This window comes from Mycobacterium sp. (assembly GCF_032162605.1).
Lineage (GTDB): Bacteria > Actinomycetota > Actinomycetes > Mycobacteriales > Mycobacteriaceae > Mycobacterium.
On sequence record NZ_JAVROT010000171.1, the window covers coordinates 1 to 57327 of the forward strand.

General features: G+C 68.0%; 53 protein-coding genes and 3 pseudogenes (1 of these 56 only partly in view). 13 read left to right on the plus strand and 43 right to left on the minus strand.

Features of this window, described 5'->3' with window-relative positions:
* From QOI01_RS10325 to QOI01_RS10345, 5 genes are all read right to left on the minus strand, one after another.
* A partial coding sequence (locus QOI01_RS10325; protein WP_526380518.1) for an FGGY family carbohydrate kinase occupies nt 1-984 on the minus strand: 984 nt, incomplete at its 3' end.
* A 68-nt stretch (nt 985-1052) separates the two neighbouring features.
* Nucleotides 1053-1796: an SDR family oxidoreductase gene (locus tag QOI01_RS10330; RefSeq protein ID WP_526380520.1), complete on the minus strand. Its 744-nt coding sequence runs from the start codon at nt 1794-1796 to the stop codon at nt 1053-1055.
* Between the two features lie 248 nt (nt 1797-2044).
* Nucleotides 2045-2209 (minus strand): hypothetical protein, encoded by a 165-nt coding sequence (locus tag QOI01_RS10335; RefSeq protein WP_526380522.1) that lies wholly within the window; start codon nt 2207-2209, stop codon nt 2045-2047.
* A gap of 66 nt (nt 2210-2275) precedes the next feature.
* On the minus strand, nt 2276-3232 hold the full coding sequence (locus QOI01_RS10340) for an electron transfer flavoprotein subunit alpha/FixB family protein (RefSeq protein ID WP_526380524.1): 957 nt from the start codon (nt 3230-3232) through the stop codon (nt 2276-2278).
* A 57-nt stretch (nt 3233-3289) separates the two neighbouring features.
* Nucleotides 3290-4084 carry an electron transfer flavoprotein subunit beta/FixA family protein gene (locus tag QOI01_RS10345; protein WP_526380526.1) on the minus strand — a complete coding sequence of 265 codons (795 nt, stop codon included), beginning with the start codon at nt 4082-4084 and terminating at the stop codon, nt 3290-3292.
* A gap of 208 nt (nt 4085-4292) precedes the next feature.
* Here QOI01_RS10345 and QOI01_RS10350 point away from each other — a divergent pair, with 208 nt between their 5' ends.
* The 6 genes from QOI01_RS10350 (at nt 4293) to QOI01_RS10375 (ending at nt 11482) form a co-directional block, all read left to right on the plus strand.
* Complete coding sequence (locus tag QOI01_RS10350) at nt 4293-5081, plus strand: class I SAM-dependent methyltransferase (protein WP_526380528.1); 789 nt, start codon at nt 4293-4295, stop codon at nt 5079-5081.
* Entirely contained in the window at nt 5078-6643 is a 1566-nt protein-coding gene (locus QOI01_RS10355; protein ID WP_526380530.1) for a 1,4-alpha-glucan branching protein domain-containing protein, read from the plus strand. The genes QOI01_RS10350 and QOI01_RS10355 overlap by 4 nt, the downstream gene beginning before the upstream one ends.
* A gap of 99 nt (nt 6644-6742) precedes the next feature.
* On the plus strand, nt 6743-7996 hold the full coding sequence (locus QOI01_RS10360; RefSeq protein ID WP_526380614.1) for a glycosyltransferase family 4 protein: 1254 nt from the start codon (nt 6743-6745) through the stop codon (nt 7994-7996).
* Between the two features lie 5 nt (nt 7997-8001).
* Entirely contained in the window at nt 8002-9258 is a 1257-nt protein-coding gene (gene lysA / locus QOI01_RS10365) for a diaminopimelate decarboxylase (protein ID WP_526380532.1), read from the plus strand.
* 54 nt (nt 9259-9312) lie between these two features.
* Entirely contained in the window at nt 9313-10725 is a 1413-nt protein-coding gene (locus tag QOI01_RS10370) for an MFS transporter (RefSeq protein WP_526380534.1), read from the plus strand.
* Nucleotides 10718-11482 carry an ArsR/SmtB family transcription factor gene (locus QOI01_RS10375; RefSeq protein WP_526380536.1) on the plus strand — a complete coding sequence of 255 codons (765 nt, stop codon included), beginning with the start codon at nt 10718-10720 and terminating at the stop codon, nt 11480-11482. Before QOI01_RS10370 ends, QOI01_RS10375 begins: the two co-directional genes overlap by 8 nt.
* A gap of 1 nt (nt 11483) precedes the next feature.
* On the opposite strand, the gene QOI01_RS10380 is transcribed toward QOI01_RS10375, so the two are convergent.
* From QOI01_RS10380 to QOI01_RS10410, 7 genes and pseudogenes are all read right to left on the minus strand, one after another.
* A complete protein-coding gene (locus tag QOI01_RS10380) occupies nt 11484-11768 on the minus strand; it encodes a hypothetical protein (protein ID WP_526380538.1) in 285 nt (94 codons plus the stop codon).
* Entirely contained in the window at nt 11765-12232 is a 468-nt protein-coding gene (locus QOI01_RS10385) for a hypothetical protein (protein ID WP_526380540.1), read from the minus strand. Before QOI01_RS10385 ends, QOI01_RS10380 begins: the two co-directional genes overlap by 4 nt.
* On the minus strand, nt 12229-12957 hold the full coding sequence (locus tag QOI01_RS10390) for a hypothetical protein (protein WP_526380542.1): 729 nt from the start codon (nt 12955-12957) through the stop codon (nt 12229-12231). Before QOI01_RS10390 ends, QOI01_RS10385 begins: the two co-directional genes overlap by 4 nt.
* Complete coding sequence (locus QOI01_RS10395) at nt 12954-13133, minus strand: hypothetical protein (protein ID WP_526380544.1); 180 nt, start codon at nt 13131-13133, stop codon at nt 12954-12956. The genes QOI01_RS10390 and QOI01_RS10395 overlap by 4 nt, the downstream gene beginning before the upstream one ends.
* Before the next feature lie 47 nt (nt 13134-13180).
* Entirely contained in the window at nt 13181-13690 is a 510-nt protein-coding gene (locus QOI01_RS10400; RefSeq protein WP_526380616.1) for an AAA family ATPase, read from the minus strand.
* Nucleotides 13670-14083, minus strand: a pseudogene (locus QOI01_RS10405) (adenylate/guanylate cyclase domain-containing protein); the annotation flags it as partial. The pseudogene QOI01_RS10405 and the gene QOI01_RS10400, both read right to left, overlap by 21 nt.
* A gap of 224 nt (nt 14084-14307) precedes the next feature.
* Entirely contained in the window at nt 14308-15045 is a 738-nt protein-coding gene (locus QOI01_RS10410) for an acyltransferase (RefSeq protein WP_526380546.1), read from the minus strand.
* Between the two features lie 148 nt (nt 15046-15193).
* On the opposite strand from QOI01_RS10410, the gene QOI01_RS10415 reads away from it, so the two are divergent.
* Nucleotides 15194-16453, plus strand: a complete 1260-nt coding sequence (locus QOI01_RS10415; RefSeq protein ID WP_526380618.1) for a BamB-related PQQ repeat family beta-propellar protein — start codon at nt 15194-15196, stop codon at nt 16451-16453.
* Nucleotides 16454-16461: 8 nt separating this feature from the next.
* Here QOI01_RS10415 and QOI01_RS10420 read toward each other — a convergent pair whose 3' ends face one another.
* The 8 genes from QOI01_RS10420 to QOI01_RS10455 all read right to left on the minus strand — a co-directional run bounded on the left by QOI01_RS10420 (nt 16462) and on the right by QOI01_RS10455 (nt 22723).
* Nucleotides 16462-17157 carry an esterase gene (locus QOI01_RS10420; RefSeq protein ID WP_526380548.1) on the minus strand — a complete coding sequence of 232 codons (696 nt, stop codon included), beginning with the start codon at nt 17155-17157 and terminating at the stop codon, nt 16462-16464.
* 63 nt (nt 17158-17220) lie between these two features.
* A complete protein-coding gene (locus QOI01_RS10425; RefSeq protein ID WP_526380620.1) occupies nt 17221-18450 on the minus strand; it encodes a THUMP-like domain-containing protein in 1230 nt (409 codons plus the stop codon).
* Nucleotides 18408-19406 (minus strand): class I SAM-dependent methyltransferase, encoded by a 999-nt coding sequence (locus tag QOI01_RS10430; protein ID WP_526380550.1) that lies wholly within the window; start codon nt 19404-19406, stop codon nt 18408-18410. Before QOI01_RS10430 ends, QOI01_RS10425 begins: the two co-directional genes overlap by 43 nt.
* 82 nt (nt 19407-19488) lie before the next feature.
* Complete coding sequence (locus QOI01_RS10435; protein ID WP_526380552.1) at nt 19489-20130, minus strand: enoyl-CoA hydratase; 642 nt, start codon at nt 20128-20130, stop codon at nt 19489-19491.
* 1 nt (nt 20131) lies between these two features.
* Nucleotides 20132-21013 (minus strand): NUDIX hydrolase, encoded by an 882-nt coding sequence (locus QOI01_RS10440; RefSeq protein WP_526380554.1) that lies wholly within the window; start codon nt 21011-21013, stop codon nt 20132-20134.
* The gene (locus QOI01_RS10445) at nt 21010-21882 is read right to left on the minus strand and encodes an ABC transporter ATP-binding protein (protein ID WP_526380556.1); all 873 of its coding nucleotides are present in this window, start codon (nt 21880-21882) and stop codon (nt 21010-21012) included. Before QOI01_RS10445 ends, QOI01_RS10440 begins: the two co-directional genes overlap by 4 nt.
* Entirely contained in the window at nt 21810-22472 is a 663-nt protein-coding gene (yczE, locus tag QOI01_RS10450) for a membrane protein YczE (protein WP_526380622.1), read from the minus strand. Before yczE ends, QOI01_RS10445 begins: the two co-directional genes overlap by 73 nt.
* A 77-nt stretch (nt 22473-22549) precedes the next feature.
* Nucleotides 22550-22723 carry a hypothetical protein gene (locus QOI01_RS10455; RefSeq protein ID WP_526380558.1) on the minus strand — a complete coding sequence of 58 codons (174 nt, stop codon included), beginning with the start codon at nt 22721-22723 and terminating at the stop codon, nt 22550-22552.
* Between the two features lie 62 nt (nt 22724-22785).
* Here QOI01_RS10455 and yczR point away from each other — a divergent pair, with 62 nt between their 5' ends.
* The gene (gene yczR / locus QOI01_RS10460) at nt 22786-24255 is read left to right on the plus strand and encodes a MocR-like transcription factor YczR (protein WP_526380560.1); all 1470 of its coding nucleotides are present in this window, start codon (nt 22786-22788) and stop codon (nt 24253-24255) included.
* Nucleotides 24256-24328: 73 nt separating this feature from the next.
* Here the strand turns inward: yczR and serB are convergent, their stop codons facing one another.
* Together serB and ctaD are read right to left on the minus strand one after the other, a co-directional pair.
* The gene (serB, locus tag QOI01_RS10465; protein ID WP_526380562.1) at nt 24329-25573 is read right to left on the minus strand and encodes a phosphoserine phosphatase SerB; all 1245 of its coding nucleotides are present in this window, start codon (nt 25571-25573) and stop codon (nt 24329-24331) included.
* Between the two features lie 52 nt (nt 25574-25625).
* Entirely contained in the window at nt 25626-27371 is a 1746-nt protein-coding gene (ctaD, locus tag QOI01_RS10470; RefSeq protein WP_526380564.1) for an aa3-type cytochrome oxidase subunit I, read from the minus strand.
* Nucleotides 27372-27730: 359 nt separating this feature from the next.
* Here ctaD and QOI01_RS10475 point away from each other — a divergent pair, with 359 nt between their 5' ends.
* On the plus strand, nt 27731-28819 hold the full coding sequence (locus tag QOI01_RS10475; RefSeq protein ID WP_526380624.1) for an iron-siderophore ABC transporter substrate-binding protein: 1089 nt from the start codon (nt 27731-27733) through the stop codon (nt 28817-28819).
* Nucleotides 28820-28828: 9 nt separating this feature from the next.
* Here the strand turns inward: QOI01_RS10475 and QOI01_RS10480 are convergent, their stop codons facing one another.
* The 8 genes from QOI01_RS10480 to QOI01_RS10515 form a co-directional block, all read right to left on the minus strand.
* Nucleotides 28829-29866: an isopenicillin N synthase family dioxygenase gene (locus tag QOI01_RS10480; RefSeq protein WP_526380566.1), complete on the minus strand. Its 1038-nt coding sequence runs from the start codon at nt 29864-29866 to the stop codon at nt 28829-28831.
* Nucleotides 29863-30396, minus strand: a complete 534-nt coding sequence (locus QOI01_RS10485) for a hypothetical protein (RefSeq protein ID WP_526380568.1) — start codon at nt 30394-30396, stop codon at nt 29863-29865. The genes QOI01_RS10480 and QOI01_RS10485 overlap by 4 nt, the downstream gene beginning before the upstream one ends.
* On the minus strand, nt 30397-31245 hold the full coding sequence (locus tag QOI01_RS10490; protein WP_526380570.1) for an N-acyl homoserine lactonase family protein: 849 nt from the start codon (nt 31243-31245) through the stop codon (nt 30397-30399). It abuts the gene before it with no gap.
* On the minus strand, nt 31245-32825 hold the full coding sequence (locus tag QOI01_RS10495; protein WP_526380572.1) for an ABC transporter substrate-binding protein: 1581 nt from the start codon (nt 32823-32825) through the stop codon (nt 31245-31247). The genes QOI01_RS10490 and QOI01_RS10495 overlap by 1 nt, the downstream gene beginning before the upstream one ends.
* A complete protein-coding gene (locus tag QOI01_RS10500) occupies nt 32822-33496 on the minus strand; it encodes a cysteine hydrolase family protein (RefSeq protein ID WP_526380574.1) in 675 nt (224 codons plus the stop codon). The genes QOI01_RS10495 and QOI01_RS10500 overlap by 4 nt, the downstream gene beginning before the upstream one ends.
* Nucleotides 33497-34501 (minus strand): ABC transporter permease, encoded by a 1005-nt coding sequence (locus tag QOI01_RS10505; RefSeq protein ID WP_526380576.1) that lies wholly within the window; start codon nt 34499-34501, stop codon nt 33497-33499.
* Nucleotides 34502-34655: 154 nt separating this feature from the next.
* On the minus strand, nt 34656-35525 hold the full coding sequence (locus QOI01_RS10510; protein WP_526380626.1) for an ABC transporter permease: 870 nt from the start codon (nt 35523-35525) through the stop codon (nt 34656-34658).
* A complete protein-coding gene (locus QOI01_RS10515) occupies nt 35525-37558 on the minus strand; it encodes a dipeptide ABC transporter ATP-binding protein (protein ID WP_526380578.1) in 2034 nt (677 codons plus the stop codon). Before QOI01_RS10515 ends, QOI01_RS10510 begins: the two co-directional genes overlap by 1 nt.
* Nucleotides 37559-37803: 245 nt before the next feature.
* On the opposite strand from QOI01_RS10515, the gene QOI01_RS10520 reads away from it, so the two are divergent.
* Nucleotides 37804-38511 (plus strand): TetR/AcrR family transcriptional regulator, encoded by a 708-nt coding sequence (locus tag QOI01_RS10520; protein ID WP_526380580.1) that lies wholly within the window; start codon nt 37804-37806, stop codon nt 38509-38511.
* On the opposite strand, the gene atzF is transcribed toward QOI01_RS10520, so the two are convergent.
* From atzF to QOI01_RS10550, 6 genes are all read right to left on the minus strand, one after another.
* Entirely contained in the window at nt 38463-40220 is a 1758-nt protein-coding gene (gene atzF / locus QOI01_RS10525; RefSeq protein ID WP_526380582.1) for an allophanate hydrolase, read from the minus strand. The genes QOI01_RS10520 and atzF overlap by 49 nt on opposite strands.
* A gap of 73 nt (nt 40221-40293) precedes the next feature.
* Entirely contained in the window at nt 40294-43974 is a 3681-nt protein-coding gene (uca, locus tag QOI01_RS10530; RefSeq protein ID WP_526380584.1) for an urea carboxylase, read from the minus strand.
* Nucleotides 43971-44612: an urea amidolyase associated protein UAAP2 gene (locus tag QOI01_RS10535; RefSeq protein ID WP_526380586.1), complete on the minus strand. Its 642-nt coding sequence runs from the start codon at nt 44610-44612 to the stop codon at nt 43971-43973. The genes uca and QOI01_RS10535 overlap by 4 nt, the downstream gene beginning before the upstream one ends.
* Nucleotides 44609-45505 carry an urea amidolyase associated protein UAAP1 gene (locus QOI01_RS10540; RefSeq protein ID WP_526380588.1) on the minus strand — a complete coding sequence of 299 codons (897 nt, stop codon included), beginning with the start codon at nt 45503-45505 and terminating at the stop codon, nt 44609-44611. Before QOI01_RS10540 ends, QOI01_RS10535 begins: the two co-directional genes overlap by 4 nt.
* A 154-nt stretch (nt 45506-45659) precedes the next feature.
* Nucleotides 45660-47048, minus strand: coding sequence for a hypothetical protein (locus QOI01_RS10545; RefSeq protein WP_526380590.1), 1389 nt, complete (start codon nt 47046-47048; stop codon nt 45660-45662).
* Entirely contained in the window at nt 46960-47439 is a 480-nt protein-coding gene (locus QOI01_RS10550) for a hypothetical protein (protein ID WP_526380592.1), read from the minus strand. The genes QOI01_RS10545 and QOI01_RS10550 overlap by 89 nt, the downstream gene beginning before the upstream one ends.
* A gap of 97 nt (nt 47440-47536) precedes the next feature.
* Between QOI01_RS10550 and QOI01_RS10555 the strand changes: the two genes are divergently transcribed.
* Both QOI01_RS10555 and QOI01_RS10560 read left to right on the plus strand, forming a co-directional pair.
* Nucleotides 47537-47812, plus strand: a complete 276-nt coding sequence (locus QOI01_RS10555; RefSeq protein WP_526380594.1) for a YciI family protein — start codon at nt 47537-47539, stop codon at nt 47810-47812.
* Between the two features lie 143 nt (nt 47813-47955).
* Nucleotides 47956-49005, plus strand: coding sequence for an NAD(P)-dependent alcohol dehydrogenase (locus tag QOI01_RS10560; protein ID WP_526380596.1), 1050 nt, complete (start codon nt 47956-47958; stop codon nt 49003-49005).
* 130 nt (nt 49006-49135) lie between these two features.
* Here the strand turns inward: QOI01_RS10560 and QOI01_RS10565 are convergent.
* Nucleotides 49136-49441, minus strand: a pseudogene (locus QOI01_RS10565) (DUF3349 domain-containing protein); the annotation flags it as partial.
* Between the two features lie 159 nt (nt 49442-49600).
* On the opposite strand from QOI01_RS10565, the gene QOI01_RS10570 reads away from it, so the two are divergent.
* A complete protein-coding gene (locus tag QOI01_RS10570; RefSeq protein ID WP_526380598.1) occupies nt 49601-51214 on the plus strand; it encodes an amino acid permease in 1614 nt (537 codons plus the stop codon).
* Nucleotides 51215-51334: 120 nt separating this feature from the next.
* Here QOI01_RS10570 and QOI01_RS10575 read toward each other — a convergent pair whose 3' ends face one another.
* The 6 genes and pseudogenes from QOI01_RS10575 to QOI01_RS10600 form a co-directional block, all read right to left on the minus strand.
* Nucleotides 51335-52450: a transglycosylase family protein gene (locus QOI01_RS10575; RefSeq protein ID WP_526380628.1), complete on the minus strand. Its 1116-nt coding sequence runs from the start codon at nt 52448-52450 to the stop codon at nt 51335-51337.
* Between the two features lie 282 nt (nt 52451-52732).
* Nucleotides 52733-53092 (minus strand): annotated as a pseudogene (locus QOI01_RS10580) (transposase); the annotation flags it as partial.
* 319 nt (nt 53093-53411) lie between these two features.
* Nucleotides 53412-54494, minus strand: coding sequence for a threonine aldolase family protein (locus tag QOI01_RS10585; RefSeq protein WP_526380600.1), 1083 nt, complete (start codon nt 54492-54494; stop codon nt 53412-53414).
* Between the two features lie 55 nt (nt 54495-54549).
* A complete protein-coding gene (gene nrdF, locus QOI01_RS10590; protein ID WP_526380602.1) occupies nt 54550-55524 on the minus strand; it encodes a class 1b ribonucleoside-diphosphate reductase subunit beta in 975 nt (324 codons plus the stop codon).
* A 111-nt stretch (nt 55525-55635) separates the two neighbouring features.
* Nucleotides 55636-57159 (minus strand): flavin-containing monooxygenase, encoded by a 1524-nt coding sequence (locus QOI01_RS10595; protein WP_526380604.1) that lies wholly within the window; start codon nt 57157-57159, stop codon nt 55636-55638.
* A gap of 49 nt (nt 57160-57208) precedes the next feature.
* Nucleotides 57209-57327 carry the end of a TetR/AcrR family transcriptional regulator gene (locus tag QOI01_RS10600; protein WP_526380606.1) on the minus strand. It continues 622 nt past the right edge of the window, so the window shows 119 of its 741 coding nt (coding positions 623-741); its start codon lies beyond the right edge, outside the window — the gene reads right to left on this strand; it ends in the stop codon at nt 57209-57211.

The following is a 57327-nucleotide window of genomic DNA, read 5'->3' on the forward strand; positions in this document are numbered from 1 at the left end:
CGCGGGAACCGCCGACGCCTCGGCCATCAGGACGTCGAACGGCACACCGCCGGTGACGGTCTGCAGCCAACCGATCATGCTGCCCGCGGTCGAGGTACCCGCCGCCAGTGCCAGCGTCCCGCGTTCGATGCCAGCCGTCGTCCACAGGGCCGGGTCGCTATAATACCCGTCGATGACCTGGATCAGGAACATCGTCGAGCCGTACATCAGCATCTGATCACCGGGGTTGCGGACTCCCACCGAGAACGCCTCGGAGTAGGCGTCGACCGTACCCGCCACCAGAGGTGTGCCCCCCGGGATGCCGGTGGCGGCCGCGGCCTCGGCGTGGACGGTGCCGACGACCTCGCTGGGCCAGACCAGCCGCGGCAACGGCAGATGCCCGCAGATTCGCTCCACCCATTCGACGTTCCAGTCGAATTCACTGGTCACGTACAGCGGATCGCACTGACTCGCGGTGTGGTGGTCCAGCACGTACTCCCCGGTGAGCTTGGCGGCGATGTAGGAGTTCGACCCGTACCACCCGGTCGCGCGCCCGAACACTTCGGGCTCGTGACGTCGCACCCATTCCAGCTTGGGCCCGACGGCTTGACTAGACAGCAACGTACCGGCCCGCTCGAGGATCGCCGCAGCGCCGAATTCATCGGTCAGCGACTGGATTTCGGCGGTGGCCCTGGTGTCGACACCGTAGAGGATGGCCGGCCGCAGAGGCGTCAGCGCGTCGTCGCAGAGCACCAGGCACGGCCCAACCCCGCTCACGCACACCGCGGCGAGGTTGGACCCGAGCGGTATCTCGGCGGTCAGGCGGCGACTGATCTCGCACACCTCGCCCCACCACGTCGACTGGGCGTCGACCTCCGCCCAACCGGGTCGGGGCAGGCTCATCGCGTGCGGGATCGTCGCGGACGCCAGCACCACGCCTGCGGTGTCCACCAGTACGCCCTTGGTGCTCCCGGTGCCGATGTCGATTCCGAGAAGCAGGTCCACGGCGCAACCCTACGTCCGGTGCGGCGGCTGCGGTCGGCGATCCAAGTCAATCGTCGGACCCCCGGCGGCTAACGTGCCGCGAGCCAGTCGGCGAAGCGCGTGGGGGCCAGGGTGGCGCCCTCCGCGGTGACGAGGCTGGTCTGCGCCACTGCCGTCCCGAAGTAGGTGGCGTCCGGGTCGACGACGACGAGCTTGTCGTCACTCTGTTTGGCGAGCACCGCACGGGCCATGTCGGCGAACGAGATCTTCTGCGGGCCACCGATGTCGATGATGCCGTTGACGGGGGCGGTGACCGCCGCGCGGGCAACCTCGGCCGCGACGTCGTCGGCGGCGACCGGCTGGATCAAGGCGTCCGGCGCCCGGACCTCGTCTCCGACGACCAGCGACCCGGTGATGGCCTCCGCGAACTCCTGGAACTGGGTGGCGCGCACGATCGTGTAGGGCAGTCCCGAGTCGGTGATCGTCCTCTCCTGCACCACCTTTGCGCGCATGTAGCCACTGTCGGGCAGGCCATCTACGCCGACGATCGAGAGGGCGACGTAGTGGCCGACGCCCGCCGCCCTTGCCGCGGCGGTGAGGTTGGCCGCCGATGCGGTGAAGAACTTCAGCACCGGCTCGTCCTCGAAGGACGGTGAGTTGACCACGTCGACCAGAACCTGCGCTCCGGCCAGGGCCTCGGCCAGCCCCGCGCCCGTCAGCACGTCGGCGCCCGTGCCACGGGATGCGGCAACGACGTCGTGCCCCTCGGCCCTGAGCAACTCGACGACTGTGGAGCCGACCTGACCGGTTGCCCCGATGACTGTGATTTTCATTGTGCGAATGCCATTCTCAGTGTGTTGATGGCCAGCTCGATCGCCGCATCCGCCGCGGCGGTCTCGCGGACCTGGTTGAGCATCATGAAATCGTGGATAACGCAGTTGAAACCGAACCCTGATGGTGTGCATACCAGCCTCGGCGCCCACCGGCGGACGCCCGGGCCGCCGGTTCGAGGGTGTGTTCGCTCACTCGTCGAGCTTCACACCGCGGGGTGCGTCGTCGAACCCTGGAGAGTCCGTAGTCCCTAGTTCCAGGGGTGGTGGCCGATGCCCGCCTCACCGCGCAGGGCCAGCACCTGACTCTCGCCCGAGCGGGCCGTCGGGACGAGTTGGTCAAGGGCGCGTCGTTCGGCATCCCTACCACGCAGCATCGGAGCCACGGAGTCGTCGCTGCTCGTCAGCTCACCCACCTCCCATGCAAAACCCCGACGCACGAGGTGTGCGCCGGGGTTTCACGTCGATCCTGAGGCGGGCGATCAGCCCTTGCGGGCCTTGACCGCCTCGGTGAGCTGCGGGGTGACCTTGAACAGGTCGCCCACGATGCCGTAGTCGGCGATCTCGAAGATCGGCGCTTCTTCGTCCTTGTTCACGGCGACGATCGTCTTCGAGGTCTGCATGCCCGCGCGGTGCTGGATGGCACCAGAGATGCCGAGGGCGATGTACAGCTGCGGCGACACCGTCTTACCGGTCTGGCCGACCTGGAACTGGCCCTCGTAGAAGCCGGAATCGACGGCGGCGCGTGAGGCGCCGACCGCGGCACCGAACGCATCCGCGAGATCCTCGACGACGCTGAAGTTCTCCTTGCTGCCGACACCGCGACCGCCCGCGACCACGATCTTGGCCTCGGTCAGTTCAGGACGCGCACTCTTCTGGGCGGGCTTACGCGACGTGATCTTGGTGGCGTTGTCGGCGGGAGCGGGCACCTCGACGGTGACCAGTTCACCTGCGCCTGGGGCCGGCTCGGCCTCGATCGCGCCCGGGCGCACCGAGATGGCGGGGGCATCGCCATCGGCCTTCGCCTCGGTGGTGTACGCACCACCGAAGATCGAGTGGATGCCGATGGGGCCTTCCTTGACACCGATGACGTCGACCAGAAGACCGGAGCCGGTCTCGGCGGCCACCCGACCGGCGATCTCCTTGCCCTCAGCGGTGGCGCTGACCAGCACAGCCACCGGCGACGCCGACTCGACCAGCGCGTTCAGCACGTCCACCTTGGGGGTGACCAGGTACTGCTCGACGACGTCGGACTCTGCCGCGTAGATCTTGGCCGCGCCGGCGGCCTTCAGATCCTCGACGAGCTTCTCGGCCGTGCCGGGGGCGCCGATCACCACGGCGGACGGCTCGCCGAGCGCGCGGGCTGCGGTGATGAGCTCCGCGGTGGAGTTCTTCAAATTGCCTTCAGCGTGCTCAGCGAGCACGAGTACTTCTGCCATTGCCTCTTAGTCGCTCTCTACGAAGTGTGGGGTCGGGTCAGGGTCAGATCAGGGATGTCAAAGAAGCTTCTGCGCCACGAGGTACTCGGCGATGCGCTTACCGCCCTCGCCTTCGTCGGCGATCTTCTCGCCAGCCGTCTTGGGCGGCTTCGGGGTGGCCGACACCACGGTCGAGCTGGCAGTGGCACCGCCGACCTCGTCGCTCTCGACGCCGATCCCGGCGAGCGTGAGGCTCTCCACGGGCTTCTTCTTCGCCGCCATGATGCCCTTGAACGAAGGGAACCGGGCGTCCTCGACGATCTTCTCGCTGATGCTGATGATCGCAGGCAGCGTCGCCTCGAGCCCGAAGACACCGTCATCGGTCTCACGCTCACCGGTGACCTTGCCGTCGGCGATGTCGAACGAGCGCATGTGGGTCAACTGCGGCAGACCGAGGAACTGCGCCAGGATGGCCGGGACCGCACCGGCGACACCGTCGCTGGTCTCGTTTCCCGCGATGACCACGCCGACGTCCTCGATCTGGCCGAGCGACCGGGCGAGCGCCCAGGACGTCTGCACGACGTCGGAGCCAGCCAGACCGGCATCGACCAGGTGGTAGGCGGAATCGGCCCCCATGGACAGCGCCCGGCGGATGGCCGTCTCGGCGCTCGTGGGCCCGGCGGTGAGGACGACGACCTTGTAGTCGGCGTCGGCGTGCTTCTCCTTGAGCTGGAGCGCGACCTCGACGGCCTTCTCGTTGATCTCGTCCAGGACCGGGTCGCTACCTGCACGATCCAGTGTCCAGTCACCGTCGTTGAGATGGCGATCCTCGTAATCAGGAACCTGTTTGATCAGGACCACGATGTTCGTCATGAGTGTGGTTCGTCCTCCTCGATGAGGCCGCAGCCGGCCTGCCCATATCACGATTCATGCAATGACCCCCATGTTACTAGCCAGTAACTTCAGGGGGCGCGCAGGAACACCATAACCGGTGTTGTCTAACCTTCTGCCCTGCCCCTGCACGGAATAACCGTTGGTCAGGCAGTGACAATCGCCATAGCTGCGTTAGCCTGCGTTGGCAATGAGCGCATTTTCTTGTCCCGAGCCGTCCGAGGACGTCCTCCCCCTGACCGGGGAGCGCACCGTCCCCGGCCTGGCAGAGGAGAACTACTGGTTCCGCCGCCACGAGGTGGTGTACCGGCGGTTCACCGATCGCTGCAGAGGGCGCGACGTGCTCGAGGCCGGCTCCGGTGAGGGCTATGGCGCCGACCTGATCGCGAACGTGGCGCGACGGGTCATCGGCCTGGACTACGACGAGTCCGCCGTGGCCCATGTCAGGGCCCGTTATCCTCGCGTCGACATGCGGCACGGAAACCTCGCCGAGCTGCCGTTGCCCGACGGCGCCGTTGACGTCGTCGTGAACTTTCAGGTGATCGAACACCTCTGGGACCAAGCACAATTCGTCGACGAGTGCGCCCGCGTCCTGCGGCCGTCCGGCGTGCTGCTGATGTCGACGCCCAACCGCATCACGTTCTCCCCCGGCCGCGACACCCCGATCAACCCGTTCCACACCCGCGAACTCAACGCCGCCGAACTCACCGAACTGCTCACCGATGCGGGTCTCGTCGTCGAATCGATGCTCGGCGTGTTCCACGGCGCCGGACTGGTGGAACTCGATGCCAAGCACGGCGGCTCGATCATCGACGCCCAGATCACCCGCGCGCTGGCCAACGCGCCGTGGCCCGCCGACCTGCTGGCCGACGTCGAGTCGATCGCCACCTCGGACTTCGACCTGATCGCAACTGGCGGACGCAACAGCCCCGACATCGATGAGAGCCTGGATCTGGTGGCCATCGCGGTGCGACCGTGACGGAGGGCGGGGTTCCGGTACCCGGCCTCTTCACCCTCGTCCTGCACACCCACCTACCGTGGCTGGCTCATCACGGCCGCTGGCCCGTCGGTGAGGAATGGCTCTATCAGTCCTGGGCAGCGGCGTACCTCCCGTTGATGGGGCTGCTACGCAGGTTGTCCGCAGAGGGCCGCAGCCACCTTCTCACCCTCGGGATGACGCCGGTCGTCACCGCCCAACTCGACGACCCGTACTCGCTGACGGGTATGCACCACTGGTTGGCCAACTGGCAGCTGCGCGGGCAGGAGGCCGCCGTTCGGCGAGGTGGCAGCGGTACCGGCTACGCAGCCCCGGAGGCGTTGCGCGCGTTCGGCATCCGCGAGTACGACGAGGCGAGCCAGGCGCTCGAAGACTTCTCGACGCAGTGGCGCCACGGAGGGAGCCCTCTGCTTCGCGAGCTCATCGACGCCGAGGCGATCGAACTGCTGGGGGGACCGCTGGCACATCCCTTCCAGCCGTTGCTGCACCCGCGGTTGCGGGAGTTCGCACTGCGCGAGGGCCTTGCCGACGCCGGGCAGCGATTCGCGCACGTTCCCGGCGGCATCTGGGCGCCGGAGTGCGCTTATTCGCCGGGCCTGGAGCGCGAGTACGCCGCAGCCGGTGTGACGCACTTCATGGTGGACGGTCCGACGCTGCACGGCGACACCGCGCTCGGTCGTCCCGTCGGAGACTCCGGCGTCATCGCCTTCGGCCGCGACCTGCAGGTCAGTTACCGGGTGTGGTCACCGAAGTCCGGCTATCCCGGACATGCCGCCTACCGCGACTTCTACACCTACGACCACCTCACGGGTCTCAAGCCGGCCAGGGTCACCGGCCGCGCGGTGCCGTCGGAGGAGAAGGCGCCCTACGTTCCCGACCGCGCCGATCACGCCGTCGACGTCCACGTGGCCGACTTCGTCGACACGGTGCGCCGCAGGCTCTGCACGGAGTCCGAGCGGCTCGGCAGACCCGCTCACGTCGTCGCGGCATTCGACACCGAACTGTTCGGCCATTGGTGGCACGAGGGGCCGGCCTGGCTCGAGCGGGTGCTGCGCGCGCTACCGGAAGCCGGCGTGCGCGTCGGCACGCTCTCCGACGCGATCGCCGATGGATTCGTCGGCGCGCCCGTCGAATTGCCGCCCAGCTCTTGGGGTTCGGGCAAGGACTGGCAGGTGTGGTCGGGCGATCAGGTTGCCGACATCGTGGCGCTGAACACCGAAGTGGTCGACACCGCGCTGTCGACCGTGGACAAGGCCCTCGAGCAGCACGCGGCGGTCGGCGCGCCCACCCCCCGCGACACCGTCGCCGACCAGATCCTGCGGGAAGCGCTGCTCACCGTGTCGAGCGACTGGCCGTTCATGGTCAGCAAGGACACCGCGGCCGAGTACGCGCGCTACCGCGCTCACCTGCACGCGCACGCCACGCGGGAGATCGCCGGAGCATTGGCGGCGGGCCGCCGCGAGCACGCCGACCTCCTCGCCGCCACCTGGAACCGCGCCGACGGTCTCTTCGGCGCCCTCGATGCCAGGCGGCTCCCACGATGACCCCCCTCCTTCCTTCTGCCGCGAGCGTGCGTGTCTGTACCCGACACGCCGCGCGTGGTTGGCACTTCGCGCACGTTCGCGGGCTCTGGTGAGCGCGTCGTGAAGGTGCTGATGGTGTCGTGGGAGTACCCGCCGGTGGTGATCGGCGGTCTCGGACGCCACGTCCATCACCTCGCCACCGCACTCGCCGAGGCCGATCACGAGGTCGTGGTTCTCAGTCGACGACCATCGGGCACCGACCCGAGCACACACCCCTCGAGCGACGACGTGAGCGAGGGCGTGCGGGTGATCGCCGCGGCGGAGGACCCCCACGAGTTCGAGTTCAGCACCGACATGATGGCGTGGACGCTGGCGATGGGGCACTCGCTGGTCCGCGCCGGACTGGGCTTGCGGTCCCCGGGCGGGTATGCCACCGAGCCGTGGTGCCCCGACGTCGTGCACGCGCACGACTGGCTGGTGGCGCAACCGGCCATCACACTTGCCGAACACTTCGACGTGCCACTGGTTTCCACGATTCACGCAACCGAGGCCGGCCGGCACTCGGGCTGGGTGTCCGGCAAGATCAGCAGGCAGGTGCACGCCGTGGAGGCGTGGCTGGTGCGCGAATCCGATTCACTCATCACGTGTTCGGCATCGATGGGCGGGGAAATCTCCGAACTGTTCGGGCCAGGCCTGTCGGAGTCACGTGTCATCCGCAACGGCATCGACGCGGACCTATGGCCGTTCGCGCGACGCAAGACGCACGAGGGTCCGGCACGGCTGCTTTACCTGGGCCGCTTGGAGTACGAGAAGGGCGTGCACGACGCAATTGCAGCACTACCCCGCATCCGGCGCACCCACCCCGGCACCACCCTCACCATCGCAGGGGACGGCACCCAGCTGGACTGGCTGCTCGAACACGCCCGAAAGCACAAGGTGCTCAAGGCGATCACGTTCGTCGGACGGGTCGACCACGAACAGTTGGTCGCTCTGCTGCACGACTGCGACGCCGCCGTCCTGCCCAGCCACTACGAACCGTTCGGCATCGTCGCACTCGAAGCCGCGGCGACCGGCGCGCCGCTGGTCACCTCCAACGTCGGCGGCCTCGGTGAAGCCGTGATCGACGGCGAGACGGGAATGTCGTTCCCGCCCCACGACATCGCTGCCCTGGCCACCGCGGTGCGGGCGACGCTCGACGATCCGGCCGCCGCTCAGCGTCGCGCCACGACCGCGCGTCAACGCCTGAACTCCGACTTCGACTGGCATACGGTGGCCGCCGAAACCGCTCAGGTCTATCTCACCGCGAAGCGCCGCGAGCGTGAACCCCACCGCCGACGCGTGATCGTCGAGCACGCGCTCCCGGACCGGGGCTGACACCGATGAGCGACGACGTCCTGGACCTGTTCCCGCCGGGAACCCACACCGACGGCGACGGCACCCTGGTCGTCGGCGGCTGCCGTCTCGACGACCTGGCGGCAGAATTCGGCACCCCGGTTCTGGTGGTCGACGAGGGCGCGCTGCGCAGCAGGGCCCGCGAGTATCTGCACGAGTTCCGAAGCCGCCGACCGCGATCCGACGTGGCCTTCGCGTCGAAGTCCTTCCCCTGCACCGCCGTTCAGCGACTGATGGCCGAGGAACACCTGCACCTCGACGTCGCGGGCGGCGGTGAGATCGTCACCGCGCTCGCCGCCGGGGCCGACCCGGCGCGACTGGTGCTGCATGGCAACGCCAAGACCGACGAGGAACTCGAACTCGCGGTACGCCACGGCGTCGGGCTCATCGTCGTCGACAACTTCGACGACATCGACCGGTTGGAGCGCATCGTGCCGCCCGGACACGTGCAGCCGTGCCTGGTCCGGGTGATCCCCGGTGTCGAAGCCACCACGCATGCGTCCGTCGCGACCGGTCACGTCGGCTCCAAGTTCGGCCTGATGCCCGACGACGCCCGGGCCGCGATCGCCCGCATCGGACGCATCGGCGGGCTGCGCTGCGACGGCCTGCACACCCACGTCGGTTCGCAACTGCTCAACGTCGATCAGCTGGCGGCAGCCGTCGCGCCGCTCGCCACAATGGGCACGTTCGACGTCTACGACCTGGGTGGCGGCCTCGGGGTGCGCTACACCTACGACGAGCGGCCGCCCACGCTGGCGCAGTACGCCGAGGCGATGGTCGCCGCGGCCGACGCGCTGCTCCCTGCCGGCAGCCGTGTCATCGTCGAGCCGGGCCGCAGCATGGTGGCGAGCGCGGCGTGCACCGTCTACCGCGTGACGACCGTGAAGCGCGGTGAGCTCACCCACGTCGCCGTCGACGGCGGAATGGGCGACAACATGGAGGTGTCGCTGTACGGACAGCGCTTCGAAGCCACGATCGTCGACCGCGTGGGTGGCGGCACTGCGGTCAACCTGGTCGGGCGGCACTGCGAGTCCGGCGACCAGCTGATCGACGGTGTCGCGTTGGCGGATCCGGTGGTCGGCGACCTGGTGGCCGTGCCGGTCACCGGCGCCTACTGCTACACCATGTCCAACCAGTACAACGGTGCCCGCCGCATCCCCGTGGTGTTCGTGACCGGCGGGACCGCACGCCTGATCGTCCGTCGTGACACCTGGGATGACCTGCTGATCCGTGACGTGACCTGACCGCCCACGAATAGTTCGTCCGGCGTCGAATCATTCCGGCCATAGCGTGCGGACATGGCCATTCGTGCTTCCGAGCGATCCACCGTCGCCACCCTTGCCGCGGCATACCTGGGACTCTTCGCCGGGCTCATCGACAGCAACGCCGTCAACCTGGCGCTGCCCGCCATCCGAGCCGACCTCGGTGGCGGCGTGTCCGGCGTCCAATGGACCACCGACGCCTACAACGTCACGTTCGCGGCCGTGCTGCTGACCGCAGGCTCGCTTGGCGACCGGTTCGGCCGACGCCGGATGCTGCGCCTCGGCCTGATCGCATTCATCGGCACGTCGGTGGCCTGCGCGCTGGCGCCCAGCCTCGGCATCCTGCTGGCCGCCCGCGCGGCCCAGGGCGTTGCCGCCGCCGTCATGCTGCCGCAGGGTCTCGCCATTGCCTCGGCTGCGTTCCCCGGGGCGGCCGGGCGCTCGCGGGCGACCGCGGCGTGGGCGGCCACTGCCGCGTCGAGTGCAGCGCTCGGGCCGGTCATCGGCGGCGTCCTCACCGACACGGCGGGCTGGCGGTTCATCTTCTGGCTCAACGGGCCCGTCTGCCTTCTCGCGTTGGCGATGTCGCTGCGCTACCTGCCGGAATCGCGCAACCCCCGGCCGGCCGGGACCGATCTGCGCGGCCAGGCGTTGGCCGTCATGGCGCTCGGCAGTCTGACCTTCGTCCTGGTGGAGGGCCGCACGCTGGGGCCCGTGTGGGCAGCGTTGCTGGCCGTTCTCGTCGTGACTTCCTGCGCCGCGTTCGTGTGGTCGCAACGCCGGGTCACCGACGCGATGGTCCCACCCGAGTTCTTCGGCAACCGGCAGTTGAAGGTTGCCCTCGTGGCGACCTTCGCGATGACGTTCGGCACCTACGGCATGTTGTTCGTCAACAGCCTTGCGTTCCAACAACAGCGGGGCGCCAGCGCACTGGCGACGGCGATTCAGTTCCTGCCGATGCCGCTGGTCTACCTGGCGTTGGTCCCCGTGGTGAACGCCATCGCGCGCCGCGCGGGACCCCGCCTGCCGATGACGGTCGGCCTGCTGGCCATGGGCGCGGGCATGTTCCTGTATGCGGGTGTGGGTCCGGACGCCGACCTGCCGATGCTGCAGACGGCGTTCGTCCTGGCCGGCGCGGGCCTGGCGTTCAACACCGGTCCCGCGGTGGGCTTTGCGTTGTCGGCCGTCACGTCCGACCGGGCGGGGCTGGCCTCCGGTGTGGTGAACCTCGCCCGGTTGGTGGGTATCACCGTTGGCATCGCCGTGATGGGCACGGTGCTGGCGATCGTGAGCGGGGATTCGGACTCCGGCGCCGCGTTCACCGAGGGTGCGCGCGCGGCCGTGCTGACGGGTGGCATCGTCGAGACCGTCGGCGCCGTTCTGGTTCTGCGGTACGCGAGGGCGGCGCGACGGGCCGCCGTGCCGACGAAGGAGGATTGTCATGCGTGAACCCGCCGATCTGCCAGCAACCGGTGACGCCGATATCGCCGCTCTAGCGTCGCTGCTGGCCGATCCGGCCCGGTGCAAGGTGCTGCTCGCGCTGGACGACGGCAGAGCCCTTCCCGCCAGCGTGCTCGCCGACGAAGCGGGAGTGAGCCGGTCGACCGCCAGCAGCCACCTCGGCAAGCTGACCGATGCCGGGTTGCTGACGGTGCAGTCCCACGGCAGGCACCGGTACTACCGGCTCGCGGGCGTCGAGGTCGCCGAACTCCTGGAACGGCTGGGGCAGCTGGCGCCGTCCCGGCCCGTCCGGTCACTGCGGGAGGGCACCAGCGCCGCGCGTCTGCGGTCGGCCCGCACCTGCTACGACCACTTCGCGGGCAAACTGGGCGTCGCCCTCATGGGCAGCCTGCTGGACCGTGACGTACTGGTCGGCGGCGACGGTCACTACGACCCGCAGCGGCACCGCCACGACACGTTGAGCAACCACGGCCACGACGTCGACTACCGACTCTCGGCCGCGGGGAGCGCGTTCCTCGCCGACGTCGGCGTCGAACTGCCGTCGGGCTCGAGGCCACTCATCCGCTACTGCATCGACTGGACCGAGCAGAGCCACCACCTGTCCGGTGGTCTCGGCCGCGCCGTACTCGATCGCTTTCTGTCGGCCGGGTGGGTGAAGCGGGCTCCGCGCGGGCGCGCCGTCGCGGTGACCGACCGTGGCCGGACGACGCTCGCCAATTGCTTCGGAGTGGACTGGCCGAACTGATTCAGTCCATCGCCGCTGCGATGGCCATATGCCCCTCGAACCCGAGTGTCGTTGCCATGCTTCGGTACTGGTCGAGGTGGTGGCGGTAAACCACCTCGTCGCCGTCGGCCCGAGCCAGCAGTGCGCGCAATCGGTGCAGCGGCAATTCGTTACGGACGAAGCCAGCGTCCGTGGGTACCGCGGCGAGTCGCTCGATTACGGCCCTGGCCTCTGCCAGATCGCGCCCGCCGCCACGTCGGATGAGCAACTCGACCAGGACTGTCACGGCAGACCGGAGCGTCGTCATGTCACCTGATCCGTAGAGGAAGTCGACCGCCGTCCGGCCGTTTCGATGGCACCGTCGAGATCCCCGACTTCGGCGCTCTCCCTGGCATTCTCGACGTCCACCCATCGCACCGCATTCGTGGCGTGGCCGCGGCGCATGCACGCGTCCCGATACTGGTTCACGAGGTGCAGATCCGTGGAGCGGTGGGCACCGTCTGAGTTGACGAGCACCAGTCCACGAACCAGCCGGGCCGAATCGAGCGAGAAGTCGTCGCCACACCGCTCCGCAGCTTCCAGCGCTTCCGCCGTCTCGGCCAGCGCGGTCGCGTCGGATCGCAATCCGCCGACGTCCACGGCGATGACGTACTTCAACAAGATCCCCGCGACGTGCGACGTCAGATCGACGGATTTGGCGATCGTCGTTGCGCGGTCGAGGTCGTCGCGCCACTTCGGCATGCCCAACGCAAGGCGGCTGATACCACTCAACCCATAGGCGATCGCCAGCGGCGAGCCGACGATCGTGCTGTCCCCGCGGGATCTCCGTCGGCCAGCTCGATCGCACGCTGAGCCAAACGCAAACCCTCGGTCATCTCCCCTGCTTGGACCAGGGCATTGCTCGTGGCTGCAAACAGCGAGAGCGGCAGCGAGTGATCGGCCATCGACTCCAGCAGCGTGCTGCACTCCGATGCGACACGTGCAGCGTCACGATACCGACTGTGAAAGATCAGCCCGGTCAGCATTCCCACCATGCCGAAAGCCAGCGAGATGCTGTCGCCAGCGGAGGTGCAGAGCTCCCGCAGCTCGTCGAAGCCGAGATCCTCGACGCTCCCGCTGAATCTGAACGCGCTGACACACAGCGCCATGCGCGGTGCGATGCGCATCGCGGTTCTGTTCGGGTCATCGGCGTCGAGGTGGTCGGCAACCTCGCTTGCCCGTTGCCAATTCGTGCGAGCCGCCCTCACGCCGCGGTACAGCGCCCACGTCCCCCCGCGCATGTGCCATCCGTATGCGGCCTGCAGGTCGCCTGCCGCGTCGAGGTGCTGGGCGATCGATGCCGCGTTCGCATCGCCCGCGTCTCCATCCCGTTCTTCGATCGCCGCTGCGAGCCTGCGGTGCAAGTCCGCCCGATCGGATCTCAGCTGCGATTCGTAGGCCACCGTCCGAATCAAGGGGTGACGGAACGCGTACTCGGCGTTGGTGGCAAACGTCACCTGATCGATCGCTCGGCGGTCGTCGCCTCGGCGACGTTGATGGCATCCACCAGGCAGGCCAGTGAGCCCGCGTCGAATTGCGAACCGATCACCGCAGCGGCGTTCAACGTGCGCTTGGCAGTGGGTCCGAGCCGGTCGATACGGGCGGCGATGGTGGCTTGCAGCGATGCCGGCACTCGCACCGTGGTGTCACCGTGACACACGTAGCCGCCTGGTTTCCCTGTTAGTACGCCTCTTTCGGCGAGATCCCGGACGAGTTCTTCCGCGAAGAACGGGTTGCCTGCGGCCGTTCAGCGACCTGCGCGACCAGCCCGGCGACCGAGTCGTCAGGCCCGAGAGCTCGGCTGCCGATGCCGTCGATTCCAAAACATCGAGCGGTCCAAGCGCTCGTGTGCGATTCGCATTGCGTCGAGAACACCTGGAAGGACCGGTTCGCGGCGAGCGACGTGATCTCACCTGCCAAGCGGCTCTTGCCAATTCCTGGCGGCCCAACCAGGCCGACGATGCGACCCTTGCCGTTGATCGACTGGTTGAGCATGGCCTCGAAGGTGCTCACCTCCCAGTCGCGGCCCACCAGGATCGATACATTTCGGGCCACGGGGCCGCCCGTACGGGCGACAGCGAGCAAGCGGCGGGCGGTCACGAGTGACGGCGAACCCTTGATGTGAATGCTTTCCGGCTCGCTCAGCACGACCGCGTCGCGGACAAGTCGCACAGTGGAATCACTCAGCATCACTCCGCCTGGCGGTGCGACCGACTCCATCCGCTGCGCCAACCCCACCTGCTCTCCGATGGCGGTGTAAATCATTGGTCCAGAGCCGATTTCACCAGCGATCACTTCTCCGGAGTTCAATCCGACTCGCACTTGCGGTGACAGACCGTGGTCGCGCCGGTCTACATCCGTAACGATGTGCTGCGCCTACCGCTGGATGTCGAGTGCCGCCAGGCAGGCCCGCAAGGCAGGATCCTCCAGCGCAATTGGCGCGCCGAGCACGGCCATCACACCGTCGCCGGTGAACTTGTCCACCGTACCGCCGAGGCGTTGCACCACCGCCGACGAGCGGTTGAACAACTCGGCCATGATCTCGCGCAGTCGTTCCGCACCCACCGCGGCCGCGAGGTCCATCGAGTGCACCACGTCGGCGAACAGGACCGTCACCTGCTTGTATTCGGCCCGCGCGCACTCCGGCAAGATCCGCGCACCGCAGCCGTCGCAGAATCGCGCATCGGCACGCACTTTCGTACCCGCGGGTCTGGCAACTGCACGGAGCCGCCGGTCCCCCACCGTCGTTCACGACAATATCGTGGCACTACGGCAGAGATGCCGCGGCCGAACATGCCGTTGGGTGTCTACCGAGACGCCTTCTTGCGCTCGATGTCGGCCAGCGCCGCGGCCAGCTCGGCGCGCTCGGCAGCCGATGTCTCCCACGCCAGCTTGCGGTTCTTGACGACCTTCGCGGGAGCGCCCACCGCGATCGAGAAGTCGGGCACCTCGCCCTTGACCACGGCGTGCGAGCCGAGCACGCAGCCGCGCCCGACGGAGGTACCCCGGAGCACCGTCACCTTGGTCGCGACCCAGGTGTCGGGGCCGATCCGAACCGGACTCTTGACGATGCCCTGGTCCTTGATCGGCAGCTCGATGCTGTCCATCTTGTGGTCGAAGTCGCAGATGTAGCACCAGTCGGCCATCAGCACGGAGTCCCCGATTTCGATGTCGAGGTAGGTGTTGATGACGTTGTCACGGCCGAGGACCACCTTGTCGCCGATGCGGAGCGAACCCTCGTGGCAGCGGATGGTGTTCTTGTCGCCGATGTGAACCCAGCGTCCGATCTCCAGCTGGGACATCTCGGGGGTGGCCTGGATCTCCACGCCCTTGCCGAGGAACACCATGCCGCGGGTGATGACGTGCGGGTTGGCGAGCTTGAACTTCAGCAGCCGGTAGTAGCGAACCAGGTACCACGGTGTGTACGCCTTGTTCGCGAGCACCCACTTCAGCGACGCCAGCGTGAGGAACTTGGCCTGCCGCGGGTCACGGAGTCGCGAGCCGCGCCAACGCTGGTGAATCGGGGCGCCCCACATCGTGGTCATGGCGGATGAGCCTACAAGAGGACTTCGGGCGACATTCCGGGTTGCTCCGCTCCTGCCTTACCGAACGGGGTCGGGATAGTCTCGGGACTCGATGCCTGCTCCTGGAACGACCGCGCGCCGCGTGGCAGTGGTGGCGCTCGCGGCGTTCATGACGCTGATCACCGGCGGATGCGGCAACACCGACACCTGGGTGGACGCCCATCCGGCCGACGGCTGGTCCGCGCAGTACGGCGACGCGGCGAACAGCAGCTCCGCGAAGGTCGATGGGGCGACCGCCCTGCGGCTGGACTGGATCCGCTCCGTCAAGGGCGAGGTCCAATCGCAGGTGGCGCTCGGCTCCGGTGACTACCTGGCCGTCAACGCCCAGACCGCGGGCGGATGCTCGCTGATGGTGTGGGAGACCGACAACAGGGCACGCCAGCGCTGGTGCTCCAGGCTGTGGCAGGGCGGCGGGCTGTCGAGTCCGCTGTTCGACGGGTTCGACAACCTCTACGTCGGGCAACCGGGCGCGATGATGTCGTTTCCGCCGACGCAGTGGATCCGTTGGCGCAGTCCGGTGATCGGCCTGCCGATGACGCCGCGCCTGCTGTCCGCGGGCGAGCTTCTGGTGGTGACGCACCTCGGGCAGGTACTGGTCTACGACGCGCACCGCGGCACCGTCGACGGAACGGCGCTGGACCTGGTGGAGGGCATCGACCCCACCGATTCGCAGCGCGGGCTCGCCGACTGCCAGCAGGGTCGGTCGAGATGCCCAGTGGCAGCGGCCCCGGCGTTCTCGCCGGCGACGGGAATCGTCGTGACGACGTTGTGGGAGCCGAACGCCGCAGCCCCAGAGGTCGTGGGGCTGCGCTACCGGCCTGGCCAGACCCCCCTGCTGGCGCGTAACTGGACGAGCACGGCCGTGGGCGGCGGACCGCTCGCGGCCCCCGTCGTGTCCGCCGACGGCAACTCCGTCTACGTCAACGGCCGCGATGGGCACCTGTGGGCGCTCAACACCGCCGACGGCAAGCCGAAGTGGTCGGTGCCGTTGAACTTTCAGCCACAGACGCCCCCATCGGTGTCACCGGACGGGTTGATCGTGTCCGGCGGCGGCCCAGACACCAAGCTGATCGGGATCAAGGACGACGGCGGTCACGGGGAGGTGACGTGGACGCGCGACGACGTCGAGCCGCTGGCGACGTCCAGCCTGGCTGGGGAGTCCGCCGCGTACACCGTGACGCGCACGGGCGCCGACGGCGACACCGCGGGGATGGCACTGCTGGTGTTCGATCCGGCCGACGGTCACACGCTCAACAGCTATCCCCTACCGGGCGCCACGGGTTACCCCGTCGGGGTGTCGATCGGCCACGACCGCCGCGTTGTGGCCGCGACCAGTGACGGTCGGGTGTTCGGCTTCGCCCCCGCCTGACGCCCCCGTCAGGTGATCATGGCGTCGACGGGCCCGCGCGGAACCGTCACCTGCAACGCCCCCGCCGCTTCCGGCAGCAGATCGCCCTGGCTGAAGAAGAAGATCAGTGAGTCGTTGGTGATGGCGAAGTTCTGGTACTTCGTCGGGTCGAGACCGACCTCAGGCGCAATCGTCACCGGCTGGCCCAACTGCTTGTCCACGTCGGCCTGCACCAGCGGGAAGAGGACGGGGAACGGCGCAGTGCCCTCGCGGAACAGGTTGTCGATCGTGATGGGCTTGCGCAGCCCCTGGTCCCAGTTGAACGACTTGTAGAACGTCTGTGGGTGCGCGCCGCCGACGCTCTGATACGTCTTGAACACCACGGTCTGCGTGCCCCGCGGCGGAACGTCAGAGCTGTACTGGGTGGCCGTGGTGTCCAACTCGTAGGGCGTCGCGCGCCCGTCCGGCATCTTGGCCACGTTGAGGAATCCGTCGCGGGTCTGCGTGACGTAGTCGAAGACCGGCTGCACGTCCGGATAGTCGACCGGGTAGCTGATGTTCAGCGAATACCCGGGATCCGTTGCCTGGATCTGGCACGTCTGAGTGCTGTCGACGACGCCACCGAGATCGGCACACTTGGGAGGCGCCGCGGACACGGCCCCAGTGCCCGACCAACCGAACACCGCCACCGCCGAGGCGGCCAAGGCGAGCGTGGAAATGCGCATCCGTCCAATAACCTCCGCCGATGGTGCGGCACCGGCGCCGCCGACGCCACAGTACCCGTGGCCTCATCGGGAGGGTCGGCAAACGTAGGCCACTGCCCTGCTCGCACTTCCCGCACCGATTCGGGTGATCACCACCGACAGCCGTACCGAGCCCCGCAGTCGCAGCCGAGCCCGCAGGACGTCGGGATCGACGGCGACACCTCGGACGAGGATCTCGCACGCACCGACGTCACGCGCCGAAAGTTCCTGCCGCAACGCGCGTTCGGAGAATCCGAGCTCGGCGATCACCTCGAAGCCCCGCACCCCGTCCGGCAATTCGTCGCCAGTCAGATAGGCGATCGCCGCGTCCAGCTGCCACAGGCCGTGCCGCGCACCGTAGTGGCGCACCAGGCCCGCTCTGACCACCGCGCCATCGGGGTCGACGATCCAGCGGCCCACCGGGGCGACGGCGCAGTCGTCGGACTCGGCGTCGGTGATCTCCTCGGCGCGGTCCAGGACGGTTGCCCGTCGGGTCACCGTCGGCGAGGACAGCCCCGGTGACCAAAGGCACGCTTCCCGAACGCCGCCCGCCAACGACGTCACCTCGATCTCTCCGTCGAAGCCGAGCCGTCGGGCCTGGTCGAAATCGATTCCGGGAGCGCACTTCACGACGAGATCCCGGTCGGAGTACACCGCGAGCAACTCGTCGAGGGCAGGCGTGTGGTCGCGCGGGTGGAACCGTCGACGACCCACGCTGCGCCGCGCCGGATCGGCGATCACTGCGGTGTCCCGCGTGACGGGCCGAAGAGCGTCGGCCCGGCACAACGAGACATCGGCCCCGTCGTCCGCCAGGTTGTGCCTCGCCATCGCCAGGCGGACCTCATCGAGGTCGCTGCCGACGACGTAGTCGGCTGAGTGTCGCAGAGCCGCGAGTTCGGTTCCGATGGAACAGGTCACGTCGTGCACGGCCCTGCCCGACAATCGGTCGGCACGGTGCGCCGCCACCGCTGAGGCCGTGGCCTGCTCCAACGACTCCCCGGTGAAGAGCCAACCCGACGCGTCGACGAACTTGGCCGCGGCCCTGCGCCGCAGCAAGGTCGTCTCGATCAGTACGGGCGCGCGGTCGCCGAAACGACCACGCGCCGAGGCGATGTCCGAAATCCGGCTGGCGTCGGTCAGCGCCAAGCTCTCCAGGTCGGCCAGCGCATCCCGGCCCTCGGCACCGCTCAGGTACGCGACGTCGTCGAGAGTGAAACGCAGCCCGGCACCGTTCAGGACGGTTTGACCCCGGTGATCATCACGTTGTAGAACCAGCCCTTCGGGACGACGTGCCGCCAGACATTCGAATCCACCCAGCTCAGCGTCGTCCAACCGTTGAAGGCGAACTTCGCCCAGCCCCAGCCCAGCTTGCCTGCGGGAACGGTCGATTCGAACGTCCGGACCGGCCAACCCAGCATCGCCGCGGTGAACTCCTCGCTGGAGGTCTGAACCTGCACGGCACCGGCGTTGGCGGCCATCCGCTCGAGGACACCTGGGTCGAAGGTGTGCAGGTCGACGATCCACTCCAACGCGGCCGCGCGTGAGTTCTCGTCGAGTTCTTCCTGCGGCCGACGCCAGCTGGAAAGCCCTGGCAACTTCATCGCACGGACGGTTGTCTTCCAGGTCAGATCGGCCAGCGCGCGGGCATAGGTGTTACCGACCTTGGTCGGCTCACCGGCGAACACGAAGCGCCCGCCGGGCTTGAGCACCCGGACCACTTCGCGCAACGACAGCTCGACGTCGGGGATGTGATGCAGCACGGCGTGACCGACGACCAGATCGAAGGTGTCGTCCTCGTACGGGATGCCCTCGGCGTCGGCGATTCTGCCGTCGACGTCCAACCCCAACGACAGGCCGTTGCGGGTGGCCACCTTGACCATGCCCGGCGACAGATCGGTGACCGAACCGCGCCGCGCCACCCCGGCCTGAATCAGATTGAGCAGGAAGAACCCGGTGCCGCAACCCAGCTCGAGGGCGCGGTCGTACGGCAGCTCGCGCTGGACTTCGTCCGGGACGATCGCGTCGAACCGTCCGCGGGCGTAGTCGATGCAGCGCTGGTCGTAGGAGATCGACCACTTGTCGTCGTAGGACTCTGCCTCCCAGTCGTGGTAGAGCACCTGCGCCAACTTCGTGTCGTGGCGGGCAGCCTCGACCTCCTCCGCGGTGGCGTGCGGGTTCGCCGCCGGAGCCGCCCCGGCGGCGACATGGGGCTCTCGATCGGTACTCGTCATGTAGGGCAGCCTAATGGCCGGGGCTGGCGCGGTTCGCGCTAGCGGGTCGTCGGGGCACGCCAAATGCTCTTCGCGCAAGCGCTCATCGACGGAACGCGGCCTTGGCGGAGGCCAGGACCTGCGCGGGGACGCCCACGAAACGCTGCGCCCACGCTACGGCCGAGTCGTACACGTGGTCGGGCGCCACCATCTCGTCGACCAGACCCAACGCGAGCGCCTCCTCGGCCGCGGCGAAGCGTCCGCTGAACGCCAACTCCCTGGCCTTGCTCTCCCCGATCGCGCGGGCCAGCCGCTCCGCCGCACCCTGGGCAGGCGCCAGCCCGTCGAGGATCTGCGTCACGCCCCACTTGACGTTGTCGCCACCGATGCGCCAGTCCGCGGCCAACGCGAGGGTGAGGCCGCTGCCGAGCGCGTAGCCGGTGACCGCGGCGACCGTCGGCTTGGGGATCGCTGCCACGGCGTCGACGGCGTGCTGGCACACGCGACCGGCGACGGCTAGGCCCTCGGCGTCGAGGGTGCGCAGCTCGGGCACGTCGTCCCCCGCGGAGAAGATCTCGTGCCCGCCGAACACGACCACGGCGGCGGCGTCCGTGCGCTCGCCGAGCTCCGCGGCGGTCGCGATGATCTCGCGGCACATCTGCCGGGTCAGCTTGTTCGTCGGCGGCCGTGACAACAGCAGGGTGCCGATGCCGTCCCTGACGTGTGCGCTGACGAACTCGTGCACGTCAGTAACCGTCTGGTCCACGCCGGTTGCGCGCCTCGTTGTACCGCTCGCTGTTGAAGAACTCGATCTCCCAGTTGCCGGTGTTCTTGTCGGCGGCCAGATGGGGTTCGACGGCGACGATCTTGCGATCGACCGCGAGCACCTCGGCGACGGTGCGGCCGTTGAGCGAATCGAGTTGAGTCCAGGTCGGTGGCAGTAGGAAGGACCGACCCTCGGCGAACTCGTCGAGGCCTGCCTGCGGCGTGCTCCAGAACGCCTGGTCGGTCTCGGTGTTCTCACCGTCGGCGCGCTGGCCCTCGGGAAGCGCCCCGACGAAGAAGTAGGTGTCGTAGCGCCTGGTGCGTTCCTCCTTGGGCGTCACCCAGTTCGCCCATGGCCGCAGCAGATCCGCTCGCAGCACCAGCTTCTCGGCGCGCAGGAAGTCGGCGAAGGACAGCGAGTGGTTGGCCAGGGCGGCTCGCGCCTCGCCGTAGACCGATGCGTCCCGCACGATCTTGTTCCCGCCGTCCGGCGAACTGGCCGGACCCGCGAACAACACCCCGGACTCCTCGAACGTCTCGCGTGCGGCAGCACAGACGAGCGCCTCGGCGAGCTCTTCGTCGACGCCGAGCTTGTCGGCCCACCAGGACGGCTCCGGCCCGAACCAGGCGACGGGGGCCTCCTCGGGGACAGGAGCGGAGCGCCGGGGGGTGAATGCTCCGCGGTCACGGTCGTCGACCCCCCCTCCCGGGAACACCATGACGCCCGCCACGAAGTCCATCGCCGAGTGTCGGTGCATGAGGAAGACCTCAATGCCAGTGGCGAGGCCTGGGCGGGCGTCCCGGACCAACATGACCGTTGCGGCCGGCCGCGGGGTCAGGGGTGCTTCGACTGCTTCGCTCACTTGGCCCTCCTGTGCGCCGCGCGGCTACGGGTGCGACGCGCGAAGTAGCGCCCGTCGGTGACGTCAAGGGCGATCGACTGGCCGAACGCCGTCGACAGATTCTCCGAGGTGAGCACGTCGGCCAGCAGCCCGGAGGCGACGACCTTGCCCTCCGAGAGCAGCAGGCAGTGGCTGAATCCCTGCGGGATCTCCTCGACGTGGTGAGTGACGAGCACGATCGCCGGGGCGTCCGGGTCGGCCGCCAGATCGGCCAGCCGGGCCACCAGTTCTTCGCGCCCGCCAAGGTCGAGGCCTGCGGCCGGTTCGTCGAGCAACAGCAGTTCGGGGTCGGTCATCAGCGAACGGGCGATCAGGACCCGCTTGCGTTCCCCCTCCGACAGGGTGCCGTAGGTGCGTTCTGCGAGGTGTTCTGCGCCAAGGCCTTCCAGCATGTCGACGGCCTGCTCGTAGTCGACGTCCTCGTACTTCTCGCGCCAGCGGCCCAGGACGGCGTAGCCGGCCGACACCACCAGATCGCGCACCACCTCGTCATCGGGAACGCGCTGACTCAGCGCCGACGAGCTCAATCCGACCCGCGCCCGCAGCTCCGACATGTCGGTCCGGCCGAGGCGTTCGCCGAGCACGTACGCGGTCCCCGACGACGGGTGTTCCATGGCGGCGGCGATGCGCAGTAGCGACGTCTTCCCCGCGCCGTTCGGGCCGATGACGACCCAGCGCTCGTCGAGTTCCACCGCCCAGGTGACGGGGCCGACGAGGACCTTGCCGCCACGCCGCAGCGTGATCTTCGCGAAGTCGATCAGCAGGTCTGGGTCGACCCCGTTCGTGGGCAAGTCGTCTCGGTCGTCGTGATCGTTGGGGCCGGCGGGCACTCGCCCATCGTAGTCAGGCGGGTATCGGTGAACGCCCACCCACTGACGGCCAGCCACCGTTGCGGGGTCACCCGCAGGATCAGCTGCACCAGCGGGCCGATGCCGAATGCGTAGACGAGAGTGCCGACACCGACGGTTCCGCCGAGCAACCAACCAACCGTCAGCACGCTCGCCTCGATGGACGTGCGCACCAACCGGACGGACAGTCCGGTCCGCGCCACCAGGCCGGTCATCAGACCATCGCGCGGACCGGGACCAAGGCCCGCGCCGATGTAGAGCACCGTGCTGAGGGCATTGAGCAGGACGGCGCCGAGCATCATCGCGACCCGCACCGGCAGTTCCGACGGCGAAGGCAGCAGCGCCATCCCGGCGTCCACCGTGACGGCGATGACGACGACGTTGGCCACCGTGCCGATACCAGGCCGGTTCCGCAGCGGGATCCAGGCCAACAGGACCGCGACGCCCACCACGGCCGAGGCGATGCCGATGGTCACACCCGTGCGTCCGGCGAGGCCCTGGTGGAATACGTCCCAGGGGTCGAGCCCGAGGCCGGCGCGCACCATCACGGCCATCGAGAAGCCGTAGCCCATCAGGCCCACCAGCAGCGCGCCGGTGGGCGGGAGCGAAGCGATCAGGGGGCGAACCCACCTCCGTGCGCTCGCCGCCTTCACGCGTGGTCGGCAAATCGGGCGCGGATGGCGTCGAGTTCGATGCGCATCCGGCGGGCGTCCGAGTCTGCTTCGGCAATCTCGAAGCCGCCGCCGGGACGGGACTGCGCGCGGAAGACGCGCCCGAACTTGAGCGCGGTGCGAGTCATAGGAGAGGTCCAGTGTTGTGCCATGTGTCGATGATGGCCTCGAACTGGCCTTGCCATCAATATCCAGTTAGGGCAAACTGGCCTCGATGATCGACGAACTGGCGTGGCGACGGCTCGATGTGGACCTTCTCGCGCGCGAACTGGGCAACTGGCGTACGTCCAATGCCAGCGGGCCGGCCTACCAAGGACTCGCAGACGGCCTGCGCATGCTGATCGTCGACGGCCGACTACCCGTCGGCGCCCAACTACCGAGCGAACGGGCGCTCGCCGACGCCCTGCGCGTCTCACGGACCACCGTCACCGCGGCGTACAGCCAGATGCGCGACGACGGCTACCTCAACGGACGCCGTGGAGCGCGCAGCACCACGGCACTGCCCCTCGTCCTACCGACCGCCGTCCCGATCGCAGGCGGAACGGCTCTTACCGGAAGCGCGCCGGCCAACCTCGCGGCCGCCACGCTCGCCGCCCCCGCCGCCGCCGTCTCAAAGGCGTTCACCGAGGCCGCCCAAGAGGTCGCCCCGTACCTTCACGACATCGGGATCGAGCTGGTCGGGGTGCCGCCACTGCGTGAGGCGATCGCCGAAAGATATTGTGCGCGCGGGCTTCCCACTGAACCGGACGAGATCGTGGTGACCACCGGCGCACTCCACGCCCTCGGCCTCATCCTCGCGACATACACCCAACCCGGTGACCGCGTGCTAGTCGAGCAACCCACCTATCACGGCGCGCTCGCCGCGATGGCGAGCCGCGGCGTCCTGCCGGTTCCGGTGGCGATGACGCATGACGGCTGGGAGCTCGACGCCGTCGACGCCGCCGTACGTCAGCTGTCGCCGAGCCTGGCCTACCTGATTCCGGACAACCACAACCCGACTGGCATGACGTTGCCACCGGAAGGCAGGAGACGGTTGGCGCACATCATCGCCGAAACCCGCACCCGCACCATCGTCGACGAGACGATCACCGACATGTGGCTCGACGAGGCGGTCCCGCCGCCACTCGCCGCCTCGATGACCAGCAGAAGCGACCTGATGCTGACCGTCGGATCGATGTCCAAGTCGTGCTGGGGCGGTCTGCGCATCGGTTGGATCCGCGCCGAGCGCAGCGCCTTGACGACTATCGGAGCGCTGCGACCCGCGATCGACATGGGCACGCCGATCGTCGAACAGCTGGCCGCCGCAAGGCTTCTCGGTCTTGCCGACGAGCTGCTTCCCGAGCGCCGCGAAATACTGCGCGCACGGCGGGCGCTGCTTCTGGCCCTGCTCGACGAGCACCTGCCCGACTGGCGACCCGATCCTGGCAAGGGTGGGATGTCGCTGTGGGTGCGGCTGCCCGCGCCCATGAGTTCCGCGCTCTCGGCGGCTGCCTCGCGGATGGGTCTGGAGATTCCGCCTGGGCCACGGTTCGGGGTGGACGGCACGCTGGAGCGTTTCATCCGGGTGCCCTACACGCTGCCCGACGAGCAGTTGACCGAGGCGATCGAGCTACTTGCGCGCGCGTGGCGCAGCATCACCGGCGCCAACACCGGGGGCACGGAGGCGCAAGCCGTCGTCGTCTAGCGCGAGCAGCCGCAAATGTGCGCGACACACCGGTGTTTCGTGCACATTTGCGGCTGCTCGGCGGAGGGGAGGCTTACGCCTCGGGGATGTCGACGCGCCGCAGTGTGCCGTCGACGGCGTCGGCGGCCTCGATCTCGCCGCGCGTCACGCCGAGGAGGAACAGCACCGTGTCGAGGTACGGATGACTCAGGGACGCGTCGGCCACTTCACGCAGGGCAGGCTTGGCATTGAACGCCACGCCCAGCCCGGCGGCGGCGAGCATGTCGATGTCGTTGGCGCCGTCACCGACGGCGACGGTCTGCTCCATCGGCACGCCGGCCTGTTGCGCGAAGTCCCTCAGCGCCTTGGCCTTTCCTGGGCGGTCGATGACGTTGCCGATGACCCGGCCGGTCAGCTTGCCGTCGACGATCTCGAGCTCGTTGGCGGCGACGAAGTCCATCATCAATTCGTGCGCCAGCGGCTCGATCACCTGGCGGAAGCCGCCCGAGACGATCCCGCAGTGATAGCCCAAGCGGCGCAGGGTCCGAATCGTGGTCCGCGCCCCAGGCGTCAGCTCGATCTGGTCGGCGACGTCGTCGAGCACCTCGGCGGGCAGGCCGGCGAGCGTCGCGACGCGACGGTGCAGCGACTCGGCGAAATCTAGCTCTCCGCGCATGGCCGCCTCGGTCACCTCGGCGACCGCCGCCTCGGCGCCGACGCGAGCGGCCAGCATCTCGATGACCTCACCCTGGATGAGCGTCGAGTCGACGTCGAACACGATGAGCCGCTTGGCCCGTCGGGACAGGCTGTAGTCCTCCAGCGCGATGTCGACGCTCTCGGCGACGGCCACCCGGGCCAGTGCCGTCTGCAGCTGGCCGTAGGCAGACCCCGGCGGAACGGAGACGCGCAGCTCCAGGCCCGTCACCGGGTAGTCCGAGACGCCCCGGATGGTGTCGATGTTCACGCCGAGTGTGGCCACCTCCCGTGCCACCACCCCGAATGCGTCGGCAGTGATGGGGCGGCCGAGAACGACGATCGTGTGCGTGGACGGCTCGCGCAGAACTGGCATGTCGTCGCTGCGCTCGATGGTGACGTCCAGCCCGACGCCGCGGATCGCGTCGGTGACCTCGTCACGCAATCCGGGGCCGGCTACCTCGCCGGCCCCGGCCACCAGCACGGCCAGGGTCAGGCGGCCGCGGACGACGACCTGTTCGACGTTGAGGAGCTCGACCTCGTGGCGGGCCAACACTTCGAAGAGCGCCGACGTCACACCTGGCTGGTCGACACCTGACACGGTGATCAGAATCGATGAGCGCTTGCGCGAAGAGTCATCAAGCACGAGCCGACACCCTTGACGTGTTCACCCTTGCGAGCAGCCTTCTACGACCGGGTCAGGTGCGAACTTGCGCGTCATCGAGTTCGGTGACGTCACCGTCGGATGGGTGCGGCCCTCCGCCGATGTGGGCCTCGGCCCGCATCCGCCCGACCATGTGCGGGTAGTGCAGCTCGAAAGCCGGTCGCTCGGAACGAATCCGGGGCAGCTCGGTGAAGTTGTGCCGCGGCGGCGGGCAGCTGGTCGCCCACTCCAGGGAGTTGCCGTAGCCCCAGGGGTCGTCCACCACGACGGGCTCGCCGTAGCGCCAGGACTTGAACACGTTCCACACGAACGGGATCGTCGAGATGCCGAGGATGAACGCACCAATGGTCGAGACGACGTTGAGCGTGGTGAAGCCGTCGGACGGCAGGTAGTCGGCGTAGCGCCGAGGCATGCCCTCGTCGCCGACCCAGTGCTGCACCAGGAAGGTGGTGTGGAAGCCGATGAACGTCAGCCAGAAGTGCAGCTTGCCCAGCCGCTCGTCGAGCAGACGGCCCGTCATCTTCGGGAACCAGAAGTAGATGCCCGCGTAGGTGGCGAACACGATCGTGCCGAAGAGCACGTAGTGGAAGTGCGCGATCACGAAGTACGAGTCGGTGACGTGGAAGTCGATCGGCGGGCTGGCAAGCAGGACGCCGGACAGGCCACCGAGCAGAAACGTGACGAGGAAGCCCACCGAGAACAGCATGGGGGTCTCGAAGGTCAACTGCCCCTTCCACATCGTCCCGATCCAGTTGAAGAACTTGATTCCCGTCGGGACGGCGATCAAGAACGTCATGAACGAGAAGAACGGGAGCAGCACCGCGCCGGTGGCGTACATGTGGTGCGCCCACACGGCGACCGACAGTGCGGCGATGGACAGCGTCGCGTAGATCAGGGTGGTGTAACCGAAGATCGGCTTGCGGCTGAACACCGGGAAGATCTCCGTCACGATGCCGAAGAACGGCAGCGCGATGATGTACACCTCGGGGTGACCGAAGAACCAGAAGAGGTGTTGCCACAACAGCACACCACCGTTGGCCGGGTCGTAGATGTGCGCGCCGAGGTGGCGGTCGGCGGCAAGGCCGAACAGCGCCGCGGTCAGCAGTGGGAAGGCCAGCAGCACCAGAATCGACGTCACCAGGATGTTCCAGGTGAAGATCGGCATCCGGAACATCGTCATGCCGGGGGCCCGCATGCAGACCACCGTCGTCACCATGTTCACGCCGCCGAGGATGGTGCCCAACCCGGCAACGGCCAGACCCATGATCCACAGGTCACCACCCGCGCCGGGTGAGTGGATGGCGTCGGTCAGCGGGGAGTACGCGGTCCAGCCGAAGTCAGCCGCGCCACCCGGGGTGATGAAACCGGCGATGGCGATCATCGCGCCAAACAGGAACAGCCAGAAGGAGAACGCGTTGAGTCGCGGGAACGCCACGTCGGGCGCACCGATCTGCAGCGGAAGCACCAGGTTGGCGAAGCCGAACACGATCGGGGTCGCGTAGAACAGCAGCATCACCGTGCCGTGCATGGTGAATAGCTGGTTGTACTGCTCATTGCTCAGGAACTGCAGGCCGGGCATGGCCAACTCGGCGCGCATGAACAACGCCATCAACCCGCCGATGAAGAACATGATGAAGCAGGCGACGCAGTACATGATGCCGATCAACTTGTGATCGGTGGTGGTCACCAGGTTGTAGATCAGGTTGCCCTTGGGGCCTAGCCGCTTCGGAAACGGGCGGCGTGCCTCAAGTTCTCCGATTGGGGGCGCTTCGGCTACCAACAGGTCCTCCCTGGGTTGTTTCTGGCCGGGGTTCGACGGGGGGCGTACCCGCGGGCACGCCCTGAATCTTATCCCCCGGCGAGGCCTGAAGCGCCATGGGTCCTACAAACCGTCGTAATTGGTGGCAACCTTTCAGCTGACGGCGCCTGACCAGCCTGGACGGCCTGGATGCTGCCGGAGGGCAGGAGCGCAGCGACCCGGGAAATGTGCCGAAGGGCTGGGGGTCCCCCCGCTTGCGGGGGAGAGCGCAGCGACCCGGGAAATGTGCCGGAGGGCTGGGGGTCCCCCCGCTTGCGGGGGAGAGCGCAGCGACCCGGGATGTTGGTACCGTCGGCGACGTGCCGTTCCTCAGCTCGCGGATGGGTCCGGTGGCCGCGGCCGCGGCCGTGGCCACCGCGCTTTCGGTGACGTTGGCCACCGGATGCGGCGGGTCGAACCAACAGTCCAGCAATCCGGATGCCGAGAAGTCGGTGGTGACCAGCACCACGAAGGTCGCGGGCGCGGGTGTGCTGGGCAATGAGCGGCGCCCCGACGAGTCCTGCGCACCGGAACCGGCGCAGCTCGACGAGGGCCCGCCGACGCGCGAGGTGCGCCACGCAGCGGGCAGCACCGAGGTCCCCGCGGATCCTCAGCGCATCGTGGTGCTCTCGGGTGACCAGCTCGACGCGCTGTGCGCGCTGGGTCTGCAGTCGCGCATCGTGGCCGCGGCGCTGCCGGACGGAACCCCCGACCATCCTGGGTCGCAGCCGTCGTATCTGGGCACCGTCGTGCACGACGTCGCCCCGGCAGGTACCCGCACCAAGCCCGACGTGGCCGCCATCAAGGCCGCCAATCCCGACCTGATCCTCGGTTCGCAGGCTCTGACTCCGGAGGCGTACGGCGAACTGTCGGGGATCGCCCCGACCGTGTTCACCGGGCCCCCAGGGCCGGGCTGGCAGGACACACTGCGGACCGTCGGCGATGCCACTGGCCGCGCGAGCGCCGCCGACGGACTGATCGACGGGTTCAATTCCGACGCCGACAAGACGGGCATCCAGAACGACGGCGTCCACTTTCAGGCATCGGTGGTGCAGCTGACGGAGAACACCCTGCGGATCTTCGGGACCGACGACTTCCCGGCCAGCGTTCTCGCCGCGGCCCACGTGGACCGCCCCGCCACCCAGCGGTTCAAGGACAAGCCCTACGTAGAGGTGAGCACGTCTGAGGTGACGAAGTCGACGGACTTCTCGGCGGCCGACGGTGACATCGTGTACCTGTCGTTCGACTCGGCCGCCGCCAAGGCGCGAGCCGGCGACGTGCTCGAGAGCGACGCCTGGAAGAAGCTGTCGGCCACCCGTGACAACCGCGTGTTCGTGGTGAACGACGAGGTATGGCAGACGGGCGAGGGCATCGTTGCGGCGCGCGGCGTGCTCGACGACCTTCGCTACGTCAACGCGCCGATCAACTGACGGCCCCTCCTATTCCACTCCCTGCAATGCCTGCTGACCGAACTGGTTCAGCTGCAGCGATCCGTCGGGCAGCACCAGTTCACCGCTGTCGAGACGGTTGCGCAGGTAGGCGAAGCTCTGTGCGGTCTGGGCGAAGAGATGCTCGCCGGCCCGCAGGGTGGGCCGTGTCCTGCCGTCGGCCGCGGCGAACTGCGGCAGCGGCTTCACCTCGGTGTCGTAGTCGACGTTGAAGAACAACGGGAACGAGTACCGCTCCTCGACGACCCGGCGTACGCGGTGGCTGGTGGCGACGAATGCGCCGTTCGTCCACAGTTCGAGCAGGTCGCCGATGTTGACGACGAAGGTGCCCTCGACGGGCGGGACGTCGATCCATCGGCCCGCGCCGTTGAGGACCTCCAGACCCGGCGCCGTCGGCTTGAGCAGCGTAAAGCACTCGTAGTCGGTGTGCGCACCGATGCCCAGCCCGTCCCTGGCGTCCGGGTTGTAGGGATAGTGGACCAGCCGCAATTGGCTCGGAGTCTTGGTGGCGTGCCGGGAGAAGACGTCGGGATCCTCGTCCAGTGCGACCGCGAACGCCCGCAGCAGCAGGTGCCCGACCTCGAGTACCGCGTCGTAGTAGTCGGTCACCGCCTCGGCGAAGTCGGGCAGGTCCGGCCAGGAGTTCGGCCCGAGCATCGGGTTGCCCGCCAGGTAATCGGGATCGTCCGCGGGCAGGTCGAGCGCGGTGTCGAACGCTTCCTTGCGGTCGGGAGTTCCGTTCTCCACCCCCTCCTCCCCCACCGGCACGTAGCCGCGGTGGCAGCGGGACAGCCCGATGTAACTGCGCATCTTCTCCTCGACCGGCAGGGCGAAGAACTCCTTGGTCGCCGTCAGCATGCGCTCGAAGCGCGACTCGTCGACGCCGGATCCGGTGACGTAGAGGAAGCCGACCTCGCGGGCGGCCCGACCGATCTGGCCGGCGACCCGCTCGCGCTCGGCCGGATCGGCGGATCGCAGCCCGCTGATGTCGACGATCGGTACCGAGGTGAACGACGTTGCACTGCTCATGGATTCACATTCCCTTCGCTTCCTTCGACTCTCCAGCGCACGCCGGTGGTCTGAACTTCGTTGTCGGACAGCTTGATTTCGATTGCGTTCCACTGCGGCCCGCCGACCGCACCGATCAGCACGGCGGAGCCGCCCGCCCACCCGAACAGGGCTCCGACGCGCAGCAGAAGCCCGTTGCCGCCATCTGGTGCGCGCAGGAAGAGCGCACCGCTCGGTCCCGTCGGACCCTCGTCGCGGACCCAGTGCTCGGCGTAGTCCGCGTGCAAACCCGTCTCGACGAGTACCTCGCCGTCCCAGTGCATCGTCCCGGCGTCCGGGAACGGCCCCGGTGGTTCGAGGTCGACGTCGCGATGCCATTCGAAGACGTCGCCGCTCTGCTGGAGGCGCCCGGCGAAGCCGCGGGAGTCGACGTAGGCGGTGATGCCCTGCAGCCACAGCACACCGGCACCGGTGTCCCGCGATCCGTCGGCGTCGATCAGCAGACTGCGCCGCCACAGACCGGCGCAGCCGGCGATCTCGGGTGCGGGCATCTAGGTCGACACCGGTCCGAAGCGTTCGTGGAAGTGCCGGGTCATCTCGGGCCAGACGTGCGGATCATGGCCGGGTATCAGAGGATATCCCTTGTCCCGTGCGAGTTTCTTGAGCCGGCGGATCGGTTCGATGGTGTCCTCCGGCTCGACGTCGATGAAGCCGCCGATCGCCAATTCACCGTCGATGTTCTCGGTCAGGTCGGCCGCATCGAAGGCGAAGATGTACCCTTCCGCGCCCTCCCCACCTGTGACGGACTCGTCGAGTTCGACCACGAAGCTCTGGTGCCCCGGCGTGTGCCCGTACGTCGGCACGGCCGTGATTCCAGGCGCGATCTCGGCGTCTCCGTCGGCGAGGCGCCAGTCGATGCTGGGATCGTCGAAGTCGACCCGGAAGATCGAATGCCGTTCCGGCTCGGGGTGATTCGACAGCCCGTACTCGAGCTCGCGCCGCTGCGCGTGCACCGGGATCTTGCCCGCGAACAGCTTCAGCCCGCCGGCATGGTCGGTGTGCAAGTGTGACACCGCGACGAGGTGGATGTCGTCGACGTCGATCCCGATGTCGAACAGCGACTCCTCGATCGGCTCGCCAGGACCCGGCAGCAACGGCTGGTACTCCACCGAGGGGTGGTACCGCCTGCGCAGCGCGGGATCACGGATCAGCGCCGTGTTGAACCCGGTGTCGAGCAGCACCCAGCCGCCGTCGGTCTGCAGCAGGATGCCCGGCACCGGTTCACGCATCCGCAACTCCGGTGAACTACCATGCACTGAAACAGCTTTCGGCAAATCCTCCCACCCGAGCGTGAGCAGGACGATCCTGCGGACGCCGCTCTTGCGCACCAGCCCCGTCATCAGCCGACCGAGAGCGCGGCCAGCCGCAGCGAGTTCGGATTGGTCACGACGTGCGCCTGCTCGACGCCCTTGAGCCACGGCTGCGCGACCACGAAGTCATTGACGTCGGCGATGTTCAGCCAGCAACCCGTCTTCACCGCCTCCTCCCCCGCCTGCGAGAACGCCTCCGGCGAACCGTTGGGCAGACCCCTTGCCAGCGCATCGGTGACCGGTGGCGCGGAGCAGCCCAGGTAGTTCAGGCCACCGCTGGGATCCCAGGATATGTGTCCCCACGTGTAGGGCGACGGGGCATCCGGCCACGCCAGGGCGGCGAAGATGTCCGGCGCGGACTGCCCGTCGGTGCCGATCCAGGCGAAGGTCTCCGACGTCGGGTACGCCTGCACCTTGGCGGTCAGGCCCGCCGCGGCGAGCTGAGTCTGGATCAGGTTGCTCACCAACTGGTTGTCGGGATTGCTCGAGTCGTATCCGATGGTGACTGCCTTCTGATCCGCGGGCAGGCTGCCTGCGAGCGCGGTGAGGACCGAAGGGTCATGCGGCACGGACTGTTTCCCGAACTCCGCTGCCATCATGTTGGGCGGGTAGATCTGTGCTCCGGCTTTGCCGCGCCCGAAGTACGTCTGCTTGACCAGCTCGTCGACGTCGATGGCCTGCATGACGGCGTTCCGGTTCTTGGCGTCGGTCATCATCCCCTTGTGCGAGTTGATGTAGAGGTAGTTCGACATCATCGTCGGCAGCGAGTAGTTCGCGAAGGACTTGTTGTCCAGATACGACTGCACCGCCGAGGACGGCAGGTCGTGCAGGATCGCGGCGACCTGACCGTTGTTGAACTGCAGCTGCTGGGCCGAGACGTCGGTGATGACCGGGATCTCGACCTTCTGGAAGTACGGCTTCGGACCCCAGTAGTCGCCGAATGCGTCCAGCGCATAACGGGATCCGACCTCGGCGGCCGTCAGCGTGAACGGTCCGGTACCCAGATCGTGGTTGGTCAGGTACCCCTGCGCGTTGTCGGTGCCCGCGTTCTTCTTCAGGCCCTCGGGGCTGAGCATCCGCGGTCCGTACGGGCACGCCAGGTAGTCGAGGAATGCCGAGTTCGGCGCCTTCAGCGTGATGGTGACGCCGTAGTCACCCTGGGTGGTGACCGAATCGACGTCCGTGACCATGTAGGCGGGTCCCTGGTTGACGGCGACCCTGCGATCGAACGACGCCTTCACCGCTGCCGAGGTGAACGGCGTCCCGTCGTGAAACTTGACGCCCTCGCGGAGCTTGAAAGTGAACACCTTGTTGTCCGGCGACGCCGTCCACTCGGTCGCCAGGAGCGGCTCCAGCTCGGGCTTTTCGGTGCCCGCCTTGTACTGCAGCAGACCCTCGTAGGTGTTGGTGGTCAGCAGCAGACCCTGTCCGGCGTAGAAGATGTCCGGGTCCGGCGGCTGCCCCGGGTCCTGCAGGAAGGACAGGTGCAGCACCTTGTCGGTCGGCGCGGCGTTGGGTGTGCTGCTGCCGGAGTCGGAGCCGCCGCAGGCGCTGAGCGCCAGTACGGCCGCTGCGGCGATGGCGGACATGGCGCGAAGTCTCTTGCTCATCGTGCTGCTCCTTCGAGATCGGAAGTGGATGCGAATTCGTCGCCGGAGTCGCCCCGGCGACGACATTCATCGAAGGCGTCGAGGATCTCGTCGGTGGTGCGCGATGCGCCGGTCTGCAGGTACTCCATCGCGTCAAGGGCCGCGTCGTGGCGGTACTGCGACGAACCTCCCACGCAGTCGGTGACCACCCGGACGTAGAAGTCGCGCTGGTGGGCGTCGGCGAACGTGTAGTGCACGCACACGTCGGTGAGGCCGCCGACGAGGATCAGCGTCGATGCGTTCAGACCCCGCAGGACGATGTCGAACTCGGTGCCGATGAAACCGGAATAGCGCCGTTTGACGATGTGGAACTCGGGCCGTGTTCCGTCGAGGACGGGACGCAGCGACGGCTCGAGATCCGTGCCTGGCCGCCCTTCCACGCAGTGCACGCCCTCCGTGCCGTCGAGCTCGCGGCCGAAGTCGATCCCGCTCGGGCGGTGCACTTCCTGGAAGAACACCACCGGTATCCCCGCGCCTCTTGCTGCGGCGAGCAGTCGCTCGGCTCGTTCGACGCGTTCCGCGTGCCCCGGCATGACGGGAATTCCCGCGTCGTCCGCCGACATGGCGCCACCCTCTTGCATGTCGACGACGACGAACACCGGATTGCCCACGATGAGTGGCTGTTTCGGCACCTAACCTCCTGTTGTCGCGATGCGCGGATCGGCGGCGGCCTGCAGTAGGTCCACTGCCATGTTGATGAAGACGTAGAGAGCGCCGAGCATCAGCGTGACGCCGGCGATCGCGGGGAAGTCGGCAACGGGGATGCTCTGGGCGATGTACTGCCCGATTCCGGGCCAACCGAACACCTGCTCGACCACCAGCACGCCCGAGAACATCAGGCCCACTTGCAAACCCGTCATCGACAGCGACGAGCCCACGGAATTACGCAGGACGTGACCTGCCAGGATCCTGCCCTCCGACAACCCCTTGGCACGCGCCGTCCGCGCGTAGTCGCTGTCGATGTCACCCAGCAGGCTGCTCCGGAGCACGCGGCCGATCGCGACGGCCGGGCCGATGGCGATGACGAGCGCGGGCAGGATCAGGTGGTGCAGGGCATCGCCCACCACGTCGAAGCGTCCATGGAGCAACCCATCGACGGTCAGCAGCCCCGTCGGCCCGGTCGGTGGGTTGCTGATGGAGATGCGACCGTTGGCCGGGACCCAGCCCAGCTGCTGGTAGAAGACGATCAACCCGAGGATGCCGAGCAGGAACATCGGCGCCGACGAACCGGTGAACAGAATCGCCCGCAGAACGCTTGCGCCACGCCATTTCAGGGTCGTGCTGAATGCCAGCACGACGGCCAGCACCAGCGCGATCGCCAGTCCGTACAGTGCGAGTTCCAGGGTGGCTGGAAAGAACGTGCCGAGATCAGAGGCCACGCCATGACGGGTGCGGTAGGACGTTCCGAGGTCGCCGGTGACGGCGCCGGAGAGGTAGTGCCAGAACTGAACGAGCACGGGCTCGTTCAGCCCGAGCGCCTCGCGCCGGGCGGCAACCGCCGACGCCGAGGCCTGCGCTCCGAGCTGCGCCTTGACGGGATCCAACGGCGAAATGTGTTGCAGCAGGAACATCACGCCGGTCAGTGCGATCAGGATCGCGGCCATCGCACCCACCCTGGACGCCACATACGTCTTCATCGAACCCTCCAAGGTCGGCACTGCCGAATGTTCGCCGTGGAGTGGGGCGCGCGGCGTATCGGTGCCGCGCCCAACGTGAGGCCACTGCGAAGATCCGGGCTGAAAGTCGCAGTGGGCTCACGCTCGGCGCGACGCGAGATTCCGAGCGCGACCACTAACTCGTCTTCATCAGGTTGCGCAGGCTGTCCCCTGCGATGTTTCCGATCAGCGCCAGCACCAGGACACCGAGACCGGGCATGACCGGGATCCACCACTGCTGCAGGAAGTAACTCAGGTTGCGGGCGGAGTCGGCGCCCAGCTCCGCGGCCGGGGCCGACTGTCCGAGGCCGAGGAACGACAGCGCCGCCAGGGTCAGGATCAGCGTGCCGACGTCGAGGCTCGCGGCCACCAACGCATTCGGCACCGCGCCGGGCAGCAGATGGCGGCCCGCGAGCCGAATACGGCTCACCCCTGCGAGTTTCGCCGCTTCGACGTGTGGTCGTGCCGCGAGCCGGGCCACCTCCCCACGCACCAACCGCGCGTAGAAGGGCCACCAGACGATCGACACGGCGACGAGGGTGTGCACGAAGCCGGGCCCAAGGGCAGCGACCACCGCGATGGCCAGCACCGGTGCGGGCAGTGACAGGAACGCGTCGGTGATCCGCTTGAGCACCGAGTCGACCCAACCGCCCGTCGCGCCGGCGATCAGGCCGACCAGTCCACCGATCAGCAGGCCGATCGCGACCACCGCCAGGGCCGCGAACCAGCTGGAACGCACGCCGTAGAGCACGCGCGAGAAGATGTCGCGGCCGATGCTGTCACTTCCGAGCAGGAATCCGTTCGTACCGGGCGCCTGCAGCGGCATGCCGACGGGAATCAGCGGATCGTGTGGCGCCAGCAGCGGCACCGCGATCGCGATCGCGGTCACCACGAACACCAGCGAGAATCCGACCCAGTTGAGCACCGCCGAGCGTGACTGCGGCAGCGACAACACGCGTCGTCCACGGCCGCGGACCAGTGAAGGTGCGGATACCGCGATCGCCATCAGCCTGCCCGCCTCTCGATGCACGCCACCTGGTGTGGGTTTCCTGGGAATCCCTCCAGGCGCACGTCCAGTTGGGTTCCGCCGCAGGTGTCGACGGCGATCTCGCAGCGGGGATGGAACGCGCACCCCGTCGGGGGCGATAGTGGGCTCGCGGGTTCGCCTGGCAGCGGCCGGGATTCGCGGCCCAGATCGGGGATCGAGTCGACGAGTGCCTGGGTGTAGGGATGCGCCGGGTTCCCGATGACCTGCTCGGCGGGACCGACCTCGACGATGCGCCCCAGGTACATCACGGCGACCCGGTCGGCGACCACGCGGGCCACCGAGAGGTCGTGCGTCACGAAGACGACCGACATGTCGAGGGTGCGTCGCAGATCCCCGATCAGGTTGAGCACCGAGGCGGCCAGAGAGACGTCGAGCGCACTGGTGGGTTCGTCGCAGAGAAGTACCGACGGCGGCACCACGGTGGCGCGTGCCAGCGAGACCCGTTGCCGCTGCCCACCCGACAGTTGCCCGGCGCGCGACTTCGCGACGTCCGCCGGCAGACCGACTCTCAGCAGAACCTCTGCCACGGCATCGCGACGCTGGGCGCGCGACATGGCCGTGCTCCGAAGTCGTTCGGTGATCAGCTCACCGACCGACAGCCACGGCGTCAGCGAGGCGCCGGCATCCTGGAACACCATCTGAGGACGCTGGCCGTCGACGAGTTGCACCGCTCCGGAGGTCGGCTTCTCCAGGCCGGCGATCGTGCGCAACAGCGTCGACTTGCCGGAGCCGCTCTCACCGACCAGCGCCACCGACTCGCCGTGCCCGACACGCAGCGAAACCCCGCGCAGCGCTTGAAGTTTGCCGTCGCTGCCCGCCGACCGGTCCAGCCAGCGCCTGGCCACCGTGAACGTCTTGGTGACGTCGCGCAGGACCACCGACGGCGGCAGTTCTTGCGCGTCGTCGACCGATTCCGGGAAGGGCTCCTCGGTGTTCGTCGACTTGGCGCCGAGGCCGTTGGCGACCTCCCCCAATGGCAGGATGCACGCACTCGTGCGATCGACCGCGACCGCAACCGGCTCCGGTGGCGCCGTCGCACAGTCGTCTCCTGCGAGCGCACACCTCGGAACGAACGCACATCCCGGCAGCGGCGACACCGCGCTGGGCACCGACCCGGCGAGCGCGGCCAGCCTGCGGTCCCGCGCGGTGTGCAGCGTGAGCCGCGACCGCAACAGGCCGTGGGTGTACGGATGCGCGGGCGTGCCGAGAACAGCACCGGTTGGGCCGACTTCGGCGATCCGGCCCGCGTAGAGCACCGCGATGCGATCCGAGATCTGCGCGGCGACGCCGAGGTCGTGGGTGATGAAGACGATGCTGCAGCCGATCTCGTCACGCAGTCGGCCGAGCAGACGCAGCACCTGAGCCTGGACGGTGACGTCGAGGGCCGTCGTCGGTTCGTCGGCGATGATGAGGTCGGGATCGCCCGCGATCGCGATCGCGATCATCACGCGTTGCCGAAGGCCTCCGGAGAGTTCGTGGGGGAAGGCGCGCATTCGCCGCTTGGGTTCGGGGATCCCGACCGCGGTGAGAAGGCGCAGTGCCTCGGCGTCACTGCCCGCCGCCTCCTCGACCTGCTTGCCGATCCGCATGGTGGGATTGAGCGAGGTCATCGGATCCTGGAACACGGCGCCGAGGTCGAGGCGGCGGACTCTTCGCAGAGCCTTGGCGTCACCGCCGACCATGTCGGAGCCGGCCACGGTCACCGTGCCCTCGATCTTGGCGTGCTCGGGCAGCAGGCCCAACAGGCTGAACCCGAGAACGCTCTTGCCGGAACCGGATTCACCGACGAGACCAAGGATCTCTCCCGGTGCGATGGCGAGGGACACTCCGCGGAGCGCCTGCACGTCATGTCCGTTGCGCCGGAACGTCACGCGCAGGTCGTCGACGGTCGCGACGGCATCCTGGGCCGAGCGCGCCGCGGCGGTCCCCGACGATGCGTCGGCCTCGGATACGGCTGTGTCTTCGGAAACAGCAGCGTCCTCTGAAACCACCGCGCCTTCTGAAAAAGCGAAGCCCATCGGAACGCTCCCGGAGTATGTCGAGGTCAGCGAGGCCGGGCACGCCCGTGTGCGATTGGCCTGTCAGTTGACAGTTTTCCGGCCCCGCCGACCCGATGGGTGTCGCTGGCGTAACCAATTGACCGCGCACGTAACCGATGCGTATCGCACGTTTCTGTCGTGTGACAGAAACAGGCGGACGTGACCATTTCCTGCCGGTCATGGTCCACGATGGGGTCATGCCGCTCGCACGGGCCGGACGACCCCGCCACCACGACCAGCGGCGCCCCGGCGTCACCGCGCGTGACGAAATCCTGGACGCCGCAGGCGAACTGTTCACCACCCTCGGTTACGCGGGCACGTCCACGAGGTCCATCGCGGAGTCGGTCGGCATCCGTCAGGCGTCGCTGTACCACTACTTCAAGACCAAGGACGACATCCTGTGCACGCTGCTGGGCCAGACCGTGAGCCCGACGCTGTCGCTCATCCCGAACCTGCTCGGCGCCGAGCCGGCCTTGAGCGCGGCCGAGCACCTGCACGTCCTCGCCGCGTTCGACGGCGAACAGCTCCTCACCGGCCGATGGAACCTCGGCGCCCTCTACCTGCTGCCCGAGCTCCGCGACGCCCGGCTCGAACCGTTCTGGTCGGATCGTGAACGGCTGCGGCTGCACTATCTCGCACTCAGCCAGGCCGTCCTCGATCAGACCGGGGTCAACGAGGCGGCGGCCGATCTGCCGTTCCGGCTGGTCGAGTCGTTGGTGAACATGTGGTCCGTGCCCCCTGGACCTGAGCGTTCCGAGTTGCCGGTCCACGTGGCCGACGCCTGCATACGCGTGCTCGGCGTTCCCGACGGGGAGACACCCGCCCTGCGGGACCGCACTAGACAGGAAGTCCAGCGCTACACCCGCGTCGCATCCGCGGACGCGGACGCCACGTACCGCAGGTAGGTGGGCCAGTCGCCGTGGTGGGAGATGTCATCGCCGGCCCGCCACGCGTCGAGCGCGCAGCCGAAACCGACCACCTCGGTCCCGTCTGAGAGGGTGACCCGGCCCAACGACATCGGCGCGGGCAGTGCCGCGAGGAAATCGCCGAGCATCGCGGTGCCCACCAGCCAGAGCTCACCGCCGATGGCGGTGCCGTCCCCGCTGCCGACGCGGACCAGACCCGGCTTCGGTGGTGTGGTGACCAGGCTCGCCAGCCGGTAGAGCGGCGCGGTGAACGCCGGGCCCGCCCACCGGGCGCCGCGCTCCTCCAGCTGAAAGGCCAGTGGCTGGCCGCGCAGATGTGCTCCCACCACCAGCAGCGGCGTGGCGTCTGCACCGGCGCGCGTCGGCCACGGCGCCTCGGTCGGGCGGTCCTCGCGCGACGCGGCGCCGTGGCGTGCGACGGACGGCGTCGGTGTGGTGACCAGACGCGCCACGTCGATCGCGACGGCGTCGGCGCCGGATCTCGCGACCACCGACACCCCGAACTCGGCGTCACCGGCGGTCCCCGACGGGACGGCCACCGCACACATGTCCATCAGGTTGCAGAAGTTGGTGTACGCCCCGAGTCGTGCGTTCACTCCGACGGGGTCGGCCGCGACGTCGGCGATGCTCGGGTGTTCGGTGGTGGTGGGGATCAGCAGCGCGTCGCAGTCACCGAGCTCGGCCAGCGCGATCTGCGTCAGCTCCGCGAGTCGACGGCGGTCCCGCAGCAGCCGGGTGGCCGGCACCTCGCCCGCCGCCGAGATGATCGCCCCGACGATCGGATCGACCTCGGCCCGGTGCGCGTCGACGAACGCGCCGACCGCCTCGTGGCGTTCGGCCACCAGGCCGCCGTCGTAGAGCAGGCGCGCGGCCTCGAGGAACGGCGCGAGATCGATCTCGAGCAAGGTCGCGCCATGACGTTCGAGGCGTCCGCACGCGGCGCGGAACGCCACCTGCCACTCCGCGGACAGCGCCGGAAGATCGCGCGGGACCGCCACCAGGGGCGCCTCGGGCGCGGACAGCGGCGCATCGGGCGGGAACGGCCGCGCGCCGCCGGCGATGACGCCCATCGTCGCATCTGCGGTGTCGAGGTCACGGGCGAAGACCGTCACGCAGTCGAAGGAGCGGCAGGCCGGAACCACCCCGTCGGTGGGCACTACGCCGTAGGTCGGCTTGATCCCGACGATGCCCTGCAGCGCGGCGGGCACGCGGCCGGAGCCTGCGGTGTCGGTGCCGATCGCCACGTCGACAAGACCCAGTGCGACGGCGACGGCCGACCCCGCGCTCGATCCGCCGGAGACGTGGTCGGGCCGCCGGGCATCCCGCACCGCACCGTGTGGACTGCGCGTGCCGACCAGCCCGGTGGCGAACTGGTCGAGGTTGGTCGCGCCGATCACGACGGCACCGGCAGCGCGCAACCGCGCGACGACGGTGGCGTCGGCGGGTGCAGGCGTTGTCGCATACGTCGGGCATCCCGCGGTGGTCGGCAGACCCGCGACGTCGACGTTGTTCTTCACCGCCGCGGTCAGGCCTGCGAGCGGAAGGTCGGCGCCCGCCAGTACGGCGGCGTCGACGGCCTCCGCGTCGACGAGCGCTTCGGCCATGGGACGCAAGAAGATCCAGATCTCCGGACGGTCTGCGGCCTCGATCGCCGCGTACGTCGCGCGGACGCGCAGCACGGCGTTCATGCCTCGACTCTCCCTCGCTCCGGTCCTCGCTCGTGCCTCGCTGCGATCCTCACTCGCGCTCGCCTTCGGGCGTTCATGCCGGAACTCCCGTGACGTCGCGCTCGTCGGAGGCCACGCCGCCAGTACCGACCACGACGAGTGGGGTGCCGGGATCGACCTGGTTGCCTGCCTCGACGAGAACGTGCGTGACGACGCCATCGGACGGTGCGGTCATGACTGTCTCCATCTTCATCGCCTCGAGCGCAAGCAGCGCCTGCCCTGCCACCACCAGATCGCCGACCGCGACGTCGACCTTCCACACACTCGACGAGAACGGTGCGTCGACGCGTTGTTCGCCGTCGTCGAGGACCAGGTCGGTTCTCGTGACGGCAACCCGTGACTCCGCCCGCTCGGCACGGTCGAACTCGCCCGCCGCCGCCCACGCCGCGCGCTCGGCCGCGAAGGCCGCGCTCTGCTGACCCCGGAATTCCTCGATCGACTCGGCGTTGTCGGCCAGAAAGCGCATCTGGTCGGCGAGTGAGAAGGTGCCCGCGGTGATCTCGACCGATCCCCTGCCAGCGGCTAGATCGGCCCGCAGGTCGAGCAACTCGTCGGCCGAAACCGGGTACCAGGAGATGCGATCGAAGAAGCGCAGCAGCCACGGGCTGCCTGGCTCGAACGGCGCGGTGTGCCGATACCGGCTCCACACCTGCGTCGTCCGACCGATGAACTGGTAACCACCGGGTCCCTCCATGCCGTAGATGCACAGATAGGCGCCGCCGATGCCGACCGAGTTCTCGGCGGTCCACGTGCGGGCCGGGTTGTACTTGGTGGTCACCAACCTGTGCCGCGGATCGAGCGGCGTGGCCACGGGCGCACCCAGGTAGACGTCGCCGAGGCCGAGCGTCAGGTACTCCGCCGAGAACACCGTGTCCATGACGTCGTCCTGACTCGCCAGGCCGTTGACCCGGCGGATGAACTCGATGTTGGACGGGCACCACGGGGCGTCGTCGCGCACGCCGGAGGTGTAGCGCGCGATCGCCTCGCGCGTGGCGGGGTCGTCCCAACTGAGCGGCAGCCGGACCGAACGGCTCGGCACGACGAGTTCCGCGGTGGCGGGAAGGTCGTCCTCAAGCTCGGACAGCAGGCCGAGCAGCCGGTCGATCGACAGCGCGTCGGGGTCCACGTGCACCTGCAGCGATCGGATCCCCGGCGTGAGATCGAGGATTCCGGTCACGGCGCCGACCCGCAGTTCGGCGAGCCGCTGGTGAAGCGCGTGCACTCGCGCCCGCAGGGCCAGGTCGAGGACCATGTCGCCGTACTCGACGAGGACGTTGTCGTCGCCGCTGCGACGGTAGGTGACCGCGGGTGCGCCGTTTCCGGCCCGACGGGCCAGCACGCCGTCGTCACCATCGCGTGCGCTTCTTGGGACGACGGGAGACGCCGCCCGGCGAGCGATGCCAAGCTCGGACCGCGACGGCGCGTCGACGGTGCGGATGGGCACGAACCGCACGGTGTCGCCTGGCCGCAGCTGCCCGAGCTTCCACCGGTCCGCGGCGACGACCGTGACCGGACAGACGAAGCCACCCAGGCTGGGACCGTCGGGGCCGAGCAGGATGGGGGTGTCGCCGGTGAAGTCGAGCGCTCCGACGGAGTAGGCGTTGTCGTGGATGTTCGACGGGTGCAGGCCTGCCTCACCGCCGTCCGGCCGTGCCCACTTCGGCCTCGGCCCCTCGAGCCGCACACCGGTGCGGGCCGAGTTGAAGTGGACGACGTAGCCTGCGCCGTAGAGCGTGTCGATGTCGTTGCGGCTGAAGAACTCCGGAGCTCCGTGGGGTCCCTCGGTGACCGCCAGTTCCCACTCGGACGGCATCGCCGGTCGCAGGCCGGGCGGTACCGCCGCGCCCGGCTCGAGCGGGGTGGACGTCGCCGCGCGCAGGACGTCGCCGGTGACGAGTGGACGGCCGCCGTGGCCACCGAAGCGCCCGAGGGTGAAGGTCGATGCGCTACCCAGGTAGGGCGGCACGTCGAAGCCGCCTGCGACCAGCACGTAGGTCCGCAGTCCGGCCGTCTCGGCCGCACCGACGTCCAGCACGCCTCCGGCCACAACCACGATCGGCTCCCACATCGGTGCGGGCGTCCCGTCCACCGTCACTAGGCACTCGGCGCCGGTGACGCAGAAGGTTGTCTCGTGCGTGACGCGCAGCGCCGGGCCGGATGCGGTGCACTCCAGTCCCGGCACCCCTTCCGGGTTGCCCACTGCGCGGTTGCCGAGCCGGAACGACAGGTCGTCCATCGGGCCACTCGGCGGGACGCCGACGTCCCACAGTCCGACCCGGCCGGGTAGGTCCTGCACCGTCGTCTGCAGACCTGGACGGTCGACTTCGATCCGTGGGCGGGGGTCGGTGACGTCGGCGAGGGTCGCGGTGCCGTGCCGTGCCGCGCGGACGTCCTCGCGTGCGCAAGCGGCCCGCAGCATCCCGAGGTTGACCTCGATGCCAGCCACGACCGTGGCGTCCAGCGCGCGCCCGAGCCGGTCGAACGCCTCGTCGCGATCGGCGCCGACGGTGATCACCTTGGCCAGCAGCGGGTCGTAGGATGCCGTAACCTCGGTGCCCGCTTCCACCCACGTGTCGACGCGTACCTCGGGGTCTTGTCCCACCTGGCCGGGGAACTCGACGGCGACGAGCGTCCCGGTGCTCGGGCGGTAGTCACGCGACGGGTCTTCGGCGTACACCCTCGCCTCGACGGAATGGCCTCGGACCGGTACGGCACCGGTGGCCTCCCCCGGCGCCAGATGTGCTGTCAGCAGGTCGTTCTCGCCACGGGCGAGCCGGAACATCCAGCCGGCCAGGTCGATGCCGGTGACCGCCTCGGTGACCGGGTGCTCAACCTGCAGTCGCGCGTTGACCTCGAGGAACGACGCTTCCTCCCGGCGTGGGTCGTAGACGAACTCGACGGTCCCCGCGGATCGGTAGCCGACGGCGGCGGCCAGTGCGCGGGAAGACGAATGCAGTTGGGCCCGAACCAAATCCGGTAGAGCGGGAGCCGGGGCCTCCTCGATCACCTTCTGGTTGCGGCGCTGCAGCGAGCAGTCCCGGTCACCGAGGGAGACCACGCGCCCGGCGCCGTCGCCGAAGATCTGCACCTCGACGTGGCGCGCGTCGTCGACGAACCGTTCGACGAACACGCCTGCCGAGCCGAAGCTGCGCTGGGCCAACCGCGAGACGCGGCCGAACGCCGAACGCAGGTCGGCGGCGTCCCGACAGACCTGCATGCCGATGCCCCCGCCGCCGCCGGTCGCCTTGAGCATGACGGGAAAGCCGATCGCGTCGGCAGCAGTCATCGCCGCCGCCTCGTCGGCCAACAGGTCGGAGCCCGCGAAGACGGGGACCCCTGCGGCCTTGGCCGCGGCCCTCGCGGTGTGCTTGGTGCCGAAGACGCGCAGCTGATGTGGTGTCGGACCCACGAACGCCAACCCCGCCGCCTCGACGGCAGACGCGAATTCGGCGTCTTCTGAAAGGAATCCGTAACCGGGATGGATCATGTCCGCCCCGGTGCTCGCCGCGGCGGCGAGAATCGCATCGACCCGCAGGTAGCTCTCACTCGGAGCGGACGGCCCCAATCTGACGGCCTCGTCGGCGAGCCGCACGTGCGGCGCACCGCGGTCGGCGTCGGAGAACACCGCGACCGTGCGCATCCCCAGCAGCCGCGCCGAGCGGACGAGGCGGACGGCGATCTCGCCGCGGTTGGCGATGAGTGCGGTCTCGGTCATGCCGCCCCACCCGGGCGCGTCACGATCATGCGGACCGGCGTCGGATCGAAGGCGTTGCAAGGGTTGTTGATCTGCGGACAGTTAGAGACCAGGACGAGGGTGTCGATCTCGGCGCGCAGCGCCACCCGCTTGCCCGGCGCCGACAGTCCATCGACGATCCCGAGCGCACCGTCGGGATCGACCGGCACGTTCATGAACCAGTTGATGTTGCTCGCGAGGTCCCGTGCGCCAAGCCCGTGGCGGGCGCCCTCCAGCAGGAAGTTCTCCATGCATCCGTGCTGGGCGCGGGTGTGCTGGCCGTAGCGCAGCGTGTTGGACTCCTTCGAGCACGCGCCGCCGAGCGTGTCGTGGATGCCGACTTCGTCGTCGACGACCGTCATCAGCTCCAACCCCGTATCGGCCCGCAGCACCGACCCGGTGGTCAGCGTGATCCGGCCCTGTCGCGCGATGGTCTCCGGCGCCGAGTAGCGGACCGTGGTGTCGACGGCCGAGTAGAGCAGGCAGTCGACGGCCTGATTGCCTGCGAGGTCGACGATCGTCAGGACGTCGCCCGCGGCGACCACCGCGGACCAGGGTGCCCGAGCGGCCACGTTCTGGTCGAGGACGACGGCGCCGGGGACGAGGGCGGGGACGGTCACAGGACTCCTCGGGCGGTCAGATCGGCGTCGGTGTTCGCCACGGCCTGAAGGTGTTCGGGGCCCAGCGGTCCGACGAGGTCGCCCGCCGCCAGCAGGTCGAGATCCGTTGCGGCAGGCCAGGCATGCACGAGCAGGGGTGAGCAGGTGAACTCAGGTCGTGGGTCCAGCGGGTGGGCCGTGTTGGCCAGCAGCACGATCGCGTCGACGTGCAGCAGGAGGTCGACGCTTCCGCCCGGGCCCGCCGACCCCTCCCATCGGAATGCGCCATCGGCGCCCACCCGCACCCCTTGGAAGAACGACAGCGACGGCGGCAGATCACGCTGCCCGAGACCGTGTTTGAGAGCACCGAGAAGGAGGAGTTCGCGCCCTGCGGCGGACGGCGACTCCGGCGCGCCCGACCCGTACTTGGCCTCGTTGCCCGCCCGCGTCGTGGTTCCGGCGAGTGCGTCGTGCGCGGTCGACGTGTCGGCGACGACCGTCGCCAGGACGCGGCCGAACCCGCTCAGCAGCGGGTGGCCCGTCCCGACGTAGGCCTGCCACGGGACCTTCACCGTGTCGGCGACGTTGAGTCGCTCGTGGGGCGCGTCGGCGCGGTGCAACAGCATGTGCGCACAGGCGTCACCGTCGGGGTCGGTCAGCCGGATGCGGGTGCCCCTGGCCAGCACTGCGGTGGTGTATCCGCCTGGCGCAACGGTTTCGGACCACACCAGCCGCTCGGCCGGCGTCCCGTCGGGTGCAGTTGGGCTGGCCGGTGCGGGCACGTGGCGCATGAAGTCGGCGCTGCGCCCGTGCTGGGCCCGGGCGTGGGCCTTCGCCCCCGCGGTCGTTGCGGTCGTGGGGGTCGTGGCGGTCGCGCCGTCGCTGGACACGTCGCTCGTCACATCGCTGGTCACTGCGCTCCCGGGCTCGCGGCACGCAATCGGCCGATGGATTTCTGTCAGATGACAGTTTTCTCGCCGCGAGCCCGGCAGTGGTTGCCGCGGTGTAACCGATCGCGCGTCGCTCGTTAACAACACGCAACGCGTGTGTCTGTCATGTGACAGATATTCAGCCGGCTTCGCCGATCACCGCTCGCAGTTCCTCGGTGGCGGCCCGCCGCTCGGCGTCCACCGCATCGCGGTTGGCCCGAATGTCCGCGTCCAGCCCGGCCGCCAGGTCCTGTAGCGCGACCAGCTGCTCGACGGAGCGCTGGCGGACGTCGCCTTCCGGTCCGGTGTCCCGCAGAACCTCGAGTTGCTCGGCGATGCGCGTCTGGGCCTCGAACGCCTCGGTGCGTTCCTCGTCGAGTCGCTCGCGGTCGTCCTCCAGTCGCTGCGCCTCCTCCCAGTGCGCGAGCACGCCCGACAGCTCCCGGAAAGTCGCGTCGTCGAGCAGTCGCTGGGAGAGCCAGCGCTGCAACCGGTCCGGAGTCAACGACTGATAGTCGGTCCTCTGTTGCATCCGCCGCGACTCGCGGACCGTCAGCTCCGCCGACCCGTGCGCCGGCACGTCCACCTCGAATCGGTGGTGCGTCGCGGTCTGCTCGAAGGGTTGCGCCGAGTCGTCAGCCGAGTGCAGTTCATAGCGTGGCCTGCGATTCAACTCGAAGATGACGCTGACGGCCGAGTCGCCGTCGCCGTCCGCCCTGAGCGTATGGGTCTCGTCGTGGCGGACTTCCTCGATCAGCGCGTCCCGCCCCAGCCGGACCCTGGTGGTCAGGGTGTCCGTGACCGTCGTCCGGCCGCACCCCAGGGCGAGGTCCTTCGCGAACGCCAGCCGCAGGTCGGCGCCGCGGGCTGTGTAGGGAACCATCGCCTCGCCGGCATAGCTTCCGTCGTCGTAGACCACGGCGGGCCCCTCCTCGAGTACCATGCCCGCCGAATTGCCGAAGCCCAGCACGATGTCCGGCGCCGAGTTGGAGCCATCGCGCCAGATGCGCTCCCTACGGGCATCCTCCAGCCGAACCACGACCAGCGGCACCATCGAGGCTGCACCGCGCTTCAGCGAGATCGGGGCGCTCACCCGATATTCGAAGTGTTCGCCGTGGTCCCCCACGTCGGCGAAGTCGTCGCCGTAGGAATCGGCCGCCAACATCTCGGCCGAGGATTCCGGCGCGAACCCACCGCCCCGCATCATGGCTGGCGACGGCACGGCGTATGCCGATCCCACACCCGGTTCATACGTCGTCGGGGCAGGACCCGAGCGGTTTATCTCCTCGACGACCTTCCGGTCCACCCACTTGCCGTGATATAGGTCGATGTCGAAGGACACCGGCTGCCCCGTGATCAGGGTCAGCTCCACGTCGTCGAGGTCCTCGTCGACCGGGTTGTGGACGATCGCCATCGCGAACAGAGTGACCGAGGCGTCGTCACAGATCAGTCGGTACGACACCCGCCACACCGGTGCCGGGACCACATACGACACCCTGAGGTCCTCGGCGGCTCCCAAGACCTGCACGCGCACCGTCCGGTTCTCGCCCGCGTTCGCGGCACGCGACCGGTCGATCAGATAGTCGAGGTCGTCGCGTGACGGCTCCTCGGCCCTCGGCGGAGATCTGCACGGTGCGCCCACGGACCGCGGTAAGCAGTTCGGTCAGCGTGCGCCCAGGCGTCAGCAGAAGGTTCCGCTCAGCGAGCATGGCGTCCGGGTCGGATGGAGTCTCGAAGGCGACCGCACCGATGGTTGCGGCCCCGCGGGCGACCCCGATCGCGAGGGACTTGAGTACGTCGTTCATGTCGCTACGCCGGAACGAGAGATCGAAGTCGCCGTCGGCAGGGCCGCTGCGCTCCAGATACGCGACGCCGTGCTTGTACATCACCAGACGGGTGACCCGTGGTCGCTCAGTCATCACGGAACTGTAGCGAAAGACCTTGGCCGCCATAGGCTTTTCGTCTCCGCCAATCGTTGCGGGTCAGCTCCTGCCGAGCTGGACTAGTGTCACCATCGTGTTCCACGTCTTGACGATCACCTATGTTCAGCCGCTCGACGTCATCGAACAGACCCGGCCCGCGCACGTCGACTGGGTCAGGGCTCGGGTCGACTCCGGCCACCTCATCTTGGCCGGGCGCCAGGAGTCGGGCGACGGCGGGATTCTGATCACCGGCGACATCAGCGCCGAAGAGGCCGACGCGATGACCGCGTCCGATCCGTATCAACTTGCAGACCTGGTGCGCTACGACCGAACGAGCTTCAAGGCCACACTCCGCGGCCCGGGCCTTTAACCTGGTATTGGCCCGCGCTCGGGACTAATCCGGCGCCGGTACCCGTTGGCACTGCTCGGGGGCGCGACGCTGCGCCTAATTAATTATCTTCGCTAAACTTATGGCGAAGAGTTCGCACGCAAAGAAGAGGGTACGAAGGAGAGATGACCACAACCGTTTCCGCGATCGCCGCCACGTCCGCGACCGCTCCACTGACCAAGACCACCATCGAGCGCCGTGACGTCGGCCCGCACGACGTCGCATTCGACATCAAGTTCGCAGGCATCTGCCACTCCGACATTCACACCGTCAAGGGCGAGTGGGGAGAGCCCAACTACCCCGTCGTCGCCGGTCACGAGCTCGCCGGTGTCGTCACCGAGGTCGGCTCCGAGGTCACGAAGTTCAAGGTCGGCGACCGCGTCGGCGTCGGTTGTTTCGTCGACTCCTGCCGCGAGTGCGCCAACTGCAAGGCCGGTCTACAGCAGTACTGCACCGGCGAGGGTGGCATGGTCGGCACCTACAACGCCACCGGCAAGGACGGCACCCCGACCTATGGCGGCTACAGCAAGGCCACGGTCGTCGACGAGAACTACGTGCTGCGCATCCCCGAGAGCATCCCCCTGGACAAGGCCGCGCCGCTGCTGTGCGCGGGCGTCACCCTGTTCTCGCCGCTGCACCACTGGGGCGCAGGCCCTGGCAAGAAGGTCGCCATCATCGGCCTCGGTGGCCTCGGTCACATGGGCGTCAAGATCGCGCACGCGATGGGCGCAGAGGTGACGGTCCTGAGCCAGTCGCTGAAGAAGATGGAGGATGGCCTGCGCCTCGGCGCAGACCACTACTACGCCACCAGCGATCCCGACACCTTCGACAAGCTCGCAGGCACCTTCGACCTGATTCTCAACACGGTGTCGGCGAATCTCGAGATGGGCGCCTACCTCGGGCTGCTGGCCACCGACGGCACCCTCGTCGAGCTGGGTGCACCCGAACAGCCGCTGGTCGTCCCGTTCTTCCCGCTCGGGGCGTACCGACGCAACCTGTCCGGGTCGATGATCGGCGGCATCCCGGAAACCCAGGAAATGCTGGACTTCTGCGCCGAGCACGATGTCACCCCCGAGATCGAGGTCATCGAGGCGTCCTACGTCAACGAGGCCTACGAGCGGGTGCTGGCCAGCGACGTGCGGTACCGGTTCGTCATCGACACCGCCACGCTGTAAGACTGCTGTAAGTCAGCGCCACGCGGTAAATCCAACGCACGAGCGGTCCAGGTCTACTCGGGGGATCCCCCGGGGACCCGGGCCGTTTCGTCGTCTTCGTCCCCTTCCTTGAACCCCGACATGTCCTTGAACCCTGACAAGGCCAGCCCGCTGCGGCGAGTATGGCCGCCACCCGCCGGACATTCGCCGGACCCGCGTCGTGATGCGTCACGTCGGTGATGAACGCCTCGATCTCGTCGACCTTGATCGCGCCGTCGGCCGGCGCAGGCGAGTCGTCGGCGGTGAGGTTCCGCACCACCTCCTCGATCTGGTCCTCCGTCAACGGCGTGGCGCGCGGCAGCGCGAGCAGTGGAACACGGTCGGGTCCCGGCACGCCTTCGGGATAACCCTCCCGGAGCCAATTCAGGATCGACGTCAGCAGCGAGGTGATCGTCACCTCGCCAGTGTCGAGGTAGCTCGAAACCGCTGGCACCCCCGAACTCGCTGGCAACATCGCTGTTCGAGTTGTCGGATCGCGTTGCGGATGCGACGCTGAACAACGGACTGCAGCCTTGCAGTCCACTTCTGCTTCCCAATTCGACCCCAGGAGGCCTGCGTGAGTGCTGAATCCGCAGCTGTCGAGACTTCCCCCACCCCGTCGTCCGGCCTGAAGAAGGGCTCGATCGGGATCGTCGCCGTCATCTTCATGGCGGTGGCCAACGCGGCACCGATCACCGCGATGACCGGCAACACACCGATCGCCGTCGGATTCGGCAACGGACTTGGCGCCCCTGCCGGCTTCCTGTTCGCGACGATCATCCTGACCCTGTTCGCCCTCGGCTACGTGGCGATGGCCAGGCACATCACCACCACCGGCGCGTTCTACGGCTTCATCTCCCACGGCCTCGGCCAGGTGTGGGGCATGGCCAGCGGCGTGCTGGCCACCTTCGCCTACGTCGTCTTCGAAGGCTCGCTGATCGGCGGTTGCGCGTACTTCGCCAATGACGCCCTCAACACCATCTTCGGGGTGAACATCCCGTGGTTGGTGATCGCCATCGTCGCGATCGCGGCCATCGCGCTGCTGTGTTACTTCGACATCAGCTTGACGGCGGCGATCCTCGGCGTCACCCTGACCGCGGAAGTGCTCATCCTCTTCGCGCTGGCCTTCTCGGTGATCTTCTCCGGTGGCGGACCCGACGGCTTCATGCTGAACCAGACCGTTCTGCTCAACAATGCGTTCGAGGGCCTGCCCGCCGGGGCGTTCGGCACGGCGGCCGCCGCCGGCTCCATGGCCATCGGCCTGTTCTTCGCCTTCTGGTCGTGGGTCGGCTTCGAGACCACCGCCGTCTACGGCGAGGAGTCCCGCAACCCGAAGAAGATCATTCCGAGGGCGACCATCATCGCAGTGGTGGGACTCGGTCTCTTCTACACGTTCATCTCGGCGATGGTCATCGCAGGCAACGGAGCCAAGGCGTCCGTCGAGACGTCGATCAGCGCGTCACCGCTGGACCTCTTCTTCGGGCTGGTCAACTCCAACCTCGGCGGTGTGATCCTCGACGTCTACAAGGCACTGCTCGTCATCGGATCCTTCGCCTGCGCACTGGCTTTCCACAATGCCGCGGCGCGTTACCTGTTCGCACTAGGTCGCGAGATTCCGTCGGAGAAGGTGAAGTCGACGATCGGCAGCACCCATCCCAAGCACGGCTCGCCCTGGGTCGCTTCGACGATCCAGAGTGTGATCACCCTGCTGATCGTGCTGGCGTTCGCGTTCTTCACCGCCGTGCAGGTGCCCGACGCCAACGGGAGCCCGGTCGACACGCCGACCCTCGTCCCGTACGTCAACGTCTACGGATTGCTGGCACTGATCGGCACCGCGGCCATCCTTCTCGTCCAGGCCATATGCTCGGCGGCGGTGATCTGGTACTTCTGGGTACGAAAGACTCACCGCGGCAACGTGATCACCACCCTAATCTGCCCGCTGATCGGTGGCGTGGCGATGCTCTACGTGGTGTGGCTGCTATGGGACAACCGCGAGTTCGCGGCCGGGCTGGCTGCGAAGTCGGACGTGTTCAAGGTGGCCCCGTACATGATCCTCGCGGCGTTCCTGATCGGGTTGATCTACGCGGTGTGGCTGCGCTCGGCCAAGCCGGCCATCTACGCCGAGATCGGACGCACCGTGATGGAGGACACCCACGAGCGTGCCGAGGAGGTACCCGCTCCCCCCGCCTGATGCTCGAGCAATCTCGAAGGCCCCCGACACGTTCCGCGTGTCGGGGGTCTCTTGCATGGGGTACCCCCTTGCCGGGCACCGATCACCAAGAGGGCCAACCGGCGTGGACGGGCCCATCACCTACGCCAGTCTGGTGCCGCATACCGGCCAGGCGCCCCGCCCCTGCCGTGCCCGCGTGACTTCGGCGATGGCAATCTGCTCTTCTCGGGTGGCAAGGTCCGCCCGTGGTGCGTAACGCAATCCGCCGTTGCGCTGCCAGGTGTTCTGGTCGAACTGGGCGCCGCCGTAGAAACCGTTACCGGTGTTGATGGCCCAGTTCCCACCGGATTCACACGCGGCCAGCGCATCCCAGGCCGCCCCGTTGAGCACCGGCGGTACCTGGGTGCCCGGCTTGGCGCCGATCCGCAGCACCTTCGGTCTGGCGGGTGTCTTGATCGCGTTCCTCACGACCTCTCGGCCGGTCGCGACGCCATTGACTATCGACACCGTGAAGGTGATGTCCTGGGTCCCCGCAGAACCGGGGTCCTCGACAACGTGGCGGCTCATGTTCATCTTCGGATCCTGAATGCGGTACACCTGCGGCAGCACCTGCATGCGCTCGGTAACGGTCCGCGTACGGATTCGAGTGACCACGATCCGCATCCGCGCGGTGACCGGAGTCGACGCCGGCGGCACCACTTTGTCGTCCTGCTCAAGGGGCGCACCGTTTGCGGCGAGCAGCAGGCCTACATTGGCCGCTGCCAGGCGCCGTTCGCCGACCACACCACCGTCGTCGAGGTGGACGTTCTTCGCAGTGATCACCGGCAGCGCCATTCCGGCCAGCGGCACCGTGCCGGTAAGCGACGCCGCGGTGGGGAGGGCGTCGCTCATCGACAGCTGCGCGAGGGCCTCGTCGACAGTCGAGGCCGTGGTCCAGACCTGCGTGCTCGGCCCGCCGTCCATCGTCAATTGCAGTGGCCGCCCGCGTCGCAGCACGATGGTGTCGGACTGCCGTACCGGCTGATCACCGCCCGGATGGAGATCGTCGCGGTTGCTGACGGAGAAGCCGTTGTCCCGCACCACGTCGATCACCTTCGACTTCAGTGTCGACACCGTCATCGGGGAGCTGTCGACGAGAAGAGTGACCGTCTTGTGCATCGTGACGGTGTAGCCGCCCCCGAACGTCAACGCCAACAGGAGCGCGCCGAGAAGCGCACGCGGCGCCCTGTGCCTCGGAGTGTTGTTCGCTTGCCGCAGCAGGCCGGACAAGGCGTGTCGGAGACCGCTTCGACCCCGCCTGGTGTCTTCGGTCCCATCGACCCGCTCGGCGTCGGCCAGCAGGGCCGAGACCTCCTCGGCGAGAACACATTCCCACTCACTAATCCGCGCGGAGCTCCCCGCCGGACGTACGGAGGATCTGGACCGCACCCTCGTTCCGGCCAACGCCACTTGGCCGAGCCGGACCATGCCCGCGTCTCGGCACAACACCAACGCCTGCACGAACAGGTCTCCGAGCGCAGCTCGGTGCCGCCTGCGGAACCGGGCGATTGCTCGATGATCCGGAGCTGCCCCCGCCGCCAGCCACCGGAAGGACACGTCATCGACGCATTCGCGCGCGATCACCCGTGACGAGCGCACGCCGGTGGTGTAGCCATACAACAGAATGCTCACCATCAGCTGCGGTTCGACGGGCGGCTCACCACGGCCCTCGGTGTCGGCGACTCGAAAAGGGCCGACATCCAGATGCGCGTCGACCAACTCGGCAATGCACCGCGCCAGGCGCTGGGGCGACGACGAGTAGTCCAGCGACGACGGCGACGATCCCGGAGCTGGGCCGAAAACACTCAACGTCTTGTCCGCGAAGCGGTTCGGGCTGTCAATGCTTCTGGCCAAAATCACGTCGAACAACCCACCGTCCTCAACCCCGTCGGTCGCACATCATTCCGCGTCTTCGCCATTTGACCGACCACCCTGCCCGGCGTGTCGCCGACCCAGAGTCGTTGGGGCTCAACGTCGCAGTTCGGTCAGCCCCGCGACGTTGATCGCTGCCTAGTCAGCACGATGTTTTGCGCGTTCACAGGCCGACCCGTCGCGTCCAATTAGGACAACGGCACCGAACCGTCACCGCTACGGTGCACACGGGAGCTCGGGCGCGACCGAACCGCGAAAGCCACTGTGGCCGAGATGGGTTCGCTGGACGCGCCGCAGTCGAACCGCGTCAGGGCGGGGTGACCGCCCCGAGTTCATCGCGCAGCGCCGCCGCGAACTCGTCGACATCGGCCTCGGTCGTGTCGAAGGCGCACATCCAGCGCACCTCGCCGGTCGCCGGATCCCAGTCGTAGAAGCGGAAGTTCTGGCGGAGCCTGTCGGCCACACCGGGAGGAAGGATCGCAAAGACGGCGTTGGACTGCGTCTTCTGCGAGATCGTCAAGCCGGGCAGTCCCTCCACGGCCTCGCGGAGCCGGGTGGCCATCGCGTTCGCGTGCCCTGCAGAACGCAGATACAGGTCATCGCTCAGGATGGCGATCAGCTGAGCGGAGACGAAGCGCATCTTGCTCTCCAACTGCATGTTGAACTTGCGCAGGTACGTCATGCCGTCGGAGGCCACGGGGTTCAGCACCACAACGGCCTCACCGAACATCAGGCCGTTCTTCGTTCCTCCGAACGACAGCACGTCGACTCCGGCATCGGTGGTGAACTCGCGCAGCTTCACCCCGAGGTGGGCGGCCGCGTTCGACACCCTGGCGCCGTCCATGTGCAGGGTCATTCCACGCTGGTGCGCGTGGTCGGCGATCGCCAGGACCTCGGCGGCGGTGTACGCGGTGCCGAGTTCGGTTGTCTGCGTGATCGACACCGCGAGCGGCTGCGCCCGGTGCTCGTCACCCCAGCCCCATGCCTCGCGGTCGACGAGTTCGGGGGTGAGCTTGCCGTCGGGGGTCGGGACCGTCAGCAGCTTCAGCCCCCCAATGCGCTCGGGAGCGGCGTTCTCGTCGGTGTGGATGTGCGCGGTCTGCGTGCAGATCACCGCACCCCAGCGCGGCAGCATGGACTGCAGACCGAGCACGTTCGCCCCGGTACCGTTGAAGACGGGGAACGCCTCGACACCCGCACCGAAGTGCTCGGCCATGACGTCCTGCAGGCGAGCCGTGTAGAGGTCATCGCCGTACGCGATCTGGTGCCCCTCGTTCGCCGCCGCGACGGCGCTGAGCACCTCGGGGTGGATGCCCGCGTAGTTGTCACTCGCGAAGCCGCGGTACTCCGGATCGTGCAGGCGCAGTGTGTCGTTGAATGCGTAGGTCACGCCATCCAGTCTGGCCGACGACGGGACACTGCCGAAAATGGCCCGTACGAAAGCTCTAGAAGTCCCAGTCCTCGTCGGTGGTGTTGACGGCCTTGCCGATGACGTAGGACGACCCGGAACCGGAGAAGAAGTCGTGGTTCTCGTCGGCGTTGGGTGACAGAGCCGAGAGGATCGCCGGGTTGACGTCCGTCTCGTCCTTCGGGAACAGCGCCTCGTAACCGAGGTTCATCAGGGCCTTGTTCGCGTTGTACCGCAGGAACTTCTTGACGTCCTCGGTGAGACCCACCCCGTCGTACAGGTCTTGGGTGTACTCGACTTCGTTGTCGTAGAGCTCGAACAGCAGCTCGTAGGTGTAGTCCTTGAGCTCGGCCTTGCGGGCTTCGTCCTCGCCGGCCAGACCCTTCTGGTACTTGTAGCCGATGTAATAGCCGTGCACGGCCTCGTCGCGGATGATCAGCCGGATCATGTCGGCCGTGTTGGTGAGCTTGGCGCGGCTGCTCCAGTACATCGGCAGGTAGAAGCCGGAGTAGAACAGGAAGCTCTCCAACAGTGTCGAGGCGACCTTGCGCTTGAGGGCATCGTCGCCCTTGTAGAAGTTCATCACGATCTCGGCTTTGCGCTGAAGGTTGGGGTTCTCCTCCGACCAGCGGAACGCCTCGTCGATCTCCACCGTCGAGCACAGCGTGGAGAAGATGTTGCTGTAGCTCTTGGCGTGCACCGACTCCATGAACGCTATGTTGGTGTAGACGGCTTCCTCGTGTGGCGTGATCGCATCGGGGATCAGGCTCACCGCGCCAACGGTGCCCTGGATGGTGTCCAGCAGCGTCAGGCCTGTGAAGACCCGCATCGTCAGCTGCTTCTCGTGGGCGTTCAGCGTGCCCCAGGACGGGATGTCGTTGGACACGGGAACCTTCTCCGGCAACCAGAAGTTGCCGGTCAGACGTTCCCAGACCTCGGCGTCCTTGTCGTCTTGAACGCGGTTCCAGTTGATGGCCGAGACTCGGTCGATCAGCTTCATTCCATCAGACATCTTGGACCCCAATTCAGAACGTGGCGAGTAGCTCCCACGACACTACAACTGGGGTGTGACGACGCGCCGCAGCACAACTGATTGTGTTGCCGTGTCGTGTGCTCGATTCACTCACCGCCCGGAGAAAACGTATTCGGCGGTCTTGAACCGCCGGGTCGAAAGCCAGTACTGCCAGGTCATGCCGCTCCACAGCGTCCGGTTCACGCCGTGCTCGTCGAGGTACCAGCTCCGGCAACCTCCCGTGTTCCACACCGTCTTGGCGAGGTCGTCCTGCAACTCGACGTTGTACTCGTCCTGCGCGGCGCGGCTGGGAGCCAGCGCCTGGGCGCGGGCCTTGTCGACGGCGGCGATCGCGTCCGCGACGTAGCGGATCTGCGACTCGATCATGAACACCACGGAGTTGTGCCCGAGCGCAGTGTTTGGGCCGAGAAGGAAGAACAGGTTGGGCATGTCGGCCACGGTGATGCCGCGGTGCGCCTGGATGCCCTCGCGGTTCCAGCGGTCCACCAGATCTTCGCCCTGCGCGCCCTTGATGTCGACGTAGGTATAGGAGTCGGTGACGTGGAACCCGGTGGCGAACACCAGCACGTCGACCGGATGATCCTTGCCGTCGACCGTGCGGATGCCCTCGGGCACGAGACGGTCGATCCCTTCGGTGATCACCTGGGTCTTGGGGTTCGCGATGCCGCGGTAGTAGGTGTCGGAGTTCAGGATTCGCTTGCAGCCCGCCCGGTAGCTCGGTGTGAGCTTGCGGCGCAGGTCGCGGTCCTTCACGCTGCGAAGGATGTTCCACTTGCCCATCAGCTCACCGACTTTGAGCAGCCGGGGCTGTTGCGTCATCGCGAACCCGACGACTTCGTGCAGCCAGTAGATTCCCGCCCGCATCAGTGCCCTGGCGCCGGGGACGTTGGAGAACAGCTGGCGCGTCCACTCCGGAAATGCGTTGTTGGGTCGCGGCATCACCCACGGCGGCGTGCGTTGGTACACGTGCAGTTCCGCGACGTCGTTCACGATCTCCGGCACGATCTGGATGGCGCTGGCGCCTGTGCCGATCACGGCCACCCGCTTGCCTGCGATGCCGACGTCGTGGTCCCACTGCGCGGAGTGAAAGGCGACGCCGCCGGCGTTCGAGAACTCGTCCATCCCCTCGAAGTCGGGGATCAGGGGGATGTGCAGTCCGCCTGCCCCGGAGATCAGGAACTGGGCGACGTACTCCTGGCCGGTGTCGGTGTACACGTGCCAGCGCATCTCGGCGTCGTCCCACTGCGCCCGGTCGACGTGGGAGCCGAAGCGGACGTAGCGGCGCAGGCCGTATTTGTCGGCGACGCCCTTGAGGTAGTCGAAGATCTCTGGCTGGAACGACCACATGTGTCGCCAGTCGGCCTTCGGCTCGAAGGAGAACGAGTACATGTGCGACGGGATGTCGCAAGCGCAACCGGGGTAGGTGTTGTCACGCCAGGTGCCGCCGATCTCGTCGGCCTTCTCGAGGATCACGAAGTCTGCCGCACCAAAGCCTTGCTTCTGCAGGGCGATGCCCATACCGAGGCCGGAGAACCCGCTGCCGATGATGACCGCGCGGGTGTGGACCGGGTCCTTCTGCGCAGGAGTCACGCCTGCCTGTTCGGCTTTCGTCATGTCACGACCGTCATGACCCGACAATACCTGGGAACGCGGGTACTGGATATCAGGCCACGGGTTCGCGGCGGCGAACACCTTCGTGCAACGGAAGGTCGGGATCGATCTTGATGCCGAGCAGCTCGCAGGTGCCATAGATCGAGCTGAGCATGATCGTCGTGACGTGTG

What these genes read in the sequence shown, in the direction of transcription:
- QOI01_RS10330 (WP_526380520.1), bottom strand. Translation starts at nt 1,796, where the DNA reads ATGAAAATCACAGTCATCGGGGCAACCGGTCAGGTCGGCTCCACAGTC.
- QOI01_RS10340 (WP_526380524.1), bottom strand. Translation starts at nt 3,232, where the DNA reads ATGGCAGAAGTACTCGTGCTCGCTGAGCACGCTGAAGGCAATTTGAAG.
- QOI01_RS10345 (WP_526380526.1), bottom strand. Translation starts at nt 4,084, where the DNA reads ATGACGAACATCGTGGTCCTGATCAAACAGGTTCCTGATTACGAGGAT.
- QOI01_RS10350 (WP_526380528.1), top strand. Translation starts at nt 4,293, where the DNA reads ATGAGCGCATTTTCTTGTCCCGAGCCGTCCGAGGACGTCCTCCCCCTG.
- lysA (WP_526380532.1), top strand. Translation starts at nt 8,002, where the DNA reads ATGAGCGACGACGTCCTGGACCTGTTCCCGCCGGGAACCCACACCGAC.
- QOI01_RS10370 (WP_526380534.1), top strand. Translation starts at nt 9,313, where the DNA reads ATGGCCATTCGTGCTTCCGAGCGATCCACCGTCGCCACCCTTGCCGCG.
- QOI01_RS10375 (WP_526380536.1), top strand. Translation starts at nt 10,718, where the DNA reads ATGCGTGAACCCGCCGATCTGCCAGCAACCGGTGACGCCGATATCGCC.
- QOI01_RS10380 (WP_526380538.1), bottom strand. Translation starts at nt 11,768, where the DNA reads ATGACGACGCTCCGGTCTGCCGTGACAGTCCTGGTCGAGTTGCTCATC.
- QOI01_RS10400 (WP_526380616.1), bottom strand. Translation starts at nt 13,690, where the DNA reads ATGCTGAGTGATTCCACTGTGCGACTTGTCCGCGACGCGGTCGTGCTG.
- QOI01_RS10410 (WP_526380546.1), bottom strand. Translation starts at nt 15,045, where the DNA reads ATGACCACGATGTGGGGCGCCCCGATTCACCAGCGTTGGCGCGGCTCG.
- QOI01_RS10415 (WP_526380618.1), top strand. Translation starts at nt 15,194, where the DNA reads ATGACGCTGATCACCGGCGGATGCGGCAACACCGACACCTGGGTGGAC.
- QOI01_RS10420 (WP_526380548.1), bottom strand. Translation starts at nt 17,157, where the DNA reads ATGCGCATTTCCACGCTCGCCTTGGCCGCCTCGGCGGTGGCGGTGTTC.
- QOI01_RS10430 (WP_526380550.1), bottom strand. Translation starts at nt 19,406, where the DNA reads ATGACGAGTACCGATCGAGAGCCCCATGTCGCCGCCGGGGCGGCTCCG.
- yczE (WP_526380622.1), bottom strand. Translation starts at nt 22,472, where the DNA reads ATGGGCTACGGCTTCTCGATGGCCGTGATGGTGCGCGCCGGCCTCGGG.
- QOI01_RS10455 (WP_526380558.1), bottom strand. Translation starts at nt 22,723, where the DNA reads ATGGCACAACACTGGACCTCTCCTATGACTCGCACCGCGCTCAAGTTC.
- yczR (WP_526380560.1), top strand. Translation starts at nt 22,786, where the DNA reads ATGATCGACGAACTGGCGTGGCGACGGCTCGATGTGGACCTTCTCGCG.
- QOI01_RS10475 (WP_526380624.1), top strand. Translation starts at nt 27,731, where the DNA reads ATGGGTCCGGTGGCCGCGGCCGCGGCCGTGGCCACCGCGCTTTCGGTG.
- QOI01_RS10480 (WP_526380566.1), bottom strand. Translation starts at nt 29,866, where the DNA reads ATGAGCAGTGCAACGTCGTTCACCTCGGTACCGATCGTCGACATCAGC.
- QOI01_RS10485 (WP_526380568.1), bottom strand. Translation starts at nt 30,396, where the DNA reads ATGCCCGCACCCGAGATCGCCGGCTGCGCCGGTCTGTGGCGGCGCAGT.
- QOI01_RS10490 (WP_526380570.1), bottom strand. Translation starts at nt 31,245, where the DNA reads ATGACGGGGCTGGTGCGCAAGAGCGGCGTCCGCAGGATCGTCCTGCTC.
- QOI01_RS10495 (WP_526380572.1), bottom strand. Translation starts at nt 32,825, where the DNA reads ATGAGCAAGAGACTTCGCGCCATGTCCGCCATCGCCGCAGCGGCCGTA.
- QOI01_RS10505 (WP_526380576.1), bottom strand. Translation starts at nt 34,501, where the DNA reads ATGAAGACGTATGTGGCGTCCAGGGTGGGTGCGATGGCCGCGATCCTG.
- QOI01_RS10510 (WP_526380626.1), bottom strand. Translation starts at nt 35,525, where the DNA reads ATGGCGATCGCGGTATCCGCACCTTCACTGGTCCGCGGCCGTGGACGA.
- QOI01_RS10520 (WP_526380580.1), top strand. Translation starts at nt 37,804, where the DNA reads ATGCCGCTCGCACGGGCCGGACGACCCCGCCACCACGACCAGCGGCGC.
- atzF (WP_526380582.1), bottom strand. Translation starts at nt 40,220, where the DNA reads ATGAACGCCGTGCTGCGCGTCCGCGCGACGTACGCGGCGATCGAGGCC.
- uca (WP_526380584.1), bottom strand. Translation starts at nt 43,974, where the DNA reads ATGACCGAGACCGCACTCATCGCCAACCGCGGCGAGATCGCCGTCCGC.
- QOI01_RS10550 (WP_526380592.1), bottom strand. Translation starts at nt 47,439, where the DNA reads ATGACTGAGCGACCACGGGTCACCCGTCTGGTGATGTACAAGCACGGC.
- QOI01_RS10560 (WP_526380596.1), top strand. Translation starts at nt 47,956, where the DNA reads ATGACCACAACCGTTTCCGCGATCGCCGCCACGTCCGCGACCGCTCCA.
- nrdF (WP_526380602.1), bottom strand. Translation starts at nt 55,524, where the DNA reads ATGTCTGATGGAATGAAGCTGATCGACCGAGTCTCGGCCATCAACTGG.
- QOI01_RS10595 (WP_526380604.1), bottom strand. Translation starts at nt 57,159, where the DNA reads ATGACGAAAGCCGAACAGGCAGGCGTGACTCCTGCGCAGAAGGACCCG.